The organism is Caballeronia sp. INML2 (assembly GCF_023631365.1).
Classification (GTDB): domain Bacteria; phylum Pseudomonadota; class Gammaproteobacteria; order Burkholderiales; family Burkholderiaceae; genus Caballeronia; species Caballeronia turbans.
Genome location: NZ_JALQDH010000035.1, coordinates 1 through 55655, shown reverse-complemented (window position 1 = coordinate 55655; position 55655 = coordinate 1). Strand labels below are relative to the sequence as shown.

General features: G+C 62.9%; 58 protein-coding genes, 1 tRNA gene and 1 riboswitch (1 of these 60 running past the window's edge). Of the genes, 52 read left to right on the top strand and 7 right to left on the bottom strand.

The features are described from left to right. Nucleotides 1–775, bottom strand: the 5' portion of a protein-coding gene (gene lysA / locus NCT32_RS12560) for a diaminopimelate decarboxylase (protein ID WP_061120209.1). 488 nt of this gene lie to the left of the window's left edge; only the first 775 of its 1263 coding nucleotides appear in the window; it begins with the start codon at nt 773–775; its stop codon lies beyond the left edge, outside the window. A gap of 45 nt (nt 776–820) precedes the next feature. After that, nucleotides 821–1105 (bottom strand): LPS translocon maturation chaperone LptM, encoded by a 285-nt coding sequence (lptM, locus tag NCT32_RS12555; RefSeq protein WP_061120208.1) that lies wholly within the window; start codon nt 1103–1105, stop codon nt 821–823. A 35-nt stretch (nt 1106–1140) separates the two neighbouring features. Here lptM and cyaY point away from each other — a divergent pair, with 35 nt between their 5' ends. Beyond that, the gene (cyaY, locus tag NCT32_RS12550) at nt 1141–1458 is read left to right on the top strand and encodes an iron donor protein CyaY (RefSeq protein WP_061120207.1); all 318 of its coding nucleotides are present in this window, start codon (nt 1141–1143) and stop codon (nt 1456–1458) included. A gap of 54 nt (nt 1459–1512) precedes the next feature. Here the strand turns inward: cyaY and NCT32_RS12545 are convergent, their stop codons facing one another. Continuing rightward, nucleotides 1513–3927, bottom strand: a complete 2415-nt coding sequence (locus tag NCT32_RS12545; RefSeq protein WP_061120206.1) for a penicillin-binding protein 1A — start codon at nt 3925–3927, stop codon at nt 1513–1515. Nucleotides 3928–4173: 246 nt separating this feature from the next. On the opposite strand from NCT32_RS12545, the gene pilM reads away from it, so the two are divergent. The 12 genes from pilM (at nt 4174) to ugpQ (ending at nt 16251) form a co-directional block, all read left to right on the top strand. Next, nucleotides 4174–5175: a type IV pilus biogenesis protein PilM gene (gene pilM / locus NCT32_RS12540; RefSeq protein ID WP_250490382.1), complete on the top strand. Its 1002-nt coding sequence runs from the start codon at nt 4174–4176 to the stop codon at nt 5173–5175. Continuing rightward, a complete protein-coding gene (locus tag NCT32_RS12535; protein WP_250490381.1) occupies nt 5172–5855 on the top strand; it encodes a PilN domain-containing protein in 684 nt (227 codons plus the stop codon). Before pilM ends, NCT32_RS12535 begins: the two co-directional genes overlap by 4 nt. After that, nucleotides 5852–6721: a type 4a pilus biogenesis protein PilO gene (gene pilO, locus NCT32_RS12530; RefSeq protein WP_250477159.1), complete on the top strand. Its 870-nt coding sequence runs from the start codon at nt 5852–5854 to the stop codon at nt 6719–6721. Before NCT32_RS12535 ends, pilO begins: the two co-directional genes overlap by 4 nt. Nucleotides 6722–6771: 50 nt before the next feature. Next, nucleotides 6772–8226 (top strand): type IV pilus secretin PilQ, encoded by a 1455-nt coding sequence (locus NCT32_RS12525; protein ID WP_250490385.1) that lies wholly within the window; start codon nt 6772–6774, stop codon nt 8224–8226. Between the two features lie 92 nt (nt 8227–8318). Next, entirely contained in the window at nt 8319–8870 is a 552-nt protein-coding gene (locus NCT32_RS12520; protein WP_061120203.1) for a shikimate kinase, read from the top strand. Next, on the top strand, nt 8870–9967 hold the full coding sequence (aroB, locus tag NCT32_RS12515) for a 3-dehydroquinate synthase (RefSeq protein WP_250477158.1): 1098 nt from the start codon (nt 8870–8872) through the stop codon (nt 9965–9967). Before NCT32_RS12520 ends, aroB begins: the two co-directional genes overlap by 1 nt. 44 nt (nt 9968–10011) lie before the next feature. Next, nucleotides 10012–11232 carry a deoxyguanosinetriphosphate triphosphohydrolase gene (locus NCT32_RS12510; protein WP_061120201.1) on the top strand — a complete coding sequence of 407 codons (1221 nt, stop codon included), beginning with the start codon at nt 10012–10014 and terminating at the stop codon, nt 11230–11232. Between the two features lie 43 nt (nt 11233–11275). Continuing rightward, a complete protein-coding gene (gene ugpB / locus NCT32_RS12505; RefSeq protein WP_061120200.1) occupies nt 11276–12601 on the top strand; it encodes a sn-glycerol-3-phosphate ABC transporter substrate-binding protein UgpB in 1326 nt (441 codons plus the stop codon). A 51-nt stretch (nt 12602–12652) separates the two neighbouring features. Next, nucleotides 12653–13537, top strand: a complete 885-nt coding sequence (gene ugpA, locus NCT32_RS12500; RefSeq protein ID WP_061120199.1) for a sn-glycerol-3-phosphate ABC transporter permease UgpA — start codon at nt 12653–12655, stop codon at nt 13535–13537. Further along, nucleotides 13534–14379: a sn-glycerol-3-phosphate ABC transporter permease UgpE gene (ugpE, locus tag NCT32_RS12495; RefSeq protein ID WP_250490380.1), complete on the top strand. Its 846-nt coding sequence runs from the start codon at nt 13534–13536 to the stop codon at nt 14377–14379. Before ugpA ends, ugpE begins: the two co-directional genes overlap by 4 nt. A gap of 16 nt (nt 14380–14395) precedes the next feature. Next, nucleotides 14396–15481 (top strand): sn-glycerol-3-phosphate import ATP-binding protein UgpC, encoded by a 1086-nt coding sequence (locus NCT32_RS12490; protein ID WP_250490379.1) that lies wholly within the window; start codon nt 14396–14398, stop codon nt 15479–15481. A gap of 14 nt (nt 15482–15495) precedes the next feature. Beyond that, nucleotides 15496–16251 carry a glycerophosphodiester phosphodiesterase gene (ugpQ, locus tag NCT32_RS12485; protein ID WP_250490378.1) on the top strand — a complete coding sequence of 252 codons (756 nt, stop codon included), beginning with the start codon at nt 15496–15498 and terminating at the stop codon, nt 16249–16251. A 4-nt stretch (nt 16252–16255) separates the two neighbouring features. Here the strand turns inward: ugpQ and NCT32_RS12480 are convergent, their stop codons facing one another. Both NCT32_RS12480 and NCT32_RS12475 read right to left on the bottom strand, forming a co-directional pair. Further along, nucleotides 16256–16633, bottom strand: a complete 378-nt coding sequence (locus tag NCT32_RS12480; RefSeq protein WP_061120195.1) for a YqjD family protein — start codon at nt 16631–16633, stop codon at nt 16256–16258. 294 nt (nt 16634–16927) lie between these two features. Continuing rightward, entirely contained in the window at nt 16928–17653 is a 726-nt protein-coding gene (locus NCT32_RS12475) for an OmpW family protein (protein ID WP_061120194.1), read from the bottom strand. Between the two features lie 205 nt (nt 17654–17858). Between NCT32_RS12475 and NCT32_RS12470 the strand changes: the two genes are divergently transcribed. The 3 genes from NCT32_RS12470 to NCT32_RS12460 all read left to right on the top strand — a co-directional run bounded on the left by NCT32_RS12470 (nt 17859) and on the right by NCT32_RS12460 (nt 25138). Next, nucleotides 17859–18566: a transposase gene (locus NCT32_RS12470; protein ID WP_061120193.1), complete on the top strand. Its 708-nt coding sequence runs from the start codon at nt 17859–17861 to the stop codon at nt 18564–18566. Nucleotides 18567–18890: 324 nt separating this feature from the next. Further along, a complete protein-coding gene (locus tag NCT32_RS12465) occupies nt 18891–23594 on the top strand; it encodes a glutamate synthase-related protein (protein WP_250477156.1) in 4704 nt (1567 codons plus the stop codon). A gap of 77 nt (nt 23595–23671) precedes the next feature. Then, nucleotides 23672–25138 carry a glutamate synthase subunit beta gene (locus NCT32_RS12460; RefSeq protein ID WP_061120191.1) on the top strand — a complete coding sequence of 489 codons (1467 nt, stop codon included), beginning with the start codon at nt 23672–23674 and terminating at the stop codon, nt 25136–25138. Nucleotides 25139–25203: 65 nt separating this feature from the next. On the opposite strand, the gene NCT32_RS12455 is transcribed toward NCT32_RS12460, so the two are convergent. Continuing rightward, nucleotides 25204–26946, bottom strand: a complete 1743-nt coding sequence (locus NCT32_RS12455) for an ABC transporter ATP-binding protein/permease (protein WP_061120190.1) — start codon at nt 26944–26946, stop codon at nt 25204–25206. Nucleotides 26947–27176: 230 nt separating this feature from the next. Continuing rightward, nucleotides 27177–27301: riboswitch (TPP riboswitch) on the top strand. A gap of 182 nt (nt 27302–27483) precedes the next feature. On the opposite strand from NCT32_RS12455, the gene NCT32_RS12450 reads away from it, so the two are divergent. The 29 genes from NCT32_RS12450 to tatC all read left to right on the top strand — a co-directional run bounded on the left by NCT32_RS12450 (nt 27484) and on the right by tatC (nt 48888). Then, entirely contained in the window at nt 27484–28632 is a 1149-nt protein-coding gene (locus NCT32_RS12450) for an FAD-dependent oxidoreductase (RefSeq protein ID WP_250490377.1), read from the top strand. Nucleotides 28633–28648: 16 nt separating this feature from the next. Then, nucleotides 28649–28846 carry a sulfur carrier protein ThiS gene (gene thiS / locus NCT32_RS12445; protein ID WP_061120188.1) on the top strand — a complete coding sequence of 66 codons (198 nt, stop codon included), beginning with the start codon at nt 28649–28651 and terminating at the stop codon, nt 28844–28846. Nucleotides 28847–28869: 23 nt separating this feature from the next. Then, nucleotides 28870–29676 carry a thiazole synthase gene (locus NCT32_RS12440; RefSeq protein ID WP_250477153.1) on the top strand — a complete coding sequence of 269 codons (807 nt, stop codon included), beginning with the start codon at nt 28870–28872 and terminating at the stop codon, nt 29674–29676. Beyond that, a complete protein-coding gene (gene thiE, locus NCT32_RS12435; RefSeq protein ID WP_250490376.1) occupies nt 29673–30755 on the top strand; it encodes a thiamine phosphate synthase in 1083 nt (360 codons plus the stop codon). The genes NCT32_RS12440 and thiE overlap by 4 nt, the downstream gene beginning before the upstream one ends. 96 nt (nt 30756–30851) lie before the next feature. Continuing rightward, a complete protein-coding gene (locus tag NCT32_RS12430; protein ID WP_061120186.1) occupies nt 30852–31667 on the top strand; it encodes an ABC transporter ATP-binding protein in 816 nt (271 codons plus the stop codon). Then, nucleotides 31664–32431 carry a lipid asymmetry maintenance ABC transporter permease subunit MlaE gene (gene mlaE / locus NCT32_RS12425; protein ID WP_061120185.1) on the top strand — a complete coding sequence of 256 codons (768 nt, stop codon included), beginning with the start codon at nt 31664–31666 and terminating at the stop codon, nt 32429–32431. Before NCT32_RS12430 ends, mlaE begins: the two co-directional genes overlap by 4 nt. A gap of 93 nt (nt 32432–32524) precedes the next feature. Then, on the top strand, nt 32525–33106 hold the full coding sequence (gene mlaD / locus NCT32_RS12420) for an outer membrane lipid asymmetry maintenance protein MlaD (RefSeq protein ID WP_061120184.1): 582 nt from the start codon (nt 32525–32527) through the stop codon (nt 33104–33106). 10 nt (nt 33107–33116) lie between these two features. Beyond that, nucleotides 33117–34016 (top strand): VacJ family lipoprotein, encoded by a 900-nt coding sequence (locus NCT32_RS12415; RefSeq protein WP_061120183.1) that lies wholly within the window; start codon nt 33117–33119, stop codon nt 34014–34016. A gap of 124 nt (nt 34017–34140) precedes the next feature. Beyond that, nucleotides 34141–34770, top strand: a complete 630-nt coding sequence (locus tag NCT32_RS12410; protein WP_061120182.1) for a phospholipid-binding protein MlaC — start codon at nt 34141–34143, stop codon at nt 34768–34770. Next, a complete protein-coding gene (locus NCT32_RS12405) occupies nt 34767–35054 on the top strand; it encodes a lipid asymmetry maintenance protein MlaB (RefSeq protein ID WP_061120181.1) in 288 nt (95 codons plus the stop codon). The genes NCT32_RS12410 and NCT32_RS12405 overlap by 4 nt, the downstream gene beginning before the upstream one ends. Nucleotides 35055–35259: 205 nt before the next feature. After that, nucleotides 35260–36186, top strand: a complete 927-nt coding sequence (locus NCT32_RS12400) for an ABC transporter ATP-binding protein (protein WP_061120180.1) — start codon at nt 35260–35262, stop codon at nt 36184–36186. After that, nucleotides 36183–36938: an ABC transporter permease gene (locus NCT32_RS12395; RefSeq protein WP_035506654.1), complete on the top strand. Its 756-nt coding sequence runs from the start codon at nt 36183–36185 to the stop codon at nt 36936–36938. The genes NCT32_RS12400 and NCT32_RS12395 overlap by 4 nt, the downstream gene beginning before the upstream one ends. 15 nt (nt 36939–36953) lie before the next feature. Then, entirely contained in the window at nt 36954–37193 is a 240-nt protein-coding gene (locus tag NCT32_RS12390; RefSeq protein ID WP_035506651.1) for a BolA family protein, read from the top strand. 152 nt (nt 37194–37345) lie between these two features. Continuing rightward, nucleotides 37346–38617: a UDP-N-acetylglucosamine 1-carboxyvinyltransferase gene (murA, locus tag NCT32_RS12385; protein WP_061120233.1), complete on the top strand. Its 1272-nt coding sequence runs from the start codon at nt 37346–37348 to the stop codon at nt 38615–38617. After that, nucleotides 38614–39306 (top strand): ATP phosphoribosyltransferase, encoded by a 693-nt coding sequence (hisG, locus tag NCT32_RS12380; RefSeq protein ID WP_061120179.1) that lies wholly within the window; start codon nt 38614–38616, stop codon nt 39304–39306. Before murA ends, hisG begins: the two co-directional genes overlap by 4 nt. A gap of 46 nt (nt 39307–39352) precedes the next feature. Beyond that, complete coding sequence (gene hisD / locus NCT32_RS12375) at nt 39353–40675, top strand: histidinol dehydrogenase (protein WP_250490375.1); 1323 nt, start codon at nt 39353–39355, stop codon at nt 40673–40675. Nucleotides 40676–40749: 74 nt separating this feature from the next. Further along, on the top strand, nt 40750–41823 hold the full coding sequence (gene hisC, locus NCT32_RS12370; RefSeq protein WP_250490374.1) for a histidinol-phosphate transaminase: 1074 nt from the start codon (nt 40750–40752) through the stop codon (nt 41821–41823). A gap of 32 nt (nt 41824–41855) precedes the next feature. Continuing rightward, nucleotides 41856–42443, top strand: a complete 588-nt coding sequence (gene hisB / locus NCT32_RS12365; RefSeq protein ID WP_035506636.1) for an imidazoleglycerol-phosphate dehydratase HisB — start codon at nt 41856–41858, stop codon at nt 42441–42443. 38 nt (nt 42444–42481) lie between these two features. Next, entirely contained in the window at nt 42482–43102 is a 621-nt protein-coding gene (locus tag NCT32_RS12360) for a YchE family NAAT transporter (protein WP_061120176.1), read from the top strand. Next, nucleotides 43099–43740: an imidazole glycerol phosphate synthase subunit HisH gene (hisH, locus tag NCT32_RS12355; RefSeq protein ID WP_250490373.1), complete on the top strand. Its 642-nt coding sequence runs from the start codon at nt 43099–43101 to the stop codon at nt 43738–43740. Before NCT32_RS12360 ends, hisH begins: the two co-directional genes overlap by 4 nt. Before the next feature lie 152 nt (nt 43741–43892). Then, nucleotides 43893–44645, top strand: coding sequence for a 1-(5-phosphoribosyl)-5-[(5-phosphoribosylamino)methylideneamino]imidazole-4-carboxamide isomerase (gene hisA, locus NCT32_RS12350; protein ID WP_061120174.1), 753 nt, complete (start codon nt 43893–43895; stop codon nt 44643–44645). A 78-nt stretch (nt 44646–44723) separates the two neighbouring features. After that, nucleotides 44724–45497 (top strand): imidazole glycerol phosphate synthase subunit HisF, encoded by a 774-nt coding sequence (gene hisF, locus NCT32_RS12345; protein ID WP_061163615.1) that lies wholly within the window; start codon nt 44724–44726, stop codon nt 45495–45497. A 15-nt stretch (nt 45498–45512) separates the two neighbouring features. Then, complete coding sequence (gene hisI, locus NCT32_RS12340) at nt 45513–45905, top strand: phosphoribosyl-AMP cyclohydrolase (protein ID WP_238217247.1); 393 nt, start codon at nt 45513–45515, stop codon at nt 45903–45905. Continuing rightward, nucleotides 45902–46270, top strand: coding sequence for a phosphoribosyl-ATP diphosphatase (locus NCT32_RS12335; RefSeq protein ID WP_061120172.1), 369 nt, complete (start codon nt 45902–45904; stop codon nt 46268–46270). Before hisI ends, NCT32_RS12335 begins: the two co-directional genes overlap by 4 nt. A gap of 32 nt (nt 46271–46302) precedes the next feature. Then, the gene (locus NCT32_RS12330) at nt 46303–46695 is read left to right on the top strand and encodes a hypothetical protein (protein WP_061120171.1); all 393 of its coding nucleotides are present in this window, start codon (nt 46303–46305) and stop codon (nt 46693–46695) included. Nucleotides 46696–46744: 49 nt separating this feature from the next. Next, a complete protein-coding gene (locus tag NCT32_RS12325) occupies nt 46745–47107 on the top strand; it encodes a histidine triad nucleotide-binding protein (RefSeq protein ID WP_061120170.1) in 363 nt (120 codons plus the stop codon). 156 nt (nt 47108–47263) lie between these two features. Further along, the gene (tatA, locus tag NCT32_RS12320; RefSeq protein ID WP_061120169.1) at nt 47264–47500 is read left to right on the top strand and encodes a Sec-independent protein translocase subunit TatA; all 237 of its coding nucleotides are present in this window, start codon (nt 47264–47266) and stop codon (nt 47498–47500) included. Between the two features lie 36 nt (nt 47501–47536). Beyond that, nucleotides 47537–48067 carry a Sec-independent protein translocase protein TatB gene (gene tatB, locus NCT32_RS12315; RefSeq protein ID WP_061120168.1) on the top strand — a complete coding sequence of 177 codons (531 nt, stop codon included), beginning with the start codon at nt 47537–47539 and terminating at the stop codon, nt 48065–48067. A 44-nt stretch (nt 48068–48111) separates the two neighbouring features. Further along, a complete protein-coding gene (gene tatC / locus NCT32_RS12310) occupies nt 48112–48888 on the top strand; it encodes a twin-arginine translocase subunit TatC (RefSeq protein ID WP_061120167.1) in 777 nt (258 codons plus the stop codon). A gap of 96 nt (nt 48889–48984) precedes the next feature. Here tatC and NCT32_RS12305 read toward each other — a convergent pair whose 3' ends face one another. Further along, complete coding sequence (locus NCT32_RS12305) at nt 48985–50211, bottom strand: S1C family serine protease (RefSeq protein ID WP_250490372.1); 1227 nt, start codon at nt 50209–50211, stop codon at nt 48985–48987. 20 nt (nt 50212–50231) lie between these two features. Between NCT32_RS12305 and NCT32_RS12300 the strand changes: the two genes are divergently transcribed. From NCT32_RS12300 to NCT32_RS12270, 7 genes are all read left to right on the top strand, one after another. Continuing rightward, nucleotides 50232–50978, top strand: coding sequence for a Nif3-like dinuclear metal center hexameric protein (locus NCT32_RS12300; RefSeq protein ID WP_061120165.1), 747 nt, complete (start codon nt 50232–50234; stop codon nt 50976–50978). Nucleotides 50979–51196: 218 nt separating this feature from the next. Next, the gene (gene petA / locus NCT32_RS12295; RefSeq protein WP_061120164.1) at nt 51197–51817 is read left to right on the top strand and encodes a ubiquinol-cytochrome c reductase iron-sulfur subunit; all 621 of its coding nucleotides are present in this window, start codon (nt 51197–51199) and stop codon (nt 51815–51817) included. After that, nucleotides 51818–53200, top strand: coding sequence for a cytochrome bc complex cytochrome b subunit (locus NCT32_RS12290; protein WP_061120163.1), 1383 nt, complete (start codon nt 51818–51820; stop codon nt 53198–53200). A gap of 23 nt (nt 53201–53223) precedes the next feature. Then, complete coding sequence (locus NCT32_RS12285) at nt 53224–53979, top strand: cytochrome c1 (RefSeq protein WP_061120162.1); 756 nt, start codon at nt 53224–53226, stop codon at nt 53977–53979. Between the two features lie 93 nt (nt 53980–54072). Continuing rightward, complete coding sequence (locus NCT32_RS12280) at nt 54073–54684, top strand: glutathione S-transferase N-terminal domain-containing protein (protein ID WP_008344155.1); 612 nt, start codon at nt 54073–54075, stop codon at nt 54682–54684. 63 nt (nt 54685–54747) lie between these two features. Next, on the top strand, nt 54748–55245 hold the full coding sequence (locus NCT32_RS12275) for a ClpXP protease specificity-enhancing factor (RefSeq protein WP_061120161.1): 498 nt from the start codon (nt 54748–54750) through the stop codon (nt 55243–55245). An 18-nt stretch (nt 55246–55263) separates the two neighbouring features. Beyond that, nucleotides 55264–55339, top strand: a tRNA-Thr gene (locus NCT32_RS12270). Nucleotides 55340–55655: the final 316 nt, after the last annotated feature.

Genomic DNA, 55655 nt, shown 5'->3' with positions numbered 1-55655 from the left:
TCACGAACTCGCCGATATCGGGCGGCGTTTCGTCGTCATAGGTGATGCCTAGACCGCCGCCCACATCAACGTGGCGAATGTTCATGCCGTCCGCTTCGATCTGCTCGACGAGTTCGAGCAGCTTGTCGACGGCATCGAGATACGGACTGATCTCGGTGATCTGCGAGCCGATGTGGCAATCGATGCCGACGACATCGAGGTTCGGCATCGCATGCGCTTGCGCGTAGGTCGCGCGGGCATCGCTGAACGCGACGCCGAACTTGTTCGATTTGAGGCCCGTTGAGATGTACGGATGCGTCTTCGCATCGACATCGGGATTCACGCGCAATGAAACCGGCGCTTTCTTGCCGAGCGATGTCGCGACTTCGTTCAACGCGTGCAACTCGGGAATCGACTCGACGTTGAAGCACTTCACGCCCGCTTCGAGCGCCTCGCGCATTTCCGCCGCCGATTTGCCGACGCCCGAAAACACCGTGTTTTCCGCCTTGCCGCCCGCCGCGAGCACCCGCGCGAGTTCGCCCGACGACACGATGTCGAAGCCCGCGCCCATGCGCGCGAACACGTTGAGCACCGCGAGATTGCTGTTCGCCTTCACCGCGACGTGGACCGTCGCGCGACGGCCCGCGCATGCATCGGCGTAGGCGTGATAGGCGCGCGTCAGCGCATCGCGGGAATAGACATAGAGCGGCGTGCCGAACTGCTCCGCGAGCGACGCGGCTGAGACGCCTTCAGCGTGCAGCACGCCGTCGACGTAGTGGAATGCGGAATCACTCATGCGTGGAATCGAAAATGCGCCCGTGAAGGCATCAAGGATCGAGGATCAGTAAGCGGACGACGCGGCTTTGGGCGCCGATGTGGCGTCGGGGCTGGTCTTGAGGTCGGTCTCGGGCGAGAGCGACAGGGGCTGTCCCGACGTATCCGGAACGTTGCCCGGAGCGACATTCGAAGGCGGCGTATTCTGGAGATCGTTGGGACGTTGCGGTAGCGGAGGTACCTGCGGCAGATAAAGCGGACCACGTTGCCCACAACCGCCGAGCGTGATCGTTGCTGCGGCGCCGATGCTCAAAGCCGCTACAATCGCGCTCATCCTGAAAACGACTCGCATGACCGTCCCTATACGTTTAATCGATGGAGTTTAGCATGACAGACCAGGAATACCTGACGCTGGCGGAGGCCGCGCTGAGCGCCATCGAGCGCTCGGTGGACGCCGCCGAGGCCGATATCGAATTCGAGCGCAGCGGCAATGTTTTGACGCTGGAGTTCGAGAATCGCACCAAGGTGATCGTGAACCTGCAACCGCCGAAACATGAGATCTGGCTGGCGGCCAAGGCGGGTGGTTTCCATTACAAGTACGTAGACGGCGCCTGGCGCGACACGCGCGACAACAGCGAATTCTTTGCCACGCTGAGCAAATATTCGAGCGAACAGGCCGGCGAGCCGATCCGGTTCAAGGCATAAAAAAAAGCGGGCGGACCGCGTGGTCCGCTCGCTTCACACGTTGCAAGGGCGTGGTTATTGCCCCTTGAACAGATTCATGATGTCCTGCTTTTCCTGTTCGCCGACTTCGGGCGTCGGCGCCGTCGTCGTCACACCGGACACACCTTCCTGCGGCGGCGCCTGACTCACGCCGATGGTCGCGACGAAGCCGTGCCCCGGCGTCATGTCGTCGAAGTACAGCTCGTTGCCGAGCGACGTGATATCGGGCGGCATCATCGGCTTGTACTCGGGCACGCCCTTAAGGGCCTTGCCCATGTAATCCATCCATACCGGCAACGCGAGCCCGCCGCCGGTTTCCTTGTCGCCGAGGCTGCGCGGATTGTCATAGCCGATCCACGCAATCGCGACGAGCGTGCGCTGATAGCCGGCGAACCACGCATCGCGCGAATCGTTCGTCGTGCCCGTTTTGCCGGCGAGATCGCCGCGCTTCAACTGATTCGTTTTCGCTCCCGTGCCGTGCTGCGCGACGCTCTGCAGAAGGCTGTTCATCACGAACGCGTTGCGCGGCGTGATCGCGAGCGGCGCGGTTTGCTGCGCGACGAGCGGTTGCGGGTGCGATACGACGCGGCCGTACGGATCGGTGATATCGGCGATCAGGTACGGATTCACGCGATAACCGCCGTTCGCGAACACCGCATAGCCGGCCGCCATCTGCAACGGCGTGACGAGGCCCGCGCCCAGCGCCATCGGCAGATAGGCGGGATGACGGTCCGCATCGAAACCGAAGTGCGTGATGTACTGCTGCGCGTATTTCGTGCCGATATGACTCAGGATGCGGATCGACACCATGTTCTTCGAGCGTTGCAGCGCGGAGCGCATCGACATCGGCCCGTCGAAGCCGCCGCCGTAGTTCTTCGGCTCCCACGCCTGGCCGCCGGTCTCGGCGGCGCTGAAGAACAGCGGGCCATCGTTGATGATCGTCGCGGGGGAAAGACCTTTCTCGAGCGATGCCGAATAGATGAACGGCTTGAAGCTCGAACCCGGCTGACGCCATGCCTGCGTGACGTGATTGAACTTGTTCTTGTTGAAGTCGAAGCCGCCGACGAGTGCCCGGATCGCGCCGTCCTGCGGCACCATCGACACGAGCGCGCCTTCGACTTGCGGCAGTTGCGTGATGACCCAATTGCCGTCGTCGTCCTTCACGAGACGCACGATCGCGCCCGGGCGGATGCGCGAATTCGGCTGCGCGCGCGAGCTCAGCGCGTACTGGACGAAGCGCAGATCGCTGCCGGTGATGGTCGCCGTATTGCCGTCGATGAAGCTCGCCTTCACTTCCTTCGGATTCGCCGACGTCACCACGGCCGCGACGATCTCGCCGTTGTCGGGATGCTCGGCGAGCGCATCGTCGATGGCCTGCTCGCGGTCATCCGCGTTCGAGGGCAGGTCGATATAGCCTTCCGGCCCGCGATAACCATGCCGATGCTCGTAGTCCATCAGGCCCTTGCGCACCGCGCGATAGGCGGCGTCCTGATCGGCGGAATCGATCGTCGTCACGACGTTCAGGCCGCGCGTGTACGCTTCCTCGCGATATTGCGCGTACATCATCTGACGCACCATTTCCGCGACGTACTCGGCGTGCACGCTGAACTCGCGGTCCTGGCCCTTCACGACGAGCGGCTGCTTCACGGCCTGCTCGAAATCGGCCTGAGTGATGAAATTCAGCTCGCGCATGCGTTGCAGGATGTACTCCTGCCGCACTTTCGCGCGCTTCGGATTGACGACCGGGTTATACGCCGACGGCGCCTTCGGCAGGCCCGCGAGCATCGCGGCCTCGGCGAGCGTGACGTCCTTCAGATCCTTGCCGAAGTAGACTCGCGCCGCGCTCGCGAAACCGTAGGCGCGTTGGCCGAGATAGATCTGATTCATATAGACCTCGAGAATCTGATCCTTCGTCAGCGCGCGCTCTATCTTGTACGCGAGCAGCATTTCGTAAATCTTGCGCGTGTAGGTCTTCTCGCTCGACAGGAAGAAGTTGCGCGCGACCTGCATCGTGATCGTGCTCGCGCCTTGCGACGCGTGGCCGTTGGTCAGCGCGACCGATCCCGCACGCAGAATGCCGGTGAGATCGACGCCGCCGTGATCGTAGAAACGCGAGTCCTCGATGGCGAGCACGGCTTTTTTCAGATGATCGGGCACGTCCTGGATGCGCACGACGCTGCGTCGCTCCACGCCGAATTCACCGATCAGGACGTGATCCGCCGTATAGATGCGCAGCGGCACCTTAGGCTTGTAATCAGTGAGCGCTTCGAGGGAAGGCAGGTTCGGCATCGCGACGACGAGCGCGTAGCCGAGCACGAGACCCGCGCAGACGACGAGCGCGAACAGGCTGACGAAAAATCCGAGCATGAGCCGCGCCCACCACGGGCGCCTGGATTTGTTGGGCCTCTCGGGCGGCGTGGACGACGGGTTGGACGGGGAAGAGGATTGCATTGGCACCACCAAAAACGGTCACGCGATTATAGCTGTCCCGATTTGAGACTTTTCTGAAGCCTTTCAGCACGTCGCTTACGTGCGCCTGCCGCTGTCTTCAAGATACGCGCGATCGTGCACGTAAGCATCCTTCTATCGTGAGCGTTGGCCGTTTGGCCGAGTGTTCGCCGCCGATCACGCTCGCGACAATCCTTCCACGTCGAGCGCCGAACGGTTCGGTGCGCGAGTGAATGGAAGGAGTGGCTGATGAGTAAGGAAAACACGCTGCGCGGCACGATGCTGACGATCACGCGGCGCTACGCGGCGGGGATCGACGTCGGCGAGGACGCGGTGCGGCTCGCGGTCGTGAGCAGGCGATTGCGAGCGAACGCGGCGGTGTGCGTCGAACATCTGGATTCGGTGGCGCTGCCGTCCGGCGCGGTGATCGACGGCGACTTCATCGACCGCGCGGCTATCGTCGCGGCGTTGCGCGAGGCGATCGGGCGCCTGCCGGAAAGCGGCGCGTGGCGGGCGCTGCGCTGCGCGATGGGCTTGCCCGCGTCGGCGACGCTCACGATGCAGATTCCGCTCGCGCGTCTGATCGACACCCAAGAGCAGCACGCGGACGCTATCGGCGGCGATCCGCGCGGCATGCTCGAACCGGCCGTGCTCGTGGAAGCCGAGCGCGCGGCGGGAATCGAACGCGGCGCGCTGGCCGTGGACTGGTCCGTGCAGGCCAGGGAGGACGGCGAGGCGCAGGTCGCGATCGCAGCCACGGCGCGGCGGCACGTGGAGGCGCGCGTCGAAACGGCGGCGCAAGCGGGCATCGCGCTATCCGCCATCGACGGCGAAGCGGCGGCCGCGTTGCGCGCGATGCGCCACGCCGGTTCGGTCGAACTGGACGCCGACGCGCGCTATCTCGTTTGCTGGCTGGAAAGCACCGGGTTGCACGGCTGGCTCGTCGGCAGGCGCGGAGTCGAAAACGAAGTCCGATATCCGGCGCCGGAGCATCGGAGCATCGCCGACGCGCTGCACGAACTCGCCGGTCAGGAGGCGCCGCTCGACTGTATCTATGTGGGCGGACAGATCGAGTTGATGACGCACGCGAGCCTTCCGCTCCCCGTTCTGGGCAAGACCTTCGGCTGTCCCGCGCTGCCCTTCGAGGCCGCGCCGTACTGCAACGGCGCCTCCGACATCCCGGCTGCGCACAGGCATTCGCCGCGCTTCGCGGCCGCGTTCGGGCTGGCCTTGCGCGAGGTGATGCAATGAGCGCCGCCATGCTCAATGGATTCAATCTTCTGCCGTATCGCGCACGAAAGCGCCGCGAAGTGAGGCGTCAGCGGCTTGCGCTGCTCGGCGCGATGAGTCTGGCCGGCTGCGCGGCTGTCGGCGCCGTGGCCGGCTGGGATACGTTCGAGCGCGCCCGTCTGGATGAGCGACGCATGGCGCTGGAGGCGTCGCTGCGCACATCGGGCGCGCAGATCGACGAACATGCGCGGCTCGTTCGCGCGGAATCGGACCGCCGGCGCGCGCGTGAGGCTGCGCAGCCGTTGGCCTTGCCGCGCGAGCGCTTCCTCGCACTGCTCGAAGCCCTCGCCGACGCGCCCTTGCAACGCGGTGTCGCGCTTCAACGCGTGTCGCAGCGAACGAACGAGGTCGAGCTTGCCGCGCTCGCTCCCGATTCGCAGTCGGCCGCGCAATGGCTCAAGCGGCTGGAACGCGTGCGCGGCGTGCAGGCGGTGGAAGTGATCGAAATGAAGCGGCGCGCGGAGCCGGCGGCTCCGGCCAGGCGTGGCGCATCGACTCCCGGGGGAGAGCGTTCCGCGCATTTCGAGTTCGTCGCGCTCGTGCGTTACGCGCCGGATCATTCGCGCGATGAAGCCGCGTTGCATCAGGCGCATCCGATATTGACCGCCACGCGTCCCGTCGCGCAGGAGAACCGTCCATGAGCACGATTCCGATGAACTTCGCTATGAAGACGCGTGCGCGCGGTGCGCCCTCTATCCTGCAGCCGCTCGCCGAATGGTCGTGGCGCCGGACCATGTGCGTCGCGATTGCATTGAGTGTGCTCGTCTTCGTGCTCGGTCTGCGAGCCTGGCGGACAGTGGACGCGAACCCGCTCGAAGCGAGCCGCGTCGCGTGGGCGGCGACGTCGGCGAAAGTGCAGGACGCCGGGCGCATCGCTGCGGATCTGCCGGACTTACGGGCGCGGGCGGCGTCGGGTCGTATGGAGCCGGAGCACTGGAGCGCCGCCGACGCGTTGCGCGCCATCGCGGATCTGGCCACACAGAGCGGCTTGCGCGTCGCCGATATCGAGCCTGTAGCGGTCAAGGGCGGCGAACCGAAGCGGAGTGAGCCGATTCCGGAGCGCGCGCTCAAACTGCGCGCGGACGGCACCTTCCCGGAGATGCGACGCTTCCTTGAAGCGCTCGCCGGCCTGCCTCGGCTCGTCGTGCCCGAAAGCGTGCAGATCAGGCGACAGCAGGGCACGCTCGCCCTCGAAGCGACGCTGCGCGTGTTCGAGACGCTGCCGGCGATATCGCGCGCCGCGGCCTCACGCGCCAACGCGTTCGTCGTCGATCCGTTCAGCAATGCGGACGCGGCGGTGCAGGGCGGCGACATGCTGCTCGTGGGCACGTTCGTCGGGCGCCGTCGTGCGATGGCGCTTTTGCAGAGCGGACGCGACGTCGTCGGCTTCACGCCGGGGCAGAAGATCGGCGACGAATGGATCGGGCGCGTCATACCGGGTGCAATCGAACTCGCTCGTACCGACGGCAACGCGCGCAAGCTGACGTTCGCGGAGGATCGCAAGTGAGCCAATTCGCGAAGCTTTCACGCAGGTTCGCGGGAACGGGCGCGGCCTTCATGCTGTTCGCGCACATGACGCTTGCAGCCGAAAGCGCCGATTCGATCGTCGCGCCGTTGCCGCCGTTGCCTGCATCGTTCGAAGCACAGCCTGTCGATCAGCCCGTACCGGATGCGCCCGTCGTCCAGAACGCCGACGCTGCCGCGCCCGCGAAGCCCGCGGCCGAAGCGGGGGACGCGCTTGAAGGCCCGCCGGTGCCCTTGCCGGCACTCGAACGATTGAGCCGCGCAAAGCATGACGGAAACGACGACGGCAAGCCGATCACGCTCGATCTGAAAAACGCCGACCTCAGCGCCGCGCTGCACGCTTTTGCGCGCTTCACGGGCCTGAACATCGTCGCGAGCGAAAAGGTACGCGGACAGGTGTCGATGAATCTCGTCGCTGTTCCGTGGCGCCGTGCGTTCGACACGCTCCTCGAAGTCCACGGTCTCGCGATGGAGCAGCACGGCAACGTGATCTGGGTCGCGCCGCTCGCCGAACTCGCCGCGCGCGAGAAGCTGCGCTTCGAGGCGCACGCGCGCGCCGCGGATCTCGAACCGCTCGCGAGCCGTACGTTCGTGCTGCGCTATTCGCGTGCGGAAGACCTTCGCAAGATGCTGACCGGCTCGGGCAGTCAGCGCGTGCTGTCCAAGCGCGGCTCCGCCATCGCCGATGCGCGCACGAACCTGCTCTTCGTCACCGACCTCGACGCGCGCGTGCAGCAGATCGCCGAGCTGATCGCCCTGATCGACAAGCCGACGCCGCAGGTGATGATCGAAGCGAAGATCGTGGAGGGTGAGGCGGGGCTGTCGCGCAATCTCGGCGTCAAGCTGGGCGTCGCGGCGCAGAACGATCCCGCGACCGGGTTGGCGGGCGGCAAGGAGGGTGTGGTATACGATCTGTCGGCGGGGCCGATCAACGGTTTCGACGCGGCGACCGCCGGGCTCACGTTGTTCGTCGCGCAGGCGACCCGGCTGCTCAATCTCGAACTGAGCGCGCTGGAGGCGGAAGGGCGCGGACAAATCGTCTCGCGTCCGCGTGTCGTGACGGCGGACCGGATGAAATCCGTCGTCGAGCAGGGCGTGGACGTGCCGTATCAGGCGAAGGTCGGCAACGGCATGTCGGGCGTGCAGTTTCGGCGCGCAACGCTCAAACTGGAGGTTGAGCCGCAGATCACGCCGCACGGCCACGTCATTCTCGATCTCGACATCACGAAAGACAGTCTCGGCGAGCAGACGGCGAACGGGCCGGCCATCCACACCAAGCATGTTCAGACGCGCGTGGAGGTGGAAAACGGCGGCACGGTGGCGATTGGCGGCATTTATTCCGATGACGAGCGAGACGACACGACCGGCGTGCCGGGACTCTCGAAACTGCCGGTGATCGGCTGGCTGTTCCGTCACGACGCGCGGCGCAGGTCGAAAAGCGAGCTCGTCATATTGATTACGCCGCGTGTGATCGCGTCGAGCAGCTGAACGCCAGCTCCCTGGCGGCGCGACTCGACAAAGCGGGCGGTTTGCCCTTAAGCTGCCGCACGAAGAAATTCGATACTGTAAAAGGATCCAGGTTGCAGGAAGGGCACGCGAACGCGAACATTTTTTTCGTCGGACTCATGGGGGCGGGTAAAACCACCGTGGGCCGCGCGGTTGCGCGCCGTCTGCAGCGCTCGTTCATCGATTCGGATCTGGAGATCGAGGCGCGTACGGGCGCTCGCATCCCGGTGATCTGGGAACTCGAGGGCGAGGCGGGTTTTCGTCAGCGCGAGGCGAACATCATCGATGAGCTTTCGCAGCGCAGCGGCATCGTACTCGCGACCGGCGGCGGCGCGGTGCTTCGGCCCGAGAATCGGGAACATCTGAAGAATCGCGGCATCGTCATTTATCTGCGCGCCAATCCGCACGATCTCTGGCAACGCACGCGGCGCGACAAGAATCGCCCGCTCCTGCAGACCGAAGATCCGCGCGGCAAGCTCGAAGCGCTTTTTCAGGTGCGCGATCCGCTGTATCAGCAGTGCGCGCATTTCGTCGTGGAAACGGGGCGGCCGACCGTCAACGCGCTCGTCAATATGGTCCTGATGCAACTGGAGGTCGCCGGCGTCGTCAAGTCGGCTGAGTCATAATGTCCGCCATGATTACCCCAACGATCACCGTCAGCGTCGAACTGGGCGAGCGCGCCTATCCCATTCATATCGGTGCGGGCCTGATCGGCCGCACGGAACTCTTCGCGCCGCACATCAAGGGTTCGTCCGTGGCGATCGTCACGAATTCCACCATCGATCCGCTTTACGGCGAACGGTTGCGCGCCGCGCTCGAACCGCTCGGCAAGAAGGTGACTACCGTAGTCCTGCCGGACGGCGAAGCGCACAAGAACTGGGAAACGCTCAACACGATCTTCGATGCGCTCCTCACCGAACGCGCCGATCGCAAGACCACGCTGATCGCGCTCGGCGGCGGTGTCGTCGGCGACATGACCGGGTTCGCGGCGGCGTCCTACATGCGCGGCGTACCGTTCATCCAGGTGCCGACCACGCTGCTTTCACAAGTCGATTCATCGGTAGGCGGCAAGACGGGCATCAATCATCCGCTCGGCAAGAACATGATCGGCGCGTTCTATCAGCCGCAGGCGGTCATCGCGGATATCGGCGCGCTGCACACCTTGCCGGAGCGCGAACTGGCGGCGGGCATCGCGGAAGTCATCAAGACCGCGGCCATCAAGGACGCCGAGTTTTTCGAATGGATCGAAGCCAACATCGACGCGCTCAATCGCCGCGACGACGACGCGCTCGCGCACGCGGTCAAGCGTTCGTGCGAGATCAAGGCGTCGGTCGTCGCGTCCGACGAGCGCGAAGGCGGCCAGCGCGCCATTCTCAATTTCGGCCACACCTTCGGCCATGCGATCGAAGCCGGGCTCGGCTACGGCGAATGGCTGCATGGCGAGGCGGTCGGTTGTGGCATGGTGATGGCGGCGGATCTGTCGGTGCGCCTCGGCAAGCTCGACGAAGCCGCGCGTCAGCGTCTCGTGCGTGTGATCGAAGCGGCGAAGCTGCCGGTCACGGCGCCGCGGCTCGGCGACGACCGCTACGTCGATCTGATGAAGGTCGACAAGAAGGCCGAAGCTGGCGAGATCAAATTCATTCTGCTGACCCGCTTCGGCGCGACAGAGATCACGAGCGCGCCCGATCAGGCCGTGCGCGCGACGCTCGCAGCCAGCGTCTGATCCGCGCGAGCGGCGGCTAGAACCACGACGATGCGGAGCAGCCGGTGAGCGACATAGAAGATCAAGTTCCGCAGGGCACGCCGCCGACGCTCGCGTTCGAAGCGCATCTCGCGCCGTATGCCGCGCACGCGTCGCAATCGCGCGGGCGGCGCTTCGCCGAAACGCCGCCTGCGGCGCGCACCGAGTTCCAGCGCGATCGCGACCGCATCGTGCACTCGACCGCATTTCGCAGACTCGAATACAAGACGCAGGTCTTCGTCAATCACGAAGGCGATCTGTTCCGTACACGCCTCACGCACAGTCTCGAAGTCGCGCAGATCGCGCGTTCGGTCGCGCGCAACCTGAGGCTGAACGAAGATCTGGTCGAAGCCATCTCGCTCGCGCACGATCTCGGCCACACGCCATTCGGTCATGCCGGGCAAGACGCGCTGCACGAATGCATGCGCGATCACGGTGGCTTCGAGCACAATCTGCAGAGCCTCGCAGTGGTCGATCAGCTCGAAGAGCATTACGGCGCGTTCAACGGCCTGAACCTCTGCTTCGAGACGCGAGAAGGCATCCTCAAGCATTGCTCGCGCGAAAACGCGCGCAAGCTCGGCGAACTCGGCGAGCGCTTTCTCACGGGAAAGCAGCCGTCGCTCGAAGCGCAGATCGCGAATGTCGCCGATGAAATCGCCTACAACAATCACGATGTGGACGATGGCCTGCGCTCCGGCCTCATCACGCTCGATCAGCTTTCCGAAGTGAGTCTGTGGCACACGCATTACGATGCGGCGCGGGCCGATTATCCGGACATCGAAGGGCGCAGGCTCATCCACGAAACGATCCGCCGCATCATCAACACGTTGATCGTCGATCTGATCGAGGCGACGGGCCGCAACCTCGAACGCGTCGCGCCGCAATCGCTCGACGCCGTGCGCAATGCGCCGCCGCTCGTCGCACACAGCGATGAAGTCGCGGCGCAGGCGGCGCAACTCAAGCGCTTTCTCTTCAAGAACCTGTACCGCCACTATCGCGTGATGCGCATGGCCAACAAGGCGAAGCGCGTCGTGACGGGCCTTTTCGAAGCCTTCACCGACGATCCGCGTCTCTTGCCGCCCGCCTATCAGGCACGCGGGCCTGTGACGGAGGAATCCGCGAACGACGCGCCTTCATCGAGCCATGACAGCTCGCAGGCGCGGCTCATCGCGCATTACATCGCGGGCATGACCGATCGCTATGCATTGAAAGAGTATCAACGCCTGTTTGTCATCGACAACAACTAATATCGCGCGTTTCAAGCGCGAATCCTCAAAAGGAGACTCATCGATGAGCTGCAAGCCCTTGTTCCGCACGATCTCGGCCGCGGCCGTTCTGGCCTTCGGCGCCAGCACCGCAGCGCACGCCGCGACGGAAATCCAGTTCTGGCACGCGATGGAAGCCGCGCTCGGCGAGCGCGTGAACGACATCGCCAACGACTTCAACAAGTCGCAGAGCGATTACAAGATCGTTCCCGTGTTCAAGGGCACATATGACCAGGCGCTCGCGGCGGGCATCGCGGCGTATCGCAGCGGCAACGCGCCCGCGATCCTGCAGGTCTACGAAGTCGGCACCGCGACGATGATGCAGGCGAAGAAGGCAGTCATCCCGGTCTACGACGTCTTCAAGCAGGCCGGCGTGCCGCTCGACGAAAAGGCGTTCGTGCCGACCATCGCCGGTTACTACAGCGACGCGAAGACCGGCCATCTGATCTCGATGCCGTTCAACAGCTCGACGCCTGTTCTCTATTACAACAAGGACGCATTCAAGAAAGCCGGTCTCGATCCGAACCAGCCGCCGAAGACCTGGGCCGATGTCGAAGCCGACGCGAAGAAGCTGAAGGCCGCCGGCTATTCGTGCGGTTACTCGTCGGGCTGGCAAAGCTGGATTCAGCTCGAGAATTACAGCGCGTGGCATGCCGCGCCGTTCGCGACGAAGAACAACGGTTTCGACGGCCTCGACGCCAAGCTCGAATTCAACAAGCCGCTGCAGGTCGCGCATATCCAGTTCCTGCAGAACATGGCGAAGGAAGGCACGTTCACGTATGTCGGCCGCAAGGACGAGCCGGTGTCGAAGTTCTATAGCGGCGACTGCGGCATCATCACGAACTCGTCGGGCTCGCGCGCGACCATCGCGAAATTCGCGAAGTTCGACTACGGCGTGGGCATGATGCCCTACGACGCGAACGTAAAGGGTGCGCCCCAGAACGCGATCATCGGCGGCGCGAGCCTGTGGGTGTTGTCGGGCAAGGACCCGGCCGTCTACAAGGGCGTCGCGAAGTTCCTCGCGTATCTTTCGACGCCGGAAGTCGCCGGGAAGTGGCATCAGGACACGGGCTATCTGCCGGTCACGCAGGCCGCATACGAGCTCACGCAGAAGCAGGGCTTTTACGACAAGAACCCCGGCGCGGACATCGCGATCAAGCAGATGCTGAACAAGCCGCCGCTCCCTTACACGAAGGGGCTGCGTCTGGGCAACATGCCGCAGATCCGCACGATCGTCGACGAAGAGCTGGAACAGGTCTGGGCTGAGAAGAAGACGCCGCAACAAGCGCTCGACGCGTCAGTGCAGCGCGGCGACGAGCTGCTGCGCCGCTTCGAGAAGACCGGCAACTAAAGCGCATGCGCCCGCGATCATCGCGGGCGCTTCCGTTCGGGACATCAACGCATGGAAAAACGGTCTCGTTTCGATACGAGCGTCCTGCCGTATCTGCTCGTCGCGCCGCAACTCGCGATCACCGCGCTGTTCTTTCTCTGGCCGGCAGGCGAAGCGCTCTGGCAGGCCACGCAGAGTCAGGACGCGTTCGGCACGTCGAGCGAATTCGTCGGGCTGGCGAACTTCAGGCAGTTGTTCGCCGATCCGCTCTATCTCTCGTCGTTCAGCACGACGATGATCTTCTGCTCGCTCGTCACCGTGTCGGGCCTCGTGATCTCGCTCCTGCTCGCCGCATGCGCCGATCGCGTGACGCGCGGTGCGAAGGCGTATCAGACGCTGCTCATCTGGCCATACGCGGTCGCGCCCGCGATCGCCGCCGTGCTGTGGTCGTTCCTGTTCAACCCGAGCATCGGGCTCGTGACGTATGCGCTCGCCAAGCAGGGCATCATCTGGAACCACGCGCTCAATGGCACGCAGGCGATGTTTCTCGTCGTGCTCGCGTCGGTGTGGAAGCAGGTCAGCTACAACTTCCTGTTCTTCTATGCGGGCCTTCAGGCGATTCCGCAATCGCTGATCGAAGCCGCCGCCATCGATGGCGCCGGGCCCGTGCGGCGCTTCTTCGGCATTGCGCTGCCGCTCCTGTCGCCGACGTCTTTCTTCCTGCTCGTCGTGAACCTGGTCTACGCGTTCTTCGATACCTTCCCGGTCATCGATGCCGCTACCGGTGGTGGTCCCGCGCAATCGACCAAGACGCTCATCTACAAGATTTTCGCGGAAGGCTTTCAGGGACTCGACATCGGCAGCTCGGGCGCGCAATCGGTCGTGCTGATGGTGATCGTCGTCGCGTTGACCGTCATCCAGTTCCGCTTCGTCGAACGCAGGGTGCAATATTCATGATCGAAAACCGTCGCGGCTTCGATATCTTCTGTCACGCCGTGCTGTTGCTCGGCGTCGCGCTGATCGTGTTTCCGGTGTACGTCGCGTTCTGCGCGGCCACGATGAACTCGAACGAAGTGTTCAGCGTGCCGCTTTCGCTCGTTCCGAGCACGCATCTCTTCGAGAACGTCGCGCACATCTGGACGCACGGCAGCGGCAATGCGGCGGCGCCGTTCGGTCTCATGTTGATGAACAGCCTCGTGATGGCGCTCGTGATTTCGATCGGCAAGATCGCGGTGTCGATCGTCTCCGCGTACGCGATCGTCTTCTTCCGCTTTCCGATGAAGAACCTCGCCTTCTGGCTCATCTTCATCACGCTGATGCTGCCGGTCGAAGTGCGCATCTTTCCGACGGTGCAAGTCGTCTCGTCGATGAATCTGTCGAACACGTATGCGGGCTTGACGCTGCCGCTGATCGCATCCGCGACGGCGACGTTTCTCTTCCGCCAGTTCTTCATGACGCTGCCCGACGAACTGATGGAAGCGGCGCGCATCGACGGCGCGGGTTCGCTGCGCTTCTTCTGGGACGTCGTGCTGCCGCTGTCGAAGACCAACATCGCGGCGCTCTTCGTCATTACGTTCATCTACGGCTGGAATCAGTATCTCTGGCCGATTCTCATCACCAACGAGGTGTCGCTGCAGACGGCGGTGGTCGGCATCAAGAGCATGATCGCGTCGGGCGATACCGCGACCGAATGGCACCTCGTGATGGCAGCGACGCTGCTCGCGATGCTGCCGCCGCTCGCGGTCGTCCTGACGATGCAGCGCTGGTTCGTGCGCGGACTCGTGGACTCAGAGAAATAACGGAGAAGGCTGATCGATGGCCGCATTGAATCTCAAAGGCGTAAAGAAAACGTACGACGGCTCCAACTACGTGCTGCACGGCATCGACGCAGCCGTGGACGATGGCGAGTTCGTCGTGATGGTCGGCCCGTCCGGCTGCGGAAAATCGACGCTGCTGCGCATGGTCGCGGGACTCGAAAGCGTGTCGCACGGCACGATCGAGATCGGCGGCAAAGTCGTGAACAAGCTGGAGCCGAAGGATCGCGATATTGCGATGGTCTTTCAGAATTACGCACTTTATCCGCACATGAGCGTCGCGCAGAATATGGCGTATGCGCTGAAGATCGGCGGCGCGGACAGAAAGACCATCGAATCGCGCGTGGCCAATGCGGCGCGCATCCTGGAGCTCGAACATTTGCTCGCGCGCAAGCCGCGTGAACTGTCGGGCGGTCAGCGGCAACGCGTCGCGATGGGTCGTGCGATCGTGCGCGAACCGGCGGTGTTTCTCTTCGACGAACCGCTTTCGAATCTCGACGCGAAACTGCGCGTGCAGATGCGTCTCGAGATTCAACGGCTGCACGCGCGCCTCGCGACCACGAGCCTGTACGTCACGCACGATCAGATCGAAGCCATGACGCTCGCGCAGCGCGTCATCGTCATGAACAAGGGGCACGCTGAACAGATCGGCGCCCCGACCGACGTGTACGAGCGTCCGGCAACGGTATTCGTCGCGAGCTTCATCGGCTCGCCGGCGATGAATCTGCTCGAAGGCCGTCTGTCCGAAGACGGATCGACCTTCGATGTTGCGGGCGACGGGCCGAAGCTGCCGGTCGCGGGCGCGAGCAGCGTGACAAGCGCAATGTATGGGCGCGAGTGGATCGTCGGCATTCGTCCGGAGCACATGACGCCCGGCAACCACGACGCGCCGGGCGCGACGCTCGACGTCGATTCGGCCGAACTGCTCGGCGCGGACAATCTCGCGCACGGCAAGTGGGGCAAGCACGACGTGGCGGCGCGCTTGCCGCATGAACATCGTCCGCAGCGCGGCGAGCGGCTGAGGGTGTCGTTGCCCGCGCGGCATCTGCATTTCTTCGATCCGGCGGCGGGACTGCGCGCCAATTGAATGGAGCATATGCGATGAGAACCTGGCCCTATCCCGCGATCGTCGCGCATCGGGGCGGCGGCAAGCTCGCGCCGGAGAACACGCTCGAAGCGATCGACGTGGGCGCGCGCTTCGGTCACAAGATGATCGAATTCGACGCGAAGCTCTCCGCTGACGATGTCGTCTTCCTGCTGCACGACGACGCGATAGACCGCACGTCGAACGGGCGCGGCGCGGCGAAAGCGATGACTTACGCAGAACTGCGCGCGCTCGATGCGGGCACCTGGTTCAGTGCGGAGTTCGCCAACGCGCGCATGCCGACGCTTGCGCAAGTGCACGAACGATGCGCGAAACATGGGCTTGCGGTGAACATCGAGATCAAGCCGAGTCAGGGGCGGGACGTGGAAACAGGCGTGCTCGTCGCACGCGAGGCAGCGCGGTTATGGGCGGATGCCGAACCCGCGCCGCTGTTGTCATCGTTTTCATATGCGGCGCTCGAAGCCGCGCGCGATGTCGCGCCGAATCTTCCTCGGGGCATGCTGTACGAACATGTTCCGGAGAACTGGCGCGCGCAGACGGCGGCGCTGTCGTGCGTGTCGCTGCATGTGAATCATCGCGCACTCGACGAGACGCTCGTCACGGAAATCAAGGATGCAGGCTTGCGCATCCTCGCTTATACGGTGAACGAGCCGGCGCGCGCGCGCCTGCTTGCGCAGTGGGGAGTCGATGCGATCTGCACAGACCGCATCGACATCATTGGCGCGGATTTTCTGGAAACGTCGGCCGATTGAAGCGTCAGCGCGCCCGCGCGAGCAACACGCCCGCGACCAGCGCCAGTCCGCCGACGAGCGCGATCGTCTGCCAGGGCTTTTCGTGAAGGTAGGCGTCCGCGTCTCCGAGCGCCGCGCCGGCGCGCTCGCGTAGTGCTGCGTGGGTATCGTTAAGGCGTGCGCGGGCGCTGTCGAGGCGCTCGCCGATCTGCGCGCGCAGCGCAGCCGCATCGGCCGACGTGCCTTGGGCCAAAGTGCTTTCAAGCTCGCTGAGCAGCGCGCGGAGTTCGGAGCCGATGTCCTCGGCCGCTTCACGGCCGTGTCGCGCCATGCGGCGTGCGCGGCGGCTCGTGGTGCTCCATGAATCTCCGATGGCGTCTCGCGTGTTAGGCAGTGCGTTCATAGATCGCTCCGATGGATGAATCGTGGACGGCCCGCCGAGGTGGCGGGGAAAATCCATGATGCAGCAAATTCGATGCCGGTGCTTCGACATTGCGCAACGCCTCGGTAAGCGCGACCGCGACATATTCGATGTGCGTGCGGACGCGTAAGAACTGCGAGCGCTTCCTTCTTGCGGAGGTCACATTTACAAGTACGTGCAAAAAGAAAATGCCGGCACGAGTTAATCATGCCGGCCTTTTCTTTGTTTTCACAGTCGCGCTTTTACGGTCGTTACATGCCCGTGCGCAGTTTGACTTTAGAAGCGATAGCCAACGCGCAAATATGTGACGATCGGGTTGAGCGTGATTTTTGCCTGCGACTGCACGTTGAGCGTGCCGACAGGCGTTTGAGCCTGTGTGTTCAGCTTCGCCGTGGCCTTCAAAGGGATGAACGACACGGAAAATCCGGCGAACCAGTGTTCTGTGAAATTGTAAGTCGCACCGACGTTAAACACGGGCGCCCAAGAACTATCCGTGTCGACCGTGGTCGGACCATGCAGTACCGAGCCTTCGAATTGCTGGTTCGTGATCTGAGCGTCGGTGAACCAGGTCCGCGTTACACCAAGGCCCACGAACGGACGGAACTTCGCCGTAGGTGCGTTGAAGAAGTATTTGAACAGCAGCGTCGGGCTCCACTGCTTCGCGCTGCCGAGCTTGCCGTACTGCGAGAAGGTGCCTGTGCCTTCAAGATCGAACGTGGGCGGCACTCCCATTTCGAGTTCGGCCGCGATGTGGTCGGTGGCGAAGTAGCCCAATGTGAAGCCGGCCGTGTCAGCGCTCGAGATGCCGGCGCCGGTGCCGGGAACATCGATATTGACCGGAGATCCGCCTACACTTGTTTCTTTGAGCGGACCACTGCTGTCTTGCGGGGCAAAGTGAAACCAGCCTGCTGTTGCATAGAAGGATCCAGCAGATTGCGCATGTGCCGCGGTGGACACACATGCTAATGCCGCAATCCCCGTGATGACTTGTTTTATTTTCAATTTGTGCTCCTCCGAAAAAGCACGCTCATTATGAACACAACATTTCACATAAACCATAGCGATGCCGTAGAGCATTTTCCCTAGGGCAAAGAGCGGCTTTGGGGCCTCGTTGCACGGCACTTGCATGCGTTTGTCCGCGCCACCGTAACGGCTCCGAAAGGCCCCCGATCGGGGTATCACAAATGCGACCAACGGAATATCCAGAATGGCACGGCTTGCACGACTCTACGTTCCCGAACAGCCGCAGCATGTCATCCTGCGTGGTCTCGACCAGCAACCCGCCTTCGTCGACGACCAGGACTACGAGCTCTTCATCGACTGCTTGAGGACTGCTTCACGTGATCATCACCTCTCCATCCATGCCTATGCGCTGATGCCGCAAGCGGTGCATCTGCTTGTCACGCCACGCGACGAGTCCAGCTTGCCCAAAGCGATGCAAGCAGTCGGACGTCGTTACGTCGCGCACTTCAATCGCCGTTACACGCGACGCGGCACGCTTTGGGAAGGGCGCTATCGTGCCACGGTCATCGAGGGCGAACGTTACTTTTTGCTCGCCACGCGCGTCGTCGAAATGGCGCCGGTGCGCGCGCAACTGGTCGCGGCCCCGCAGGACTACAAGTGGTCCAGCTTCCGTCATCATGTCGGGCTTACACTGGACGGCCTGATTACCGACCATCCGCTCTTCTGGTCGCTCGGCAACACGCCGTTCGAACGCCAGCACGCCTACAAGGAACTGTGCGAACAATCGCTCGACGAGCGCGAAGCCAATCGTCTTCTGCAAGCGACACTCAAAGGCTGGGTACTGGGCAGCGATGCCTATCGCGAATGGGCGTCGCATGCAGCCAACCGTCGGGTGTCGCCGCTGCCGCGCGGACGTCCGCGAAAGATCCGCGAAACCCCACAGCCCCAATAACGGCCTTGGGCGGCACACGTGAAGCTGAAAAATGAAACGGCGTCTCGATTTTTCGAGCTTCGCCGTTTCTTTTTGATGCCGGATGATACGTCCCTAATATGTTGGGGCGTCTTTGCACCATAACGATAATTGGTGCCACATCATCACGTTTTATTTGCCATCTTTTTGATTCGTCGCGTATATTTCGATTTCCGGCAATTGCCGCGGTGCAGCGTGCCGCGCATGACCGTGCTTCGTGACACATCCAGTTGAAAAAACGGTCGCGAGCGACAAGAAAATGGTTCAACGGCCGAGTCGGCCCCTCACAGTAGAGACGGTGTCCCCATGAACGATCATCAGCAACCGGCAGCCGGTTCGCTTCCCGCCGCGCAGGGCATGTACGACCCTGCGAACGAGCATGACGCCTGTGGCGTCGGCTTCGTCGCCCATATCAAGGGGAAAAAGAGCCACGAGATCATTCAGCAGGGTCTCAAGATTCTCGAAAATCTCGATCACCGCGGCGCGGTCGGCGCCGATCCGCTGATGGGCGACGGCGCCGGCATCCTGATCCAGGTGCCGGACGGTTTCTATCGCGAAGAAATGGCCAAGCAGGGCGTAACGTTGCCGCCGGCTGGCGAATACGGCGTCGGCATGATTTTTCTGCCGAAGGAGCATGCGTCGCGTCTCGCGTGCGAGCAGGAGCTCGAGCGCACGGTGAAGGCCGAAGGCCAGGTGGTGCTGGGCTGGCGTGACGTGCCCGTCGATTCCAACATGCCGATTTCGCCGACCGTGAAGGCGAGCGAGCCGCTGATCCGCCAGATTTTCATCGGCCGCGGCAAGGACATCGTCGTGACGGACGCGCTCGAGCGCAAGCTGTACATCATCCGCAAGACGGCGAGCCATCGCATTCAGGCGCTCAAGCTCAAGCACGGCAAGGAATATTTCGTGCCGTCGATGTCGTCGCGCACCGTCGTCTACAAAGGTCTTCTGCTGGCGGGTCAGGTCGGCGTGTACTACCGCGACCTGCAGGACGAGCGTGTCGTGTCGGCGCTCGCACTCGTGCACCAGCGCTTCTCGACCAACACGTTCCCTGCGTGGGAACTGGCGCACCCGTACCGGATGATCGCGCACAACGGTGAAATCAACACCGTGAAGGGCAACGTCAACTGGCTGAACGCGCGCACCGGCGCGATCGCGTCCTACGTGCTCGGCGACGACTTGCCGAAGCTCTGGCCGCTGATCTATCCGGGCCAGTCGGACACGGCGTCGTTCGACAACTGTCTCGAACTGCTCGTGATGGCCGGCTACCCGCTCGTCCACGCAATGATGATGATGATCCCGGAAGCCTGGGAACAGCACACGCTGATGGACGACAATCGTCGCGCGTTCTACGAATATCACGCCGCGATGATGGAGCCGTGGGACGGTCCGGCCGCGATCGCGTTCACGGACGGCCGCCAGATCGGCGCTACGCTCGACCGTAACGGCCTGCGTCCGGCGCGCTATCTCGTCACCGACGACGACCTCGTGATCCTCGCGTCGGAATCCGGCGTGCTGCCCATTCCCGAATCGAAGATCGTCAAGAAGTGGCGTCTGCAGCCGGGCAAGATGTTCCTGATCGACATGGAGCAGGGCCGCATCATCGAGGACAAGGAACTGAAGGACAACCTGTCCAACGCGAAGCCGTACAAGAGCTGGATCGACGCCGTGCGCATCAAGCTCGACGAGATCGAGCCGAAGGCCGAAGACGTCGAAACGCAACGCCGCGAAGCCGCCGCGCTGCTCGATCGTCAGCAGGCGTTCGGCTACACGCAGGAAGACCTCAAGTTCCTGATGGCGCCGATGGCGCAGTCGGGCGAAGAGGCCGTGGGCTCGATGGGCAACGACTCGCCGCTCGCGGTCATGTCGAACAAGAACAAGACGCTCTACAACTATTTCAAGCAGTTGTTCGCGCAAGTGACGAACCCGCCGATCGATCCGATCCGCGAGAACCTCGTCATGTCGCTCAACTCGTTCATCGGTCCGAAGCCGAACCTGCTCGACACGACCAACATCAATCCGACGATGCGTCTCGAAGTGTCGCAGCCCGTGCTCGACTTCAAGGACATCGCGAAGATCCGCGCGATCGACAAATACACCGGCGGCAAGTTCAGCTCGTACGAACTGAACATCTGCTATCCGGTGGCGTGGGGCAAGGAAGGTATCGAGGCACGCATCGCGTCGCTGTGCGCGGAAGCGGTCGATGCCGTGAAGTCCGGCTACAACATTCTGATCGTGTCCGATCGCAAGATGGACCGTGACAACGTCGCCATCCCGGCGCTGCTCGCCACCTCGGCCATTCACTCGCATCTCGTCGCGCACGGTCTGCGCACGAGCACGGGTCTCGTCGTGGAAACGGGCTCGGCGCGCGAGACGCATCACTTCGCGCTGCTCGCGGGCTACGGCGCGGAAGCCGTTCACCCGTACCTCGCGCTCGAAACGCTCGCCAACATGGCCGAAGGCCTGAAGGGCGATCTGTCGGCCGACAAGGTCATCTACAACTTCACGAAGGCGGTCGGCAAGGGCCTGTTGAAGGTCATGTCGAAGATGGGCATTTCGACGTACATGTCCTACACCGGCGCGCAGATCTTCGAAGGCGTCGGCCTGTCGACGGAGCTGGTCGAGAAGTATTTCAAGGGCACGGCGACGAAGGTCGGCGGCATCGGCCTGTTCGAAGTGGCGGAAGAGGCGATCCACCTGCATCGCGACGCATTCGGCGACAACCCGGTCCTCGCGACCATGCTCGACGCGGGCGGCGAGTATGCGTACCGCGTGCGCGGCGAAGAGCACATGTGGACGCCGGACGCGATCGCCAAGCTGCAGCATTCGGCTCGCAGCAACTCGTATCAGACGTACAAGGAATACGCGCACATCATCAACGACCAGACGAAGCGTCACATGACGTTCCGTGGCCTGTTCGAGTTCAAGGTCGAGCCGTCGAAGGCGATTCCGCTCGACGAAGTCGAATCGGCGAAGGACATCGTCAAGCGCTTCGCAACGGGCGCGATGTCGCTCGGCTCGATCAGCACGGAAGCGCACGCCACGCTCGCTGTCGCGATGAACCGCATCGGCGGCAAGTCGAACACGGGCGAAGGCGGCGAGGACGAAACGCGTTATCGCAACGAACTGCGCGGCATTCCGATCAAGAACGGCGACACGCTGCAATCGATCATCGGCAAGGAAGTCATCACCGACATCCCGCTGAAGGACGGCGATTCGCTGCGCTCGAAGATCAAGCAGGTCGCGTCGGGCCGGTTTGGCGTGACGGCGGAATATCTGTCGTCGGCGGACCAGATCCAGATCAAGATGGCGCAGGGCGCGAAGCCGGGCGAAGGCGGTCAGCTTCCGGGCCACAAGGTGTCCGATTACATCGGCAAGCTGCGCTATTCGGTGCCGGGCGTCGGCCTGATTTCGCCGCCGCCGCACCACGACATCTATTCGATCGAAGACCTCGCGCAACTGATTCACGATCTGAAGAACGTGAACTCGTCGTCGAGCATTTCGGTGAAACTCGTGTCGGAGGTCGGTGTCGGCACGGTTGCCGCCGGTGTGGCGAAAGCGAAGGCGGATCACGTCGTGATCGCGGGTCACGACGGCGGCACGGGCGCATCGCCGTTGTCGTCGCTGAAGCACGCGGGCACGCCGTGGGAACTCGGCCTCGCCGAAACGCAGCAGACGCTCGTGCTGAACCGGCTGCGCGGACGCATCCGCGTGCAGGCCGACGGCCAGATGAAGACCGGCCGCGACGTCGTGATCGGCGCGCTGCTCGGCGCGGACGAGTTCGGCTTCGCGACGGCGCCGCTCGTCGTCGAAGGCTGCATCATGATGCGCAAGTGCCATCTGAACACGTGCCCCGTCGGCGTCGCGACGCAGGATCCGGTGCTGCGCGCAAAGTTCTCAGGGCAGCCGGAGCACGTCGTCAACTTCTTCTTCTTCGTTGCGGAAGAAGTGCGCGAGATCATGGCGCAGTTCGGTATCCGCAAGTTCGACGACCTGATCGGCCGCGTCGATCTGCTCGATATGAAGAAGGGCATCGAACACTGGAAGGCGAAGGGTCTCGACTTCTCGCGCATCTTCTATCAGGTGCCGGTCGGTGAGGACGTCGCGCGCAAGCATGTCGACGTGCAGGATCATGGGCTCGACAAGGCGCTCGATCACGTGCTGATCGAGAAATCGAAGGCGGCGATCGAGAAGGGCGAGCATGTCTCGTTCATCCAGCCGGTGCGCAACGTGAACCGCACGGTCGGCGCGATGCTGTCCGGTCTCATCGCGAAGAAGCACGGTCACGACGGCCTGCCCGACGACTCGATCCACATCCAGTTGAAGGGCACGGCCGGCCAGAGCTTCGGCGCATTCCTTGCGAAGGGCGTCACGCTGGATCTCGTCGGCGACGGCAACGACTATGTCGGCAAGGGCCTGTCGGGCGGGCGCATCATCATTCGCCCGACCAACGACTTCCGCGGCAAGTCCGAGGAAAACATCATCTGCGGCAACACGGTGATGTACGGCGCGATCGAAGGCGAATCGTATTTCCGCGGCGTGGCGGGCGAGCGCTTCTGCGTGCGCAACTCGGGCGCGACGGCGGTCGTCGAAGGCACGGGCGATCACGGCTGCGAATACATGACGGGCGGCACGGTGGTCGTGCTCGGCGAGACGGGCCGCAACTTCGCGGCGGGCATGTCGGGCGGCATCGCATTCGTGTACGACCCGGACGGCATGTTCGCGGGCAAGTGCAACAAGTCGATGGTCGCGCTCGATCCCGTGCTGCAGCAGGCCGAACAGGAGCGCACGGTGGATCGCGCGCTGTGGCACGGCGGCAAGACGGACGAAGCGCTGCTCAAGGGCCTGATCGAGCGTCACTTCCAGTTCACCGGCTCGCCGCGTGCGAAGTCGCTGCTCGAGAACTGGGATTCGGCTCGCCGCCAGTTCGTCAAGGTGTTCCCGACCGAGTACAAGCGCGCGCTCACCGAGCTCGGCGCGAAAAAGTCGAAAGACGCCATCGCGGCTTGAAGCGGTTTTATATATAGAAGGCCTTCCCGATGCGAGCGCGTCGGGAAGCAGGTCCCTCACTGTACACAGAGAAAGAAATGGGCAAGGCAACCGGTTTTCTCGAATTCGAACGCCGCCACGAGGCATACGAAGCACCGCTGACCCGCGTCAAGCATTACAAGGAATTCGTCGCCGCACTGACGGATGAGGACGCCAAGATTCAAGGCGCGCGCTGCATGGATTGCGGCATCCCGTTCTGCAACAACGGCTGTCCGGTCAACAACATCATTCCGGATTTCAACGATCTCGTGTTCCAGCAGGACTGGAAGAGCGCGATCAACGTGCTGCACTCGACCAACAACTTCCCGGAGTTCACGGGCCGCATTTGTCCGGCGCCGTGCGAAGCGGCTTGCACGCTCGGCATCAATGACGATCCGGTCGGCATCAAGTCGATCGAGCACGCGATCATCGACAAGGCATTCGCCGAGGGCTGGGTCGTGCCGCAGCCGCCGAAGCACAAGACGGGCAAGAAGGTCGCGGTCGTCGGTTCGGGCCCCGCGGGCCTCGCGGCCGCGCAACAGCTCGGGCGCGCGGGGCACGAAGTGGTCGTGTTCGAGAAGAACGATCGCATCGGCGGTCTGTTGCGTTACGGCATCCCCGACTTCAAGCTGGAGAAGTGGCTGATCGACCGCCGCATGCGTCAGATGGAGGCGGAGGGCGTGTCGTTCCGCACGAACGTGTTCATCGGTCGTGATCCGTTGCCGGCGTACATCGGCAACACGGCGAAGGAAACGATCACGCCGGACGAGCTGAAGGAACAGTTCGACGCGGTCGTGATCGCGGGCGGCTCGGAAACGCCGCGCGATTTGCCGGTGCCGGGTCGCGAGCTGGAAGGCATCTACTATGCGATGGAATTCCTGCCGCAGCAGAACAAGGTCAACGCCGGCGACAAGCTGACGGATCAACTGCTGGCGAAGGGCAAGCATGTCGTCGTGATCGGCGGCGGCGATACGGGTTCCGACTGTGTGGGCACGTCGAATCGTCACGGCGCAAAGAGCGTGGCGCAGTTCGAACTGCTCGCGCAGCCGCCCGAGGAAGAGAACAAGCCGCTCGTCTGGCCGTATTGGCCGATCAAGCTGCGCACGTCGTCGTCGCATGAGGAAGGTTGCGATCGCGACTGGTCCGTGGCGACGAAGCGCTTCGAAGGCAAGAACGGCAAGGTCGAGAAGCTGATCGCGGTGCGCGTCGAGTGGAAGGGCGGCAAGATGCAGGAAGTGCCGAATTCCGAATTCGAACTGAAGGCCGATCTCGTGCTGCTCGCGATGGGCTTTACGCAGCCGGTTTCGCCGGTGCTGGAGGCGTTCGGCGTCGAGAAGGATGCGCGCGGGAATGTGCGTGCCGCAACCGAAGGCGACAAGGCGTATTACACATCGGCGGACAAGGTGTTCACGGCGGGTGACATGCGCCGTGGTCAGTCACTGGTCGTCTGGGCGATTCGCGAAGGACGTCAGTGCGCGCGATCGGTCGATGCGTATCTGATGGGGTCGAGCGAGTTGCCGCGATAAGGCGCCGGGCATCGATGCGAAGGCCACGCGGTTGCGTGGCCTTTTTGTTTTGGCTGCGGCGCGGATCAAACCTCCGCCATCGCCCGCTCGATCTCGATCTTGTAGTCATGGAACATCGCCACCGACTCGCGATGCGCCACGCTCAGAATCGCCGCCTTCGGCAGCCGCTCGACGAGCGTGTTGTAGATATGCAGTTCGTTCTCGGCGTCGAGCGCGCTGGTCGCTTCATCGAGGAACACGAAGTCGGGCTTGTGGAGCAGTACGCGCGCCGCGGCGAGACGCTGCTGCTCGCCCGGCGACAGGCTCCGCGCCCAGTGCGCGCTTTCGTCCAGCCGATCCGCATAAGCTTCGAGATTGCACATGCGCAGCACTTCGCGCGATTCGTCGTCGCTGAAGGTGCCGCCGGGCGACGGATACGAAAGCGCCGCACGCAGCGTCCCGATCGGCAGATAGCTCATCTGCGGGATGAACATCATCTTTGCGTCGACGGGCGCGTCGATCGTGCCGTCGCCGAACGGCCACAAGCCCGCCAGCGCGCGCATCAACGTGCTCTTGCCCGATCCCGACGGCCCGACGACGAGCCAGCGCGAGCCCGGCTCGATCGACACGTTCGCCACGCGCGAGAGCGGCGTACCGTTGGGAAGCGCGAGCATGAGGCCGTTCGTCGTGAGCGACGGCGTGCTCGTGTAGTGCAGGTTGATGCCCCCGTGCTCCGTCGCCGGCGACGTTTCCTCGCGGATATGCGTCGAGCGCATCACGCGCTTGAATTCGCGCAGACGGTTGACGGTGGCGCGCCATTCGACCAACGTCGAATAACTGTTGATGAACCATGAAAACGAATCGCTGACCGTGCCGAACGCTGATGAAATCTGCATCAGCACGCCGAACGAAAACGCGCCCGCGAAGTAGCGCGGCGCGGCGACCATGATCGGAAAGATGATCGCGATCTGTCCGTAGAAGCTCAACACGAAAGTCATGCGCTTCGTGTACTTCATGATGAGCCACCAGTTGTCGCGGATGCGCTGGAAGATGGTCTTTGCGTTGGCGGTTTCGGTGGAGATGCCATCGTAGAACGCGATCTGCTCGGCGTTTTCGCGCACGCGAATCAGCCCGAAGCGAAAATCCGCTTCGACTTTCTGCTGCTGATAGTTGATCGACACGAGCGGATGCCCGACCTTCTGGATGATCAGCGAACCGAGAATCGCGTAGAGCGCGGCGGCCCACACCATGTAGCCGGGAATCGTGACCGGTGTGGCGCCGAGCGAGAAGGTGAGCGCGCCCGCGATGGTCCAGAGAATCGTGATGAAGGTAACGAGTGTGACGAGCGTCGAAAGCAGGTCGAGGGACAGCGAAAGCGTGGTGGTGGCGAAGGACTGCAGGTCGTCGGAAATACGCTGGTCGGGGTTGTCGGCGAGGCGATCGCGCTCGATGCGATAGAACGCCTTGTCGCCGAGCCATTGCTCCAGAAACCTGTTGGTGAGCCACTGCCGCCAGCGAAACGCGAGCATCTGCCGCAGATAACGCCCGTACACCGCGAGCAGGATGTACGCGAACGCGAGGCCCGTGAAGATCAGCAGCAGATGAGGAAAGTCCCTGACGTTCTTGTTCTGCAGCGCGTTATAGAAGTCGGCGTTCCAGCTATTGAGCCGGACATTGATCCACACGACCGTCATGTTGATCGCGATGATCGCGACGAGCAGACCCCACGCGACACCGCGCTCCTCGGAAATCCAGTACGGCTTGATGAGGCTCCACGCCGAGACTTCGTCGGCCTTCTGCTGTGTGCTTTCGGTACGAATGTTGGTCATGAGCTTCCTGCTGATGCGCCCCGGGGCGCCCGATTGTTACGTCCGCGGCCAGGTCGCGCGCGCTTTTTCCGGCCCCGCGAATTGTTCCGGGATTGTCTTAACGTCCGCTTAATTTCGCGCGATCGTGCGGCGAACCGTGTTCGCGGCATTGTGCCAGAGTGCCGGCGCGGGCGATAAAAGGCGGGCAATCCCGGTTTGCAGCGCCTTCGCCTTTCATGTTTTAATGATCCTCGACGAAACAGGGGTGCTTCGCGCGCATCGGCGGCCGGAACGGTCGGCAGCGCGGCGAGGCTGAGAGAGACCCTTTGCACCCGATCCGGGTAATACCGGCGAGGGAAGTTTCCGGAGAACGCGCGAGTCACGCGCCATTCCTCCAGTCTCTTCCAGTATTTTCTTTCCGCCCGGCACGTTTCATCCATGCCGAGCCGGTCTCTCCGCTGATTTCGTCCTTGTGATGCGGCGCCGCGCCCGCACGGTCGAGATCGCGTACTTCGTCTCCTCGTACAGTGCAGCGTCGCGCCCTTTGGAGACAGCGAATTGAACAGGATCGAACAGGGCGCACCGCGCCGGGAGGATTTCGCCGTCGTCGGCGGCGGGCTCGTCGGGCGGCTCATCGCCTGGCAACTCGCTGGCGCGGGCCATGACGTCGCGCTCTACGAACGCGGCGACGCAGCGGGCACGCAGTCGGCTGCGTGGGTCGCCGCCGCGATGCTAGCGCCGCTCGCCGAGGCGGCGAGCGCGGAGCCGCTCGTCGTCGGGCTCGGGGCGGCGTCGCTCGAACGCTGGCCGCGTCTCATCGCGCAATTGCCCGAGCCGGTCTTCTTTCAGCGCAACGGAACGCTCGTCGTCTGGCACGGCGCGGATCGCGCGGAGGCGCCGCTGTTCGAGCGCCGCTTGCGCGCCAATTCGCCCGCCGACTTGCTCGATGGCGGGTTCGTCAAGCTCGCGGGCGCGCAGGTCGCGCAAGCCGAACCGGCACTGGGAACGCGCTTCGCGCAGGGCTGGCTGCTGCCGAACGAGGGTCAGCTGGATAACCGGCAGGCCTTGAGCGCGCTCGCGGCCGGCCTCACGGCGCGCGGCGTGCGCACATACTGGAACACGCCGGTCGACGCCATGCCCGACGCCCGCTGGATCATCGATTGCCGCGGCTTGGGCGCAAAACCCGCGTGGCCCGCACTGCGCGGCATCCGGGGCGAAGTCGCGCGCGTGCATGCGCCGGGCATTGGGCTTTCGCGGCCCGTGCGGTTGCTGCATCCGCGCTATCCGCTCTATATCGCGCCCAAGGAGAACGATCTGTACGTGATCGGCGCGACGGAAGTGGAAGGAGAAGACATGTCGCCCGTAAGCGTGCGCTCGGCGCTGGAACTGCTGAGCGCCGCTTTCGCCGTGCATCCGGGCTTCGGCGAGGCGCGCATCCTTGAACTGAATTCGCATTGCCGGCCGACCTTGCCGGATCATCGGCCGGCCATCGTCTGGGACGGGGCGCGGACCGTGCGCGTGAACGGCCTGTACCGCCACGGCTTCATGATCGCGCCCGAAGTCGCGGATGTGGCGAGCTGTCTAGCGGAGGCGCTCGTTTCTGGCGACGTCGCCGATGCCGGGACCTTCGCCGATTTCCGCGGCGCCGCGCGCTGGCCCGAGCTGCTGCACGGCGCGTTCTCGGTCGCGCCCGCGCTGTCGCATTGAGCAAGAGACCAAAGCCATGAACATCCATATCAATCAGCGCGTCTTCGATTTGCCCGACGACGTCACCGTCACTCAAGCGCTCGCCGCATTCGGCGCGAAGCCGCCATTCGCAGTCGCCTTGAACGGCCAGTTCGTGGCGCGCGGCGAGCACGCCACGAAAACGCTCGCCGCCGGCGACAAGCTCGATGTCGTGTCGCCCGTCGCGGGCGGCTGAACTCCGAACCGAAGGATCGAATCATGACCATCTCCACCGCCGACGTTCTCACGCTCTACGGCGAGACCTTTCCGAGCCGCGTGCTGCTCGGCACCTCGCGTTATCCGTCGCTGCAATCGCTTTCCGACTCCATCGACGCCGCTCGGCCAGGCATGGTCACGGTCGCGTTGCGCCGCCAGTCGGAAACGGGCGAAGCCGGCTTTTTCGATGTTTTGAAGCGCCACGGCGTCGCACTGCTTCCCAACACGGCCGGCTGCCAGAGCGTCGACGAGGTGCTCACGACCGCCCGCATGGCGCGCGAAGTCTTCGAGACGCCCTGGATCAAGCTGGAGCTGATCGGCGACGATTACACGCTGCAGCCCGATCCGATCGGCCTCGTCGAAGCGGCGGCGAAGCTGATTCGAGAGGGCTTCAAGGTGCTGCCGTATTGCACGGAGGACCTGGTGATCGGCCGGCGTCTGCTCGATGCGGGCTGCGAGGCGCTGATGCCGTGGGGCGCGCCGATCGGCACCGGTAAAGGCGTCACCAATCCGTACGGGCTGCGCACGCTGCGCGAGCGGCTGCCGGATGTGCCGCTGATCGTCGATGCCGGTCTCGGTGTGCCGTCGCACGCCTGCCAGGTGATGGAATGGGGCTTCGACGGCGTGCTGCTCAATACGGCGGTATCGCAGGCGACTTTCCCGCCGCAGATGGCGCGAGCCTTCGCGCTCGGCGTCGAAGCGGGACGCACGGCATTCCTCGCCGGGCCGATGGCCGAGCGCGACAGCGCGCAGGCGAGCACGCCGGTCGTCGGCATGCCGTTCTGGCATCAGGACGGAGGCGCGGCATGAGCTTGCTGAATCACGAAGTTTTCTGGCCGCCCGCCGACGAGTTGATCGAAGTCGCCGAGCGGATTCGCGCGCGTCTCGGCGAATGGCCCGCGGCTGAAACGCGCTGGCGCATTTGCCTGACCGCGCCGGAATCGCCGAAGGCCGGCGATCTGATCGTTATCGAGGCGCACGACGCGGACGCCGCCCGGCTCGCACAAAGCGGCGCGGCCGTGCTCGATGCACGCGAAGGGCGGGTCACGCTGTATCGCGGCGACGAACGCTTCGCGCTGGAAGGCGAATGGGCCGACGATTGGCTGGCCGCTCTGGCCGCTTTCCTCGATTGCAACTTCGAACCGCACGATGCGCTCACGCTCGCGCTCGCCTGGCGCGCGGGCGACGAGAACAAGGCCGACGCCTGGCCCGTCGATTTCGCGACGTTCCCGCGTGTCGCCGATCTGCCGGCGGCGCCCGAAGGCGGCTTTCCGGCTTGTCCTGATCGGCTCGGCCTGTATCCGGTGCTGCCGAGCGCGGACTGGGTCGAACGCGTGCTGGAGTTCGGCGTGCGGACCGCGCAATTGCGCCGCAAATCGACCAATACCGACGACTTGCGGCGCGAAATCGCACGCTCGGTCGAGGCAGGGCGCCGGCATGATGCGCAACTTTTCATCAACGATCACTGGCGCGAAGCGATCGCCGCGGGCGCGTACGGTGTGCATCTCGGCCAGGAAGACGTGCAGACGGCCGATCTGGGCGCGATCGCAAAGGCCGGCGTGCGACTCGGACTGTCGACGCACGGCTATTACGAGATGCTGCGCGCGCTGCATTTCAAGCCGAGCTATCTCGCGCTCGGCGCGGTTTTCCCGACCACGACCAAAGTCATGCCGACCAGGCCGCAAGGGCTCGCGCGGCTCAGACGCTACGTGCAACTTCTCTCGGGGCGCGTACCGCTCGTTGCGATCGGCGGAATCGACGCCGGCGTGATGCCGGACGTCCTCGCAACGGGCGTCGGCAGCGCGGCGGTCGTGCGCGCGGTCACCGAGGCGCCGGACGCGGCAGCGGCGGTCTCGTCGTTGCAACGAATGTTTGCTGGTCAACGGTAAAGAATCCCAAAGCGAAGGAGCGAGGACCTAGGCAAAGCACCGATTGCGCGCAGGCCCTATAATTCGGCCTCTTGCGTCAACGGAATCTCTTACCCAGTGCCTGCTTCTTCCGAGACTCTGCTAGAGCTGCGCGACGTCGATTTCGGCTACGGCGACCGGCTCGTACTGTCGAACCTGAACATGCGCTTCACGCGCGGTCAGGTGGTCGCGGTCATGGGCGGCTCAGGCTGCGGCAAAACCACGACCTTGCGTCTGGTCGGCGGCCTCGTGAAGGCGAGCCGCGGCCAGGTCATGTTCGACGGACAGGACGTCGGCGCGCAGACGCGCGATGGCCTGTACGCGCTGCGCCGAAAGATGGGCATGCTGTTCCAGTTCGGCGCGCTGTTCACCGACCAGACCGTGTTCGAGAACGTGGCGTTTCCGCTGCGCGAGCACACCGATCTGCCCGAAGCACTGGTCCGCGATCTCGTGCTGATGAAGCTGAACGCAGTCGGTTTGCGCGGCGCGCGCGATCTCGCGCCGTCGGAAATTTCGGGCGGCATGGCGCGCCGCGTGGCGCTCGCCCGCGCGATCGCGCTGGACCCCCAGCTCATGATGTACGACGAGCCGTTCGCCGGCCTCGATCCCATCTCGCTCGGCATCACGGCGCAACTCATTCGCACGATCAACGACGCGCTCGGCGCAACGTCCATTCTCGTCACGCACGACGTGCCTGAATCGTTCGCCATCGCCGACTACGTGTATTTCATCGCGAACGGCGGCATTCACGCCGAAGGCACGCCGGCGGAACTGCGCGCTTCGCAGGACCCGACCGTGCGGCAGTTCATCGACGGCACGCCGGACGGCCCGTTCAAGTTTCACTACGCGAGCACGTCGCTCGCCGCGGATTTCGGCATCGGAGGGCAGGCATGATCAGCGCGCTCGGACGCTGGGTGCTCGACGGTTTCGGCACCGCAGGCTACGCGACGCGCATGTTCCTGCGCCTCGTGTTCGAATTTTTCTCGCTGTTGCGGCGCCCGCGCCTCGTCACGAAACAGATCCACTTCGTCGGTAATTATTCGCTCGTCATCATCGCGGTGTCGGGATTGTTCGTCGGCTTCGTGCTCGGCTTGCAGGGCTACTACACGCTGAGCCGCTATGGCTCGGAGCAGGCGCTCGGCCTGCTCGTTGCGCTGTCGCTCGTGCGCGAGCTCGGGCCGGTCGTCACGGCGCTGCTGTTCGCGGGGCGCGCGGGCACGTCGCTCACCGCCGAAATCGGGCTCATGAAGGCAGGCGAGCAGCTCACCGCGATGGAAATGATGGCCGTCGACCCGCTCAAGGTGGTCGTCGCGCCGCGCATGTGGGCGGGCATCATCGCCATGCCGGTGCTGGCCGCCATTTTCAGCGCGGTCGGCATTATCGGCGGCTACGTCGTCGGCGTAATGCTGATCGGCGTCGATCCGGGCGCCTTCTGGTCGCAGATGCAAGGCGGCGTGGACGTGTGGCGTGATGTCGGCAATGGCGTCATCAAGAGCATCGTGTTCGGCTTCGCGGTGACGTTCATCGCGCTGTTCCAGGGCTACGAGGCGAAACCGACGCCTGAAGGCGTGTCGCGCGCGACGACGAAAACCGTCGTGTACGCGTCGCTCGCCGTACTCGGGCTCGATTTCCTGCTGACCGCATTGATGTTCAGCTAATGGACCAAGCGCAGGCGCCGGGCACGGCGCGGGCGTTGTGAAGGGCACAGACCGTCACGCGCCATCTGCGAAAAGATTCTCTTTGGGAAGACGATGAAAAAGACTGCTCTCGACTTTTGGGTCGGCCTCTTCGTGGTGCTCGGTTTCGTGGCGCTGCTCTTTCTCGCGCTGAAGGCGGGCAACATGAGCTCCCTGTCGTTCCAGCCAACCTACGCGGTGAAACTCAAGTTCGACAACATCGGCGGGCTCAAGGCGCGCGCGCCCGTCAAAAGCGCGGGCGTGACGGTCGGGCGCGTCGGCGGCATCGGCTTCGACTCGAACACCTATCAGGCCGTCGTCACGATCGATATCGACAAGCAGTACCAGTTTCCGAAGGACTCGTCCGCGAAGATCCTGACCTCGGGTCTGCTCGGTGAGCAGTACATCGGCCTCGAGCCGGGCGGCGACGATCAAATGCTGAAGAACGGCGACACCATCACGATGACGCAATCGGCCGTGGTCCTCGAAAATCTGATCGGCCAGTTCCTCTACAACAAGGCGGCGGATTCCGGCGCCTCGAAATCGTCGGCGGCGCCGGCAGCGCCCGCGCCCGCACCGGCTTTCCCGGGCGCGGCGAGCGCAATGGGCGCATCGGGTGCCACTGGGGCGAACGCCGCTTCGGCACCGGCTCAATAAGGAGAACAGCATGCAGGCGATGGGGATGCGGCGCGCAATCATCGTGGCGGGCGCAATCGCGCTCGCCGGCTGCGCGACGGTGACGACGCCGACCAAAGGGGACCCGCTCGAGAGCTACAACCGGACAATGTTCAAGATCAACGATACCGTCGATCAGTATGCGTTGAAGCCGGTGGCGAAGGGTTACGTGTGGGCGGTGCCGGAGCCGGTGCGCAACAGCGTGACCAACTTCTTCTCGAATATCGGTGACGTCTACATCGCCGCAAACAATCTGCTGCAGTTGAAAGTTGCGGATGGCGTGTCGGACATCATGCGCGTCGCGATCAATACGGTGTTCGGCGTCGGCGGCCTGTTCGACGTGGCGACCATCGCGAAGCTGCCGAAGCACGCGGGGGATTTCGGCCTCACGCTCGGCCACTATGGCGTGCCGGCCGGCCCGTATGTCGTGCTGCCGCTGCTCGGGCCGAGCACGGTGCGGGATTCCGCCGGTCTCGTCGTCGACTACTTCGGCAATCCGCTCACCTATGTGAGCCCGGATTCGGTGAGCTGGGCGCTCTATGGTGTGAACCTCATCAATGTGCGCGCGAATCTGCTGGGCGCGACCGACGTGCTCGCCGATGCCGCGCTCGACAAGTACTCGTTCGTGCGTAACGCTTATCTGCAACGTCGTCAGTATCTGATCTCAGGCGGCGAAAGCAATATGCCGGATTACGGTGAAGCGCCGCTGCCGAACTACAGCGATGAGGGCGCGGCCCCCGCGCAAAGCGCATCGGCCACAGCGGTTCCGGGCGCCGCCGCCCCTGCTTCGGGCACGGCCGCAGCGCCCACGCCCGCGAGCGGTACCAGCAACACGGTGCCGGGCAACCAGTATGTGCCACCATCCGGTTTCCCTTCATTCCGCTTGCGTTGAGCGGGGTTTTGCTAACGCGCGGTAACATATCTAACGACGTTTCTTACGCTTTCGATACCGCGCCACCTGAACTCGGATCAGGCGGCGCGCTCAAACCGAAGCCTCAACTTTTGCAGGATCTGTGATGAAAAAACTTCTACTTCTTCCCCTCTTCGCGATGTTCCTAGCGGTCTGCGGCGTGGCCTCGGCACAGAGCGTCGATTCGAGCGCGCCCGACACGATGATCAAGACGGTGACGCAGCAGGTCCTCGACGAGATCAAGTCGGACCCGAAGATCCAATCGGGCGATATCAACAAGATCACCGAGCTCGTCAACCAGAAGATCCTGCCGTACACGGATTTCACGCGCACGACGCGCCTCGTGATGGGCCGCAACTGGAATTCGGCGACGCCGGAGCAGCAAAAGCAGATCGTCGAGCAGTTCAAGATGCTGCTGATCCGCACGTACTCGGGCGCGCTCGCGCAGGTGCGCAACCAGACGGTGCAGTACAAGCCGTTCCGCGCGAATCCGGACGACACCGACGTCGTGGTCCGCTCGGTCGTGATGAACAACGGCTCGCCGGTCGAGCTCGACTATCGCCTGTACAAGACGGCGCAAGGCTGGCGCGTGTACGACATCAACGTGCTCGGCGCGTGGCTGATCCAGGCGTATCAACAGCAGTTCAACGAGCAGATCTCGCAGAACGGCGTGGGCGGTCTGCTGCAGTTCCTGACGCAGCGTAACCAGCAGCTCGCGAGCGGCAAGGCATCGTGAGCACGGTAGCTACAGGCGGCCGTTTCCAGACGGCCGCAACCCTGACCCACGAGAGCGCGAAGGCGGCGCTCGACTCGGGTCTGTCGCGCATCGCAGCAGGCGCGACCGAAGTCGATTGCGCGCCGCTCACGCAGTTCGACTCTTCCGCGCTCGCCGTGCTGCTTGCATGGCAGCGCGCCGCGACCGCGCGCGGCGCCGCGTTGGGCGTCGTCAATCTTCCTTCCGGGCTCGTGAGTCTCGCGCGAGCCTACGGCGTCGATACGCTCCTCTCGTTCCGACATTGATCCTGTTCTGACTTTCATGCAGAACGCGGCAGCGTGCTTCGCTGCCGCAATCAGGATCGCTCCGAAGTCGGCCCCAGCCGCTTTGCCCTATAATCAAACGTTTTTTTCGGGCCCCAACCCGGCCCTTTTTGGTCCAAGCCCGGGTCCGTGAAGCGAAAATCCGCACACTCGAGGCGCGGCCGCGCGCGGCGCGCGCACTGTCTACATGTCAGCCATAGAAATCCGAAACGTCAGGAAGCGCTACAAGGATCTCCAGGCGCTCAAAGGCGTGAGCCTCACGGTGGAAGAGGGCGAGTTCTTCGGCTTGCTCGGCCCCAACGGCGCGGGCAAAACCACGTTGATCAGCATTCTGGCCGGTCTGGCGCGCGCCGATAGCGGCACGATCTCCGTGCGCGGCCACGATGTCGTCAGCGACTTCCGGGCGGCGCGGCGCGCGCTCGGCGTCGTGCCGCAGGAACTGGTGTTCGATCCGTTCTTCACCGTGCGCGAGTCGCTCCGGATTCAGTCGGGCTATTTCGGCTTGCGCAACAACGACGACTGGATCGACGAGGTCATGGCCAATCTCGATCTCACCGAGAAAGCCGACGTCAATACGCGCGCGCTGTCGGGTGGGATGAAGCGCCGTGTGCTTGTCGCGCAGGCGCTCGTGCATCGTCCGCCCGTGATCGTGCTCGATGAGCCCACCGCCGGCGTCGATGTGGAGTTGCGCCAGACGCTCTGGAAGTTCATTTCGCGCCTGAATCGCGAAGGTCACACCATCGTTCTGACGACGCACTATCTCGAAGAAGCCGAATCGCTGTGCCACCGGCTCGCGATGCTTCGTCGCGGTGAAGTCGTCGCGCTCGAACGCACGAGCACGCTGTTACAGCGTTTCTCGGGCCTGCAGTTGTATCTGCGGCTCTCGAACGGAGCGTTGCCCGCCGACTTGCGCGCGCTCGAAGTCGATCCGCACGCGGTGTCGGGCGCGCAGCACTTGCTGCGCCTCGCGAGCTACGACGACGTCGAGCCGATTCTCGCGAAATGCCGCGCGGCAGGCTGCACGTTCGATGAAATCGAAGTGCGCAAGGCCGATCTGGAAGACGTGTTCGTGCAGGTGATGAACGAGCCGGAAGTGATCGAGGGGCTTTCATGAGCGGTTTCCAGACGTTGTTCTACAAGGAGCTGCTGCGCTTCTGGAAGGTTTCGTTTCAGACCGTCCTCGCGCCGGTCGTCACGGCGCTGCTGTATCTGACCATCTTCGGCCACGCGCTGTCGGGGCACGTTCAGGTGTATCCCGGCGTCGGCTACACGAGCTTTCTCGTGCCCGGCCTCGTCATGATGAGCGTGCTTCAGAACGCGTTCGCGAACAGTTCTTCGTCGCTGATCCAGTCGAAGATCACCGGCAATCTCGTGTTCGTGCTGCTGCCGCCGATCGCGCATTGGGAGATGTTCTTCGCGTATGTGCTGGCATCGGTCGTGCGCGGACTGTGCGTGGGCTTCGGCGTGTTCATCGTGACGATATGGTTCATCCCGATGTCTTTTTCCGCGCCGTTCTACATCATTGCGTTCGCGATCCTCGGTTCGGGCATTCTCGGCACGCTGGGTTTGATCGCGGGCATCTGGGCCGACAAGTTCGATCAGTTGGCCGCGTTTCAGAACTTCCTGATCATGCCGCTCACGTTTCTTTCCGGCGTGTTCTACTCGACACATACGCTGCCGCCACTGTGGCGCGCGGTGTCGCATCTGAATCCGTTTTTCTACATGATTGACGGCTTTCGCTACGGCTTCTTCGGCCTCTCCGACGTGAATCCGCTGGTGAGTCTCGGCATCGTCGGCGGATTCCTGGCCGTGCTGGCGCTGATCGCCGTGCGATTGCTCGCGAGCGGCTACAAGCTGCGTCACTAATTCAAGGAGACTTCCATGTTGCCGACTCCGGAGCAGGTGAAGGACTACATCGCTGGCGGCTTGTCCTGCCAGCATCTCGAAGTGGAAGGCGACGGCCAGCACTTTTTCGCGACCATCGTGAGCGATGCGTTCGTCGGCAAGCGGCTGATCGCGCGTCATCAACTGGTTTATGCGGCGCTCGGCGAGCGCATGCGCGAGGAGATTCACGCGCTGAGCATGAAGACCCTTACCCCCGACGAGTGGAAATCGGCCTGAGTCCACCCGGCGAAGCCAATCAGGTCACGCGACTCAACTTACGTAACACCGGCATCACCGGCAGACAAAGGCAGTAAAGAGTGCGATTCATTCAAGATAACCGCGGCGCCGAAAACGGCTCCGCAGCAGGAAGCTCGGTCGAAGGACAAGCAATGGATAAATTGGTCATCACGGGGGGCGCGAAGCTCTCTGGCGAAATCACCGTATCGGGCGCGAAGAACGCGGCTTTGCCCATTCTTTGCGCAAGCCTTCTCACCGCCGACGACGTCCATCTGTCGAACGTGCCGAATCTTCAGGACGTGCGAACGATGATCAAGCTGCTGCGCCAGATGGGCGTGCAGTCGGAAGTCTCGGGCGACGGTCGCGTGAGCCTCAATGCATCGACAGTCGACAAGCTGATCGCGCCGTACGAAATGGTCAAGACGATGCGCGCGTCGATTCTCGTGCTCGGGCCGCTCGTCGCGCGCTTCGGCGAGGCGAAGGTGTCGCTGCCCGGCGGCTGCGCGATCGGCGCGCGTCCGGTCGATCAGCACATCAAGGGCCTGCAGGCGATGGGCGCCGAGATCAACATCGAGCACGGTTTCATCGAAGCGCGCGCGAAGCGTCTGAAGGGCGCGCGCATCATTACCGACATGATTACCGTCACCGGCACCGAAAATCTGCTGATGGCGGCGGTGCTGGCCGAAGGCGAGACGGTGATCGAAAACGCGGCGCGCGAGCCGGAAGTGAGCGACCTCGCGCATCTGCTCGTGAAGATGGGCGCGAAGATCGACGGCATCGGCACTGATCGTCTGGTGATTCAGGGCGTCGACAGGCTGCATGGCGCAAAGCATGACGTCGTGCCGGATCGCATCGAGGCCGGCACGTTCCTGTGCGCGGTCGCGGCCGCGGGCGGCGATGTCACCTTGCGCCGCGTGAGCCCGCACCTGCTGGACGCCGTGACGGCCAAGCTGCGCGAAGCGGGCGTCAGCATCGAGGAAGGCGACGACTGGATGCGCGTGCGCATGGACAAGCGCGCCGGCGCGGTGAATATCCGCACGTCGGAATATCCCGCGTTCCCGACCGACATGCAGGCTCAGTTCATGGCGCTCAACACGATCGCGAACGGCACGTCGCAAGTGGTCGAGACGATCTTCGAGAACCGGTTCATGCACGTGCAGGAACTGAACCGCCTGGGCGCGAACATCACGATCGACGGCAATACGGCGCTCGTCAGCGGCGTCGAGCAACTCTCCGGCGCGAAAGTGATGGCAACCGATCTGCGCGCGTCCGCGAGTCTCGTGATCGCTGCGTTGTGCGCGGACGGCGAAACGCTGATCGACCGCATCTACCATCTGGATCGCGGCTACGACCGCATGGAATCGAAACTGACGGCGGTCGGCGCGAACGTGCGCCGCATCAAGGGCAGCGGGAGCGAGCAATGAGCTCGCTGCCGCAGACGTCGTCGTCGGTGGAGCCGAGCGCGCCCCTCACGCTCGCGCTGTCGAAAGGGCGTATCTTCGAGGAAACGCTGCCGCTGCTCGCCGCCGCCGGCGTGCAGGTGGCCGAAGATCCGGAGAGTTCGCGCAAGCTGATCCTGCCGACCACGAACCCGAATCTGCGCGTGATCATCGTGCGCGCGACCGATGTACCGACCTATGTCGAATACGGGGCGGCCGATTTCGGCGTCGCGGGCAAGGATGTGCTGATCGAGCACGGCGGCAGCGGCCTGTATCAGCCGATCGATCTGGACATAGCGCGTTGCCGGATGTCGGTGGCCGTGAAGGCGGGCTTCGATTACGCGAGCGCGGTGCGCCAGGGCGCGCGTTTGCGCGTCGCGACGAAGTACACCGAGACCGCGCGTCAGCATTTCGCGGCGAAGGGCGTCCACGTCGATCTGATCAAGCTGTACGGCTCGATGGAGCTCGCGCCGCTCGTCGGGCTCGCGGATGCGATCGTCGATCTGGTCAGTTCGGGCGGCACGCTGCGGGCGAACAATCTCGTCGAGGTCGAAGAGATCATGCAGATTTCATCGCGCCTCGTCGTGAACCAGGCGGCGCTCAAGCTGAAGCGCGCGGCGCTCAAGCCGTTCCTCGACGCCTTCGAGCGCGCCACCGTCGCAACAGGAAATTAGGCGAGCCGCAGGCCGCGGCGCGCCACCAGCAAAACGGAAAACCAGCATGTCTATCAAGATTCGCAAACTCGATTCCAGCACCGATGGTTTTCACAAGGCGCTGCGTGCCGTGCTCGCGTTCGAAGCGAGCGAGGACGAGGCAATCGAGCGTTCGGTCGCGCAAATTCTCGCGGATGTGAAGGCGCGCGGCGACGCGGCCGTGCTCGAATACACCAACAAGTTCGATCGTCTGAAGGCGGAGAGCGTCGCGGCGCTCGAATTGCCGCTGTCCGAAATGGAAGCCGCGCTCGAAGGGCTCGAGCCGAAGCGCCGCGCGGCGCTCGAAGCGGCGGCGGCGCGCGTGCGCGGCTATCACGAGAAGCAGCGCATCGAGTGCGGCAGCCATAGCTGGCAATACACCGAAGCCGACGGCACCGTGCTCGGCCAGAAAGTCATGCCGCTCGATCGCGCGGGCATCTACGTGCCGGGCGGCAAGGCGGCGTATCCGTCGTCGGTTTTGATGAACGCGATTCCGGCGCGCGTTGCGGGCGTCAAGGAAATCGTGATGGTCGTGCCGACGCCGGACGGCGTGAAAAATCCGCTCGTGCTCGCAGCGGCGCTGCTCGGCGGCGTGGACCGTGTGTTCACGATCGGCGGGGCGCAGGCGGTCGGCGCGCTCGCGTACGGCACGCAAAGCGTGCCCGCGGTTGACAAGATCTGCGGTCCGGGCAACGCGTATGTCGCGTCGGCGAAGCGCCGCGTGTTCGGCACGGTCGGCATCGACATGATCGCGGGGCCGTCCGAGATTCTGGTCATCTGCGATGCCACCACCGATCCCCGCTGGGTCGCGATGGACCTCTTCTCGCAAGCCGAGCACGACGAGCTCGCGCAATCCATCCTGCTGTGCCCGAACGACAACTTCATCCAGCGTGTCGAGGATGCGATCGTCGAACTGCTTCCGTCGATGCCGCGCCGCGATGTGATTCAGCGTTCGCTCGAAGATCGCGGCGCGCTCATCAAGGTGAAGGACATGGCCGAAGCGTGCTTGATCGCCAACGACATCGCGCCGGAGCACCTCGAAATTTCCGCGCTCGATCCGCATCAGTGGGCCGCGCAGATTCACAATGCCGGCGCGATGTTCCTCGGCCGCTACACGAGCGAAAGTCTCGGCGACTACTGCGCCGGCCCGAACCACGTGCTGCCGACGTCGCGCACCGCGCGCTTTTCGTCGCCGCTCGGCGTGTACGATTTCATGAAGCGTTCGAGCGTGATCGAAGTGAGCGCGGACGGCGCGCAGACGCTCGGCGAAATCGCGGCGGAACTGGCATACGGCGAAGGCTTGCAGGCGCATGCGCGCAGTGCGGAATACCGGATGAAAAACGTCGGCTGAAAAAAAAGCCGGCCCGAATGAACAAGGCGGCCTGAGAGCCGCCGCTCCACCGGCGAGAGAGACGCCGGGAAATCATGACCACACCACAAGACATCATTCGTCCCGACGTCCTCGCGATGACGAGCTATCCCGTGGCCGGCTCCACGGGCCTCATCAAGCTCGACGCGATGGAAAATCCCTACAGCTTGCCCGCCGATCTCGCCAAACGTCTGGGCGCGCATCTCGCGGGCGTCACGCTGAATCGCTATCCGGCGCCACGCCCGGCGGATTTGCTCTCGAAGATCAAGCGCAAGATGCAGTTGCCCGACGCGTGCGACGTGCTGCTCGGCAACGGCTCGGACGAACTGATCAGCATGATGTCGGTCGCGTGTTCGAAGCCGGGCGCGAAGGTCGTCGCGCCGGTGCCGGGCTTCGTGATGTACGAAATGTCGGCGAAGTTCGCGCATCTCGACTTCATCGGCGTGCCGCTGAAGGCGGACTTCACGCTCGACGCCGACGCGCTGATCGCCGCCGTCGAGGTACACGAGCCGGCGCTCGTGTACCTCGCGTATCCGAACAACCCGACCGGCACGCTCTACGACGACACCGACATGGCCCGCGTGATCGACGCGGCGCGCAAGAGTCTCGTGGTAATCGACGAGGCGTATCAGCCGTTCGCCGGCAAGAGCTGGATGCCGCGCGCGGCGGAGTTCGATAACGTCGTCGTGATGCGGACCGTCTCGAAGCTCGGGCTTGCGGGCATCCGCCTGGGTTACATGGCGGGCCGTCCTTCGTGGATCATGCAGTTCGACAAGGTGCGCCCGCCGTACAACATCAATGTGCTGACGCAGGCGACCGCCGATTTCCTGCTCGATCACCTCGACGTGCTCGACGCACAGGCCGCCGATCTGCGCGCGCAACGCGCCGCGCTCGCGCGAGAAGTCGCCGCGCTTCCGGGCATGACGGTTTTTCCGAGCGCGGGCAATTTTCTGCTCGTGCGCGTGCCGGACGCCGCCGTTGCTTTCGAAACCCTTCTGACTTCGCGGGTTCTGATCAAAAACGTGAGTAAAATGCATCCATTGCTGGTTAACTGCGTGCGTTTGACGGTCGGAACGGCTGAAGAAAACGCACATATGGTCGCGGCGCTGAAAAAGCTCGCACCGAACTGAATCCCTATTTTCGAAAGTCTCAAGGAATCACCATGCGCATTGCGGAAGTCGTTCGCAACACCAGCGAAACGCAGATCCGTGTGAAGCTCGACCTGGACGGCACCGGCAAGCAGAAGCTCGCCACCGGCGTCCCGTTCCTCGATCACATGCTCGACCAGATCGCCCGTCACGGGCTCATCGATCTCGACATCGAAGCGCATGGCGACCTCCATATCGACGATCACCATACCGTCGAAGACACCGGCATCACGTTGGGGCAGGCGGTGGCGAAGGCCATCGGCGATCGCAAGGGCATTCGCCGTTACGGACATTCGTACGTGCCGCTCGACGAAGCCCTGTCCCGCGTCGTGATCGATTTTTCCGGCCGGCCGGGTCTCGAGTTTCACGTGCCATTCACGCGCGCGCGCATCGGCACATTCGACGTCGACCTCACCATCGAATTCTTTCGCGGCTTCGTGAATCATGCCGGCGTGACGCTGCATATCGACAACCTGCGCGGCATCAACGCGCATCATCAGGTCGAGACCGTGTTCAAGGCGTTCGGCCGCGCGTTGCGCATGGCCGTCGAAATGGACGAGCGCGCGGCAGGACAGATTCCGTCGACCAAGGGCAGTCTCTGATCGACTCACGCTGATTCGGCGCGCGCGTCGACAACACGATGGATCTGTTCAAGTCGTTCATATCGTTGCTCGCGCTGATCAACCCGATCGGCGCGATACCGTTTTTTCTGAGCCTGACCTCGCAGCAGTCCGAGATCGAGAGACGCAACACGATTCGCGTCGCGTCCATTTCGGTGTTTTGCGTGATCGCGGTGACGGCGCTGCTCGGGCAGCAGATCATCGCGTTCTTCGGCATTTCGGTCGGATCGTTCGAAGTGGGCGGCGGCATCATCATGCTGCTCATGGCAATCAGCATGTTGAACGCGCAGGTCGGCAACGCGCGCTCGACGGTGGAAGAACGCATGGAAGCCGAGGAACGCAACAGCATCGCGGTCGTGCCGCTCGCGATTCCGCTGCTCACCGGGCCGGGTTCCATCAGCACGGTGATCGTCTATGCTGCCAATGCGCAGCACTGGTACGACCGTTTCGGGCTCGTCGTGCTGGGTGCGATCATCGCGGGGCTGTGCTTCGGCGCACTGAATCTCGCCGAGCCGATCGCCCGCTGGGTCGGGCGCACGGGAATCAACATCGGCACGCGTCTCATGGGTTTGATGTTGTCCGCATTGGCGGTGGAGTTCATCGTCGACGGGTTGAAGGCCTTGATGCCATCTTTGAAATGAATACTTCGATTGCGATTGTTGATTACGGAATGGGCAACCTGCGCTCGGTCTATCAGGCGCTGAAAAAGGCTGCACCCGAAGCGAACGTGGCGATCGTCGATCAGCCGCAAGGCATCCATGCGGCGGATCGGGTCGTGTTGCCGGGACAGGGCGCGATGCGCGACTGCATGGCGCATCTGGCCGAATCCGGGCTTCAGGAAGCGGTGATGCAGGCGGCGCGCGAAAAACCGATGCTCGGCGTGTGCGTCGGCGAGCAAATGCTTTTCGAATGGAGCGAGGAAGGCGATACCAAGGGCCTGGGCCTCTTGCCCGGCAAAGTCGTCCGCTTCCAGCTCGACGGCCTGCTGCAGGACGACGGCTCGCGCTTCAAGGTGCCGCAAATGGGCTGGAACCGCGTTCGTCAGACGCAAGCGCATCCGATCTGGGACGGCGTCGCGGACGGCGCATTCTTCTATTTCGTGCATAGCTACTACGTGGTGCCGGACAATCCGGCGCACACGTCCGGCGAAACCGTGTACGGCAGCGCATTTACGTCGGCAGTTGCGCGCGACAATATCTTCGCGACCCAATTTCATCCGGAAAAGAGCGCGGATGCAGGCCTGCGTCTGTACCGGAATTTCGTGCACTGGAACCCGTGAAACGGCGCGTGCGCTAGCGTTTTCGCCTACTACTACGGGCGCATGACCGTTGCAAGACTTGTACTACACTAGCGAGACGGCTCGCGGCAGAGGCACGAAAGACCGCACGTGCGCCGTTTTGATCAACTTCACCCCGAAAATACGCGATACCTATGCTGCTCATTCCGGCCATCGATCTTAAGGACGGTCAGTGCGTGCGCCTCAAGCAAGGCGATATGGACCAGGCGACCATTTTTTCAGAAGATCCGGCAGCGATGGCCCGACATTGGGTCGATCGCGGCGCACGACGGCTGCATCTGGTCGATCTGAACGGCGCGTTTGCCGGCAAGCCGAGGAACGGCGACGCGATCCGCGCGATCCTCGACGAGGTGGGCAGCGAGATTCCCGTGCAACTGGGCGGCGGCATCCGTCACCTGGAAACCATCGAGCGCTATCTGGACGACGGCCTGTCGTACGTCATCATCGGCACTGCGGCGGTGAAGAATCCAGGCTTCCTGCAGGACGCGTGCAGCGCGTTCGGAGGGCACATCATCGTCGGGCTGGACGCGAAGGACGGCAAGGTCGCCACGGACGGCTGGAGCAAGCTGACGGGCCACGAAGTCGTCGATCTCGGCCGCAAATTCGAGGACTACGGCTGCGAATCGATCATTTACACGGATATCGGCCGGGACGGGATGCTTCAGGGCATCAACATCGACGCGACCGTGCGCCTCGCGCAGGCGGTGAAGATTCCGGTGATCGCGAGCGGCGGGCTGTCGAGCATCGCGGATATCGAGTCGCTCTGCGAGGTCGAGGACGAAGGCATCGAAGGGGTGATCTGCGGCCGCGCGATCTATTCCGGCGACCTCGATTTCAAGGCCGCCCAGACACGCGCCGACGCGCTGCGCGAAGCCGACGGCGCTTGAAGACGCCTGAGCGCGAGCACATCTGAGCAGCACTCCGGGCGGCCGCGACGCCGCCCTTACTTTGTAAGTGGCAAGAACATGGCTCTCGCAAAACGCATCATTCCCTGCCTGGACGTGACCGCCGGTCGCGTCGTCAAGGGCGTCAACTTCGTTGAGCTGCGCGATGCGGGCGATCCCGTCGAAATCGCGCGTCGTTACGACGACCAGGGCGCCGACGAACTCACGTTCCTCGATATCACCGCGACTTCCGATCAACGCGATCTCATTCTGCCGATCATCGAGTCGGTGGCGTCACAGGTGTTCATTCCGCTGACCGTCGGCGGCGGTGTGCGCGCTGTCGAGGATGTGCGGCGTCTGCTCAACGCGGGCGCGGACAAGATCAGCATGAATTCGTCGGCGGTCGCGAATCCGCAGCTCGTGCGCGACGCGTCGGACAAGCACGGCTCGCAGTGCATCGTCGTCGCGATCGACGCCAAGCGTGTGTCGGCCGAGGGCGAGACGCCGCGCTGGGAAGTGTTCACGCACGGTGGCCGCAAGGCGACGGGCATCGACGCGATCGAATGGGCGCGCAAGATGGCCGAGTACGGCGCGGGCGAAATTCTTCTGACCAGCATGGACCGCGACGGCACCAAGGCCGGATTCGATCTCGCCCTGACGCGCGCCGTATCGGACGCGGTGCCGGTGCCGGTGATCGCATCGGGCGGCGTGGGATCGTTGCAGCATCTCGCGGACGGAATCGTCGAAGGCCACGCGGACGCGGTGCTTGCCGCGAGCATCTTTCACTACGGCGAGCATACGGTCGGCGAGGCGAAGCGCTTCATGGCCGATCACGGCATTTCGGTAAGGACGTAAGCGGTGAGCGATCAAATGACCTGGCTCGACAAGGTGAAGTGGGACGCGAACGGCCTCGTGCCGGTGATCGCGCAGGAAGCGTCGACCAACGACGTGCTGATGTTCGCGTGGATGAATCGCGAGGCGCTCGCGAAGACCATCGAACTGAAGCGCGCCGTGTACTTCTCGCGCTCGCGTCAGCGCCTGTGGTTCAAGGGCGAGGAATCGGGTCACGTCCAGCATGTCCACGACGTGCGCCTCGACTGCGACGAAGACGTCGTGCTGCTCAAGGTCGAGCAGGTATCGGGCATCGCGTGCCACACCGGCCGCCATTCCTGTTTTTTCCAGAAATTCGAAGGCACGGCGGAGAGCGGCGAGTGGGTCGCCGTCGAGCCGGTCCTGAAAGACCCAGAAAGCATTTACAAATGACGCAAGCCAATACGCTCGACACGCTGCTGCGCCTCGCCTCCGTTATCGACAGTCGCAAGGGCGGTGATCCGGAACAATCCTATGTTTCCCGACTCTTTCATAAAGGCGACGATGCGGTCCTGAAGAAGATCGGCGAGGAAGCGACGGAAGTCGTGCTCGCCGCAAAGGACGCGCGTCATGGCGGCGCGCCGAAAGCGCTCGTCAGTGAAGTCGCTGATTTGTGGTTTCATTGTCTCGTGATGCTGTCGCATTTCGACCTGAGCCCCGCCGACGTGGTCGCGGAACTGGAACGTCGCGAAGGCCTGTCGGGGATCGAGGAGAAGGCGCTGCGCAAGTCGCGCCAGCGCGAGCAAAGCGGCAGCTGACGAGCGTCTCGCCTCGAGCGAAGGAGGGCAGCATGAACCGGCAGTACGAACCTTATCCGCCACCCGTCGTTCAGAACTCGGATGACCCGGAGCGTCTGCGCAACATGCGCACGTTCACCCACGTTCTGTACGCGTTGTATGCCGTCTACTGGCTGACCGGGGGGCTGACCGGCCTGGTCGCCATCATCCTCAACTACGTCAAGCGAAGCGACGCCGCCGGCACCCCCTATGAGGATCACTTCACCTGGCAGATCCGCACGTTCTGGTGGGCGGTGCTGGGTCATGTGATCGGCTTTGCGACGATCTGGATCGGCATCGGCTTCCTGATTCTCGCCGCGGTCAGCATCTGGACGCTCTATCGCATCATCAAGGGCTGGTTGTATCTATACGAGGACAAGGCGATCGAACCGCGCGCCTGGTTCTGAATACGCTTCGATCAATCTGGCCCGGGAACGGGAGACACACGGGACATACATGAGTCAAGACAACTGCATTTTCTGCAAGATCGCCACGGGCCAGCTGCCGAGCACGAAGGTTTATGAGGACGACGAGTTCGTCGCCTTCAACGACATCAACCCGGCAGCGCCGGTGCATGTGCTGGTGATTCCGCGCAAGCATATTGAAACACTTTCCCACTGCACAGAAAGTGACAGTCCGCTGCTTGGTAGAATGGTGAGTCTCGTCGGACGTTTGGCGAAAGATCTGGGTGTCTCCTACACGGGAGGGAACACCGGTTTTCGCACGGTAATTAATACCGGACCGGGCGGCGGGCAGGAGGTGTATCACATCCACGCGCATTTGTTGGCCGGCGAGCGCCCGTGGCGCCGAATGGGGTAATGCTGCAATCTGCGTCTGCATTCTCCTTTCCAATGAAATATTGGGCGAGCAAAATCGATAGTTGAAGTCGAGGCGGTCAGCCTTGGCTCAGGCCGCGAGGCCAGTCTTCCGCTTTAGATACCCAAATCGGGGCGGAATCACGGAGAGTTTTCATTCATGGGTTCGTTAAGCATTTGGCATTGGTTGATCGTTCTGTTGATCGTGGCGCTCGTGTTCGGCACCAAGAAACTGCGCAATATCGGCGGCGATCTGGGCGGCGCGGTGAAGGGTTTCAAGGAAGGCATGCGCGAAGGCGAGACGCCGGCAAATACGACCGATCAGCGCGAGCTGCCGCGTAACGGCGCCGTTGACGTCGAAGCGAAGGACAAGTCCCGCCCGGGCGACTACCGCTAATCCGTCCGCCGACGGTAACCCTCCACTTTTCGTTCAATGCTCGATCTCGGTCTGACCAAAATGGCGGTCATCGGCGTCGTCGCGCTGGTGGTTCTCGGGCCGGAGCGCCTGCCGGGCGTCGCTCGCACGGCGGGGGCGCTGTTCGGGCGCGCGCAGCGTTATATCAACGACGTCAAATCGGAAGTGGCACGCGAGATGGAACTCGATGAGCTGAAGAAAATGCGCACCGAGTTCGAAACCGCGGCGTCCAACGTCGAATCGACGATTCACGACACGCTGCGTCGCCACGAGTCCGAACTGAACGATGCGTGGAAAGAGGGCACGTCGGTCGCGCCGAGCATCGCGGGTAGCGCGGGCGAACAGGCGGACAGCGCCGCGTCGGACAAGCCCTGGGCGAGCACGTCGTCATCGACGTCGACCAGGCGCAAGAACTGGCGCGTGAAGCAGGCAGCGATTCCGAACTGGTACAAGCGCACGACTTCTCGTCGCACGCGGGTCCAGTCGGGCGCGGCGCGCGTCGCTCGTCATACGCCAGCCACCCTGCGCCGGCAGACGAAGTTCTTCTGAGCGAGCCGCGATTCCTTCATCGATGATTTCTACCGAGGGCCGGCGTGAGCGACCCGCAACACAATAAAGAAGAGCCCGTCGAAGAGACGTTCATTTCGCATCTCGTCGAATTGCGCGACCGCATCATTCGCGCGGGCGCTTCAGTCATCGTCGTATTCATCGGGCTGGTGTACTGGGCGCCGGACATCTTCAAGCTGCTGGCCCGTCCGCTGATGCAGAACCTGCCAGCCGACGGCAAGATGATCGTCACCGACGTCACCGGCTCGTTCTTCGTGCCGATGAAGGTGACAATGCTCGTCGCCTTCGTGATCGCGCTGCCGATCGTGCTGTATCAGGTCTGGGCCTTCGTCGCGCCGGGGCTGTATCAGCACGAGAAGAAGCTCGTCGGGCCGCTCGTCTTCAGCAGCTACACGCTTTTCCTGTGCGGCATGGCGTTCGCCTACTTCGTCGTGTTCCCCACTATTTTCCGCGTGATGGCGCATTACAACGCGCCGCTGGGCGCGGAGATGACAACGGACATCGACAACTACCTGAGCTTCGTGCTGACGATGTTCATCGCGTTCGGGGTGACGTTCGAGGTTCCGATCGTCGTCGTGCTGCTGGCGCGCATGGGCGTCGTGTCGATCCAGAAGCTCAAGCAGATCCGCCCATACGTGATCGTCGGCGCGTTCGTCATCTCGGCTGTCGTCACGCCGCCCGACGTTTTCTCGCAACTGATTCTCGCGATTCCGCTCGTCATTCTTTATGAGGCGGGCATCATTGCGGCACGGCTCGTGGTTGGCAAGGAGCAGATCAAGAACGAGGAGCCGGCGGCGGAGTAGGTGCGGCGTATTGTCGCGGTGAGCGTCGGCCTGCCGGATACAAAAAAGGCAGCTTCGAGTGATCGAAGCTGCCTTTTTGTTTTGTGAATGCGGCGTTTATTCGTCGCCCTGGTCACCCTGATCGCCTTGATCTTCGTCCGGCATCTGTGGTGCGCGCGGCGGCGCGGGACGCTTGCCGATCATCACGTTGACGTCGAGTTCCTTGTTCTTGCGCATCAGATGAACCTTGACCGACGTGCCCGGCTTGATCTGCGCGACGACGTTGAGCAGGCGCGTCGTGTCGGTGATGGTGTCTTCGTTGATGGACACGAGGATGTCGCCCGGCTTGATACCCGCCTTGTCCGCCGGACCGCCTTGCAGCACGCCGGCGACGATCGCGCCGGATTTCTGATCCAGCCCGAACGATTCGGCGATCTCCGGGGTCACGTCCTGCGGCTCCACGCCAATCCAGCCACGCGTGACGGTGCCCGTCGTGATGATGCTTTCCAGTACGCTGCGCGCGGTTGACACGGGAATCGCGAAGCCGATGCCGAGCGAGCCGCCGCTGCGCGAATAGATTGCCGTGTTGATGCCGAGCAGATTGCCGTTCACGTCCACCAGCGCACCGCCCGAGTTGCCGGGATTGATGGCTGCATCCGTCTGGATGAAGTTCTCGAAGGTGTTGATGCCGAGGTGATTGCGTCCGAGCGCGCTGACGATGCCCATCGTGACCGTCTGGCCGACGCCGAACGGATTGCCGATCGCGAGTACGACATCGCCGACGCGCGTCTGGTCCATGCGCCCGAGGGTGATGCTCGGCAGATTGGTCATGTTGATCTTGAGCACGGCGAGGTCGGTTTCCGGATCGACGCCGATCACTTTTGCGCTGGCCGTGCGACCATCGGCGAGCGCGACTTCGATTTGATCCGCACCGTCGACGACATGCTGGTTCGTTAGAATGTAACCTTCCGAGCTGACGATGACGCCGGAGCCGAGGTTCGACGCCGGCGGCTCGTCGCTCTTGCGTTTGTTCTTGTCACCGAAGAAATAGCGGAACAGCGGGTCTTTCGCACGCGGATCGGGCGGCAGATTGCCGTCCTTGCTGGAGAACACGTTTACGACGGCCGGCATCGCCTTTTGCGCGCCTTCCGAGTAGGACGATTGAACCGGGCGCGAGCCGATGCTCGGCGCCACTTCCTGCAACGCGACGATCGGCTCGGCAAGCTGCTTGCCGAATTGACCCTGACGTTGAAGCCACTGCGGTTTCAAGGTCGCGATGATGAACATCAGGGCCAAAAGCACGGTGACCGCTTGGGCAAAAAATAGCCAGAAGCGTCTAAGCATTTGAAGGGATAGAGGATTTCATGGATCGGATCGAACTCGAATTGTATCTGAACAATCTGCTGGAAATCGGCCGCTTCAAGGACTATTGCCCGAACGGTCTGCAGGTCGAAGGCGCGCGCCGCGTGCAGAAGATCGCAACCGGTGTGACGGCCTCGCAGGCTTTCCTGGAGGCCGCGCTGGAATGGGGCGCGGACACCGTCCTCGTGCATCACGGCTACTTCTGGCGCAACGAGGCGCCGCAGATCACGGGGCGCAAGTATCGTCGGTTGCGCACGCTGATCGCCAACGACATCAATCTCTTCGCCTACCATCTTCCGCTCGATTCGCACCCGGAGTTCGGCAACAACGCGCAGATCGGTGCGCGCCTCGGGCTGATCGCGGACGGCCGTTTCGCCGATCAGGATCTCGGCTGGGTCGCGACGCTCGCGATGCCGCTTTCGCTCGAGCACTTCGGCGCGATGGTCGAGAACGCGCTTGGCAGGAAGCCTCTCGTGTTCGGCGATACGAACAGGGAATTGCGACGCGTGGCGTGGTGCACGGGCGGCGCGCAGGGCTATTTCGAAGACGCGATAGCGGCGCGCGCCGACGTCTATCTGAGCGGCGAGGTCTCGGAGCAGACCATGCATATCGCGGCGGAGTCGGGCGTGGCGTATATCGCGGCCGGGCATCACGCGACGGAGCGTTACGGCGTGCAGGCCGTCGGCGCGCATCTGTCGGAGCAGTTCGATATCGAACATCTTTTTATCGATATCGATAATCCGGTTTAATACGCTGTTAAGCCGGCGCGCCCATTATTTGGCGCTTGCAGTTGCCTTAAACGAACGCTTCACGATATTGCGCGAAAAACGTGGGGAAAACCCTGAAGCATCAATCACTTCGAGTGATTTTTGCTAGGCGGCCCTTGTAAATGCTAACTCCATTCGCGCACACTAACGGCGAACAACTGATGTGACGGTATAAATCCAACTCAGAAGTGGGGCGTGTGATGCGAGACAAGGATGAAAAACGCGTCGACGGCGGCCGCCGTACCTGGCTGATTGCGACGACCGCAGCAGGTGGTTTCGGAGCTGTGGCAACCGTGGTTCCTTTTGTAGGTTCGTTTGCTCCATCGGAGAAGGCCAAGGCGGCGGGCGCGCCCGTCGAGGTCGATATCAGCGGACTTAAGCCGGGCGAAATGATGACCGTTGCCTGGCGCGGCAAGCCGGTGTGGATCGTCAACCGCACCGACGAAATGCTGGCCGACGTCAAGAAGGCCGACAACGAAGTCGCTGACCCGAAGTCCAAGATGGAATTTTCGATGCCGTTGCCGGAGTACTGCAACAACGAGTATCGCTCGCGCGCCGATCACAAGAACATTCTCGTGGCGGTCGCGGTGTGCACCCATCTGGGCTGCACGCCGACGCCGCGTTTCCAGGAGGGTGCGCAACCCAATCTCCCCGATAACTGGCCGGGCGGCTTCCTTTGCCCGTGCCACGGCTCGACCTATGACATGGCCGGCCGCGTCTTCAAGAACAAGCCCGCGCCGCAGAACCTGGACATTCCACCGTTCATGTTCACCTCCGCGACGCAACTCGTGATCGGCAAGGACGAAAAGGGAGAGGCGTAAATGGCGACCGCAGACAAGGAAGTGGAGACAACGGGCTTGACCGGTTGGATCGACCGCCGGTTTCCGATGACCTCGACCTGGAAGAAGCACGTTTCCGAGTACTACGCGCCGAAGAACTTCAACTTCTGGTACTTCTTCGGCTCGCTGGCGCTGCTGGTGCTGGTGAATCAGATTGTCACCGGCATTTTCCTGACGATGAATTACAAGCCCGATGCGACGCTTGCGTTCGCATCGGTCGAGTACATCATGCGCGAGGTGCCGTGGGGCTGGCTCATCCGCTACATGCACTCGACGGGCGCGTCGATGTTCTTCGTCGTCGTGTATCTGCATATGTTCCGCGGGCTGATGTACGGGTCGTATCGCAAGCCGCGCGAACTCGTATGGATCTTCGGGTGCGCGATCTTCCTGTGCCTCATGGCCGAAGCGTTCTTCGGTTATCTGCTGCCGTGGGGGCAGATGTCGTTCTGGGGCGCGCAGGTTATCGTGAACCTGTTCTCGGCGATTCCGTTCATCGGTCCGGATCTGTCCTTGTGGATTCGCGGCGATTACGTCGTGTCGGATGTCACGCTGAACCGCTTCTTCGCGTTCCACGTGATTGCGATTCCGCTCGTGCTGATCGGACTCGTCGTCGCGCATCTGGTCGCGCTCCATGAAGTCGGCTCGAACAATCCGGACGGCATCGAGATCAAGGCGAAGAAGGGGCCGGACGGCATTCCGCTCGACGGCATTCCGTTTCATCCGTACTACTCGGTGCACGACTTCATGGGCGTGTGCGTGTTCCTGCTGATCTTTGCGGCGATCATCTTCTTCGCGCCGGAAATGGGCGGCTACTTCCTCGAAGCCAACAATTTCGTGCCGGCCAACCCGCTGCAGACGCCGCCCGAGATCGCGCCCGTGTGGTACTTCACCGCGTTCTACGCGATGCTTCGCGCCACCACCGATCCGTTCAAGATCGTGCTGATGATCGTCATCGCACTGCTCGGACTGCTTGCGCTGGTGAAGGGGCGCGGCAAGTGGCGCCTTGGCCTGCCGGTGCTCGCGGTTCTCGTGCTGATTTTCATGGCGCTGACGGAATCGAAATTCTGGGGCGTGGTCGTGATGGGCACGGCGGTCGTGTCGCTGTTCTTCCTGCCGTGGCTCGATCGCAGTCCGGTGAAATCGATCCGCTACCGACCGCTCTTCCACAAGGTCTTCTACGCGATCTTCATCTTCGCGTTTCTAATGCTCGGCTTCCTGGGCACGCGACCGCCATCGCCGGCCGCGACGCTGATCGCGCAGATCTGCGCGTTGATCTATTTCGCGTTCTTCCTCGGCATGCCTTTCTGGACGCCGCGCGGCAGATTCAGGACGCCGCCTGAGCGAGTGCACTACAAACCTCACTGAGCGCACGTCCGGAGACGAATACGATGAAAAAATGGCTCTCTACAATAGCGATGATCGGTGCGGCGCTGCTCTCGTTCGGTGCGGCGCCGGCTTTTGCGCAGGAAGAGGCGGTGCTCGACCGGGCGCCCGCTAGTTCGGACAATCTCGCGTCCTTGCAGCATGGCGCCCAGGTTTTTGTAAACTACTGTCTGAACTGCCACAGCGCGAATCTGATGCGGTACAACCGGCTGACCGACATCGGCATCAGCGAAAAGCAGATTCAGGAGAACCTGCTTTTCTCGACCGACAAGGTCGGCAACACGATGTCCATCGCGATGCGCCCCGAGGATGCGAAAGCCTGGTTCGGCGCGTCGCCGCCGGATTTATCGGTCGAGGCGCGGGCGCGCGGCAACGACTGGCTCTATACGTACTTGCGGAGCTTTTATCGCGATCCGACGCGGCCGACCGGCTGGAACAACCGCGTGTATGAGAATGTCGGCATGCCGCACGTGCTCTGGACTCTGCAAGGCATTCGGGATGCGAAATTCGAGACCGATACGGACGAAAAGACCGGCGAAAAGGTAAGAAGATTCGTCGGTTACACTCAGGTTGCGCCTGGTGCCATGTCATCCGTGGATTATGATTCAACTGTGGCCGATCTCGTTTCGTACATGTCGTGGATGGCGGAGCCTGCGCAGCAGACGCGCAAGCGGCTCGGTGTCTGGGTTCTGCTGTTCCTGGCGCTGCTGAGTTTCCTCGCGTGGCGCCTGAACGCGGCATACTGGAAAGATATCAAATAGCGCGCCTTCGAAGGCGTGGGTCGGCGCGACGACGTTTTCGGCGAGAAAACGCCGCGGCCGACCCTTCGAGTTTACTGAAGGAACTTTAAAAACATGATGGTTCTGTATTCCGGCACTACTTGCCCCTTCTCCCAGCGCTGCCGGCTGGTGTTGTTCGAAAAGGGCATGGATTTCGAGATTCGCGACGTTGACCTGTTCAACAAGCCGGAAGACATCGCGGTGATGAACCCATACGGACAGGTACCGATTCTCGTTGAGCGCGACCTGATCCTGTACGAGTCGAATATCATCAACGAGTATATCGACGAGCGTTTCCCGCACCCGCAACTCATGCCGGCAGACCCGGTGCAGCGCGCCCGCGCGCGCCTGTTCCTGCTGAACTTCGAGAAGGAGCTGTTCGTTCACGTCGGTACGCTCGAGAACGAGAAGGGCAAGGCCGCCGAGAAGAATCACGAGAAGGCGCGTAGCGCGATCCGCGATCGCCTCACGCAGCTCGCTCCGATCTTCCTGAAGAACAAGTACATGCTGGGCGAGGAGTTCTCGATGCTCGACGTCGCGATCGCGCCGCTGCTGTGGCGTCTGGATCACTACGGCATCGAGCTGTCGAAGAACGCCGCACCGTTGATGAAGTACGCCGAGCGGATTTTCAGCCGCCCGGCTTATATTGAAGCGCTGACGCCTTCCGAAAAGGTGATGCGTCGATAGTTTGAGTGCGTTGGGACGCGGCGGCGCGGTTTCGTGCCGCCGCATTCCGGCAGAGGAAAGTTGATGCAAGAGATTTCCACCAAGCCGTATTTGTTGCGCGCGCTGTACGAGTGGTGCACAGACAACGGTTTTACGCCCCATATCGCCGTGCGAGTCGATGCGGCGACGCGCGTTCCGCGTCAGTTCGTGCGCAACGACGAGATCGTGTTGAACATCAGTTTCGAGGCGACGAGCCAGCTGCAGATGGGCAACGAGTGGATCGAGTTCAGCGCGCGATTCTCCGGCAAGTCGCACAAGATCGAGGTGCAAGTCGCGAACGTTTTGGCTATCTACGCGCGCGAGAACGGACAAGGGATGGCGTTCCCGGTCGAGCAGACGCATTCTGGAGCGGAGTTGGCGAGCGCTCCCGTCGGGGGGCGATCGTCTGAGCGCGACACTCGGCAGATCGAGGAGCCAGCGGATGAACGTGTGGATCCCGTGCCAAAGGATCAATCGCAAACGGACGCCGATGACGATGCTTCAAAATCCCCCGCGAGGTCTCACCTCAAAGTCGTTAAATGAAGTAGAATCTCGTCCTTCGCCGGCTTAGCTCATCTGGTAGAGCAGTTGATTTGTAATCATCAGGTGGCGGGTTCGAGTCCTGCAGCCGGCACCAAGATTTACGTCAACGGGTCGTGCGATGTCCGCACGACCCGTTTGATTTGAGTCGACAGGTCTTAGCAGTTTGAGTCGATAAGAAAATGCGTCGAATTCTTGTTGACACGAACCGAAATGTTGTTCATAATCTCGTTTCTCTGCTGCTGATGCAGCGACGCAAGACGGAAGGTGAGGTAGGGGTCTTGCGATGTGCTCTTTAAAAACTAACAGCCGATAAGTGTGGGCGCTTGATGTTGGGTGCGGTCTGGTTCTTCGGGGCTGGATATAGCGAAAGTATCAAGAGTCTCACACGAAGTATCAGAGGAAGGTTTTTC

Excerpts from the sequence above, each read along its gene's own strand:
- NCT32_RS12290 (WP_061120163.1), top strand. The coding sequence starts at position 51,818 with ATGGCGACCGCAGACAAGGAAGTGGAGACAACGGGCTTGACCGGTTGG.
- NCT32_RS12525 (WP_250490385.1), top strand. The coding sequence starts at position 6,772 with ATGCTGTTCGCGCACATGACGCTTGCAGCCGAAAGCGCCGATTCGATC.
- ugpQ (WP_250490378.1), top strand. The coding sequence starts at position 15,496 with ATGAGAACCTGGCCCTATCCCGCGATCGTCGCGCATCGGGGCGGCGGC.
- NCT32_RS12400 (WP_061120180.1), top strand. The coding sequence starts at position 35,260 with ATGTCAGCCATAGAAATCCGAAACGTCAGGAAGCGCTACAAGGATCTC.
- NCT32_RS12415 (WP_061120183.1), top strand. The coding sequence starts at position 33,117 with ATGCAGGCGATGGGGATGCGGCGCGCAATCATCGTGGCGGGCGCAATC.
- hisD (WP_250490375.1), top strand. The coding sequence starts at position 39,353 with ATGTCTATCAAGATTCGCAAACTCGATTCCAGCACCGATGGTTTTCAC.
- mlaE (WP_061120185.1), top strand. The coding sequence starts at position 31,664 with ATGATCAGCGCGCTCGGACGCTGGGTGCTCGACGGTTTCGGCACCGCA.
- NCT32_RS12285 (WP_061120162.1), top strand. The coding sequence starts at position 53,224 with ATGAAAAAATGGCTCTCTACAATAGCGATGATCGGTGCGGCGCTGCTC.
- NCT32_RS12460 (WP_061120191.1), top strand. The coding sequence starts at position 23,672 with ATGGGCAAGGCAACCGGTTTTCTCGAATTCGAACGCCGCCACGAGGCA.
- NCT32_RS12440 (WP_250477153.1), top strand. The coding sequence starts at position 28,870 with ATGACCATCTCCACCGCCGACGTTCTCACGCTCTACGGCGAGACCTTT.
- murA (WP_061120233.1), top strand. The coding sequence starts at position 37,346 with ATGGATAAATTGGTCATCACGGGGGGCGCGAAGCTCTCTGGCGAAATC.
- NCT32_RS12490 (WP_250490379.1), top strand. The coding sequence starts at position 14,396 with ATGGCCGCATTGAATCTCAAAGGCGTAAAGAAAACGTACGACGGCTCC.
- NCT32_RS12390 (WP_035506651.1), top strand. The coding sequence starts at position 36,954 with ATGTTGCCGACTCCGGAGCAGGTGAAGGACTACATCGCTGGCGGCTTG.
- NCT32_RS12395 (WP_035506654.1), top strand. The coding sequence starts at position 36,183 with ATGAGCGGTTTCCAGACGTTGTTCTACAAGGAGCTGCTGCGCTTCTGG.
- hisI (WP_238217247.1), top strand. The coding sequence starts at position 45,513 with ATGACCTGGCTCGACAAGGTGAAGTGGGACGCGAACGGCCTCGTGCCG.
- NCT32_RS12455 (WP_061120190.1), bottom strand. The coding sequence starts at position 26,946 with ATGACCAACATTCGTACCGAAAGCACACAGCAGAAGGCCGACGAAGTC.
- NCT32_RS12305 (WP_250490372.1), bottom strand. The coding sequence starts at position 50,211 with ATGCTTAGACGCTTCTGGCTATTTTTTGCCCAAGCGGTCACCGTGCTT.
- NCT32_RS12280 (WP_008344155.1), top strand. The coding sequence starts at position 54,073 with ATGATGGTTCTGTATTCCGGCACTACTTGCCCCTTCTCCCAGCGCTGC.
- NCT32_RS12275 (WP_061120161.1), top strand. The coding sequence starts at position 54,748 with ATGCAAGAGATTTCCACCAAGCCGTATTTGTTGCGCGCGCTGTACGAG.
- thiE (WP_250490376.1), top strand. The coding sequence starts at position 29,673 with ATGAGCTTGCTGAATCACGAAGTTTTCTGGCCGCCCGCCGACGAGTTG.
- hisF (WP_061163615.1), top strand. The coding sequence starts at position 44,724 with ATGGCTCTCGCAAAACGCATCATTCCCTGCCTGGACGTGACCGCCGGT.
- NCT32_RS12300 (WP_061120165.1), top strand. The coding sequence starts at position 50,232 with ATGGATCGGATCGAACTCGAATTGTATCTGAACAATCTGCTGGAAATC.
- tatB (WP_061120168.1), top strand. The coding sequence starts at position 47,537 with ATGCTCGATCTCGGTCTGACCAAAATGGCGGTCATCGGCGTCGTCGCG.
- NCT32_RS12480 (WP_061120195.1), bottom strand. The coding sequence starts at position 16,633 with ATGAACGCACTGCCTAACACGCGAGACGCCATCGGAGATTCATGGAGC.
- ugpA (WP_061120199.1), top strand. The coding sequence starts at position 12,653 with ATGGAAAAACGGTCTCGTTTCGATACGAGCGTCCTGCCGTATCTGCTC.
- hisB (WP_035506636.1), top strand. The coding sequence starts at position 41,856 with ATGCGCATTGCGGAAGTCGTTCGCAACACCAGCGAAACGCAGATCCGT.
- hisA (WP_061120174.1), top strand. The coding sequence starts at position 43,893 with ATGCTGCTCATTCCGGCCATCGATCTTAAGGACGGTCAGTGCGTGCGC.
- NCT32_RS12330 (WP_061120171.1), top strand. The coding sequence starts at position 46,303 with ATGAACCGGCAGTACGAACCTTATCCGCCACCCGTCGTTCAGAACTCG.
- NCT32_RS12535 (WP_250490381.1), top strand. The coding sequence starts at position 5,172 with ATGAGCGCCGCCATGCTCAATGGATTCAATCTTCTGCCGTATCGCGCA.
- ugpB (WP_061120200.1), top strand. The coding sequence starts at position 11,276 with ATGAGCTGCAAGCCCTTGTTCCGCACGATCTCGGCCGCGGCCGTTCTG.
- NCT32_RS12410 (WP_061120182.1), top strand. The coding sequence starts at position 34,141 with ATGAAAAAACTTCTACTTCTTCCCCTCTTCGCGATGTTCCTAGCGGTC.
- hisC (WP_250490374.1), top strand. The coding sequence starts at position 40,750 with ATGACCACACCACAAGACATCATTCGTCCCGACGTCCTCGCGATGACG.
- NCT32_RS12470 (WP_061120193.1), top strand. The coding sequence starts at position 17,859 with ATGGCACGGCTTGCACGACTCTACGTTCCCGAACAGCCGCAGCATGTC.
- hisH (WP_250490373.1), top strand. The coding sequence starts at position 43,099 with ATGAATACTTCGATTGCGATTGTTGATTACGGAATGGGCAACCTGCGC.
- tatA (WP_061120169.1), top strand. The coding sequence starts at position 47,264 with ATGGGTTCGTTAAGCATTTGGCATTGGTTGATCGTTCTGTTGATCGTG.
- thiS (WP_061120188.1), top strand. The coding sequence starts at position 28,649 with ATGAACATCCATATCAATCAGCGCGTCTTCGATTTGCCCGACGACGTC.
- mlaD (WP_061120184.1), top strand. The coding sequence starts at position 32,525 with ATGAAAAAGACTGCTCTCGACTTTTGGGTCGGCCTCTTCGTGGTGCTC.
- NCT32_RS12545 (WP_061120206.1), bottom strand. The coding sequence starts at position 3,927 with ATGCAATCCTCTTCCCCGTCCAACCCGTCGTCCACGCCGCCCGAGAGG.
- NCT32_RS12335 (WP_061120172.1), top strand. The coding sequence starts at position 45,902 with ATGACGCAAGCCAATACGCTCGACACGCTGCTGCGCCTCGCCTCCGTT.
- cyaY (WP_061120207.1), top strand. The coding sequence starts at position 1,141 with ATGACAGACCAGGAATACCTGACGCTGGCGGAGGCCGCGCTGAGCGCC.
- lptM (WP_061120208.1), bottom strand. The coding sequence starts at position 1,105 with ATGCGAGTCGTTTTCAGGATGAGCGCGATTGTAGCGGCTTTGAGCATC.
- NCT32_RS12465 (WP_250477156.1), top strand. The coding sequence starts at position 18,891 with ATGAACGATCATCAGCAACCGGCAGCCGGTTCGCTTCCCGCCGCGCAG.
- petA (WP_061120164.1), top strand. The coding sequence starts at position 51,197 with ATGCGAGACAAGGATGAAAAACGCGTCGACGGCGGCCGCCGTACCTGG.
- aroB (WP_250477158.1), top strand. The coding sequence starts at position 8,870 with ATGTCCGCCATGATTACCCCAACGATCACCGTCAGCGTCGAACTGGGC.
- pilM (WP_250490382.1), top strand. The coding sequence starts at position 4,174 with ATGAGTAAGGAAAACACGCTGCGCGGCACGATGCTGACGATCACGCGG.
- hisG (WP_061120179.1), top strand. The coding sequence starts at position 38,614 with ATGAGCTCGCTGCCGCAGACGTCGTCGTCGGTGGAGCCGAGCGCGCCC.
- pilO (WP_250477159.1), top strand. The coding sequence starts at position 5,852 with ATGAGCACGATTCCGATGAACTTCGCTATGAAGACGCGTGCGCGCGGT.
- NCT32_RS12360 (WP_061120176.1), top strand. The coding sequence starts at position 42,482 with ATGGATCTGTTCAAGTCGTTCATATCGTTGCTCGCGCTGATCAACCCG.
- ugpE (WP_250490380.1), top strand. The coding sequence starts at position 13,534 with ATGATCGAAAACCGTCGCGGCTTCGATATCTTCTGTCACGCCGTGCTG.
- NCT32_RS12325 (WP_061120170.1), top strand. The coding sequence starts at position 46,745 with ATGAGTCAAGACAACTGCATTTTCTGCAAGATCGCCACGGGCCAGCTG.